The following is a 55,220-nucleotide window of genomic DNA, read 5'->3' as shown; positions in this document are numbered from 1 at the left end:
GGCATGCGCAGCCTGAAAACACGCGGCCTCCTTTGTTGATTCTTCCTACGCAGGCAATCGGTTTCAGCCCAGAGCATGCCAGCTTCGCAGGCACATTGACGTTGTCTGCCACGACCATTTTGGCGTTATGGAATGACATTGGTGCAGGCATTGCAGCCAGTGGCGTGCGCCGTGTATTGCTGTTCAATAGTCATGGGGGACAAGTCAGCGTGATGGACATGGTCGCGCGCCAATTACGCCAGCAGTATGGCTTGCTCGTGTACAGCTGCAGTTGGTTCAATTTGCCACGTACCGAAGAGATAGAGGCGCTATCGAACGCCCATGAAGACCGGTTTGGTGTTCATGCCGGCGAAGATGAGACAGCCATCATGCGGCATTTGTGCCCTGAGTGGGTAGCGATGGAGCATGCGCAGCATTTTGCATCCACTTCTGAGCAGCGTGCGGCGCAATACGACCTGATTGGCAATGGCAAAAGTGCCAAAATGGGCTGGATGATGCAGGACTACAACCGGCAAGGTGCGGCCGGCAACGCGGCTGCCGCAACCGCAGAAAAAGGGCAATTGCTGGTAGAGAATGCCGCACGCCAACTATTGACGGTAGTGGGCGAGATCAGTCAATTGCCTTTGCCCTGAATCTGGGAAGATTGACAGTTACTGTGCCAGATCGGAGAAATTCGGTTTGCGCTTTTCCATGAAGGCGCTGAAGGCTTCTTTGGCTGCAGGGCCATGCAGCAGCTCACCAAAAATTTTGGCCTCCTCATCAATACGTTGCAGTACCGCTTCTTGATTGGCGCCTTTGAGCAGGCGTTTGGTAGCCAACAAGGAAGCCAGTGGTTTCGCTGCCAGCTTGGCCGCCTGTGCCTGTACATGGTCGTTGGCCTCGGTGGGGGGAACGATGCGGTTGACCAAGCCCACTTCAAGTGCCGCATCGGCAAAGAATGGTTCTCCCAGTAACAGGGCTTCACTGGCACGTTGATGGCCAAGCAGTTGAGGCAGCAACAAGGACGAGCCCGCTTCTGGGCACAGGCCCAAATTCACAAAAGGCAGTGAGAATGCGGCGTTGTCGCCTGCATACACCAGGTCGCAATGCAGCAAAAGTGTCGTGCCAATGCCCACTGCCGGGCCGCAGACCGAGGCTAGCAAAGGTTTGGGGAAACAAGCCAGTAGGCGTAGCAGCCGGAAAACGTGGTTTTCGTCGTCACTGGGGCGCGCTTTTTGAAAATCGGCAATGTCATTGCCTGCGCTGAAAACGCTGACGTGGCCTTGAATCACCACTACCCGCACTTGTGGGTTGTCGGTCGCTTGTGTCAAGGCATCGGCCAAGGCACAGTACATCGCTTGCGTGAAGGCGTTTTTCTTGTCAACGCGGTTGAGCGTCAAGGTCATAACGCCATTTTCGGTGTGGGCTAAAACGCCATCAACAGGGGGTGTCGGGGTGCTCATGGAAGGCTCCTTGAAGTATGCGAGGCTATTCTTTGAAGTAAGCGAGTTGGTGTGTGGTGGCTAGAACCTGACCGTTGTGGCTCCAGAGCTGGCCGCTTTGATCGGCGTAATTGTCCCGGTATTCTTGTCCATTAGCCTGTGCCAGCAGGTAGCCGTCACCGGTGGCGTCCAGTTGTGACTGGTTGGCGTGGAAATACACCGTCATGGAGACGGTACCTGCGGGTACTTGCCTTGCACGTTTGAGCCATATGCGAGGGTAAAACACGTCGCAAGCGGCTACCAGGCCACAGAAATCGAGTGGGCGTGGCATAGTTTTTCGCACCCACAACTGCGAGAGGCTGCTCTCGCCGATGGCATCGTTCCAGTCGGATGGGATGGCCCCCGTTATAGGCACGATGGCGTATTGCTCAAGCCATGGCGTGAATCCCGTCACGACAAGCGGCTTGACGCCAGCGTCAGGCCCGCCCGTTGCGGGGGCAGGAATGTCGCTGCCTGACCAGGTGGCTTTGCGCGCAGCCGTCATCACGGTGGCGGTGGTGGCAATGGTGTCCTGCCCGTTTTCCAGCACCCATTGCTCCAACACCCAATGTTGACTGGAGCGATTGGTGCGCACCGGTTTGGCGACGATACGGAACGGGCCGTCTGGCACGGGGCCTGCGTAGTTCAGTGTCATTGCGGTGGGATCGCCCAAACGTTGTGGGTGTTGCATCACGGCATTGAGCAGTACTGCTGCGGTAATACCACCAAAAGGCCCCACCATGTTCCGGTAAGCGGGTGTGGTATGACCTAAATAGTCGCCCTGGGCGGTACGTTGCAAGGCGATGGCTGCATCAAAAGGGTGCACGGGTGCATTCATAAGCGAGTCGTTGTGCAAGGGAGGGGCGCTGCATGCAGACCATGCAGCGTAATAGGGAGGTCGCCGCGGTTTTGCGTGGCACCCGGCTGTTGCTAGGGTGCTGCTGTTATGGCATGACTGCATCATGCTGTCAGACACCTGCGAGACTGTTTTTCAGTGCGGCACAGGTCTTTTGTCGGAACCTGTTTGGCCGCAACCACTTGCAGTCTCATTAAGCCAAGGCATGGGTGGTTTTCATCACCACATTGGCACTGGACTGCAGGCGTTTGAAGGCTGTTTCCACTTCGGGTTGCAGGCGGCTGAAATAGAACTTGGCAGTTTCCAGTTTGGCTGGGTAGATGGGATCGGTTTTCCCATCGGCAATGGCTTTGATGGCAATGTTGGCGGCCTGCGCCCAGAGCCAGCCAAAAGTGAGGTGCCCGACAACACGCAGATAGTCGACTGCAGCTGCGCCAATTTCATCAGGGTTACGTTGCGCTTTGGCGCCCAAAGCCTGTGTGACTTCAGTGAGCCGTTCGCCAATGCTTTGCAAGGGCAGCAGAAACTCGATCAGCTTGGGCTCTTGGCTGTGCTGCGCACCCCAGGCTGCAATTTGCTTGCCAAACGCAGTCAGGGCTTTGCCTTGGTCGCCCATGACTTTGCGGCCCAGTAGGTCTAGGGCCTGGACCGCATTGGTGCCTTCATAGATGAGGTTGATACGTGCATCGCGCACCAGTTGCTCCATGCCTGTTTCGTGGATGTAACCATGCCCACCAAATACTTGCTGGCAACCGATGGTGGCCGTTAAACCGTTGTCGGTCAGGAAGGCTTTGACTACGGGCGTTAATAAGGCCAGCTGCGCATGGGCCGTTTGGCGCTGCGCATCGTCTGTACTGTGGTGGGCTTGGTCCAGCAACAGGCCGCAGTAGCTGCCCAGCATACGCCCACCTTCGGCGTAGGCCTTGGCCGTGAGGAGCTGGTGGCGCACGTCAGGGTGCACGATAATCGGGTCTGCTGGTTGATCGGGCGCTTTGGGGCCGGAGAGGCTACGCATTTGCAAGCGCTCCTTGGCATAGGCCAAGGCATTTTGGTATGCAATTTCAGTCAGGCCAAGGGATTGGTTGCCAACTCCAAGGCGTGCGGCATTCATCATCACAAACATGGCGGCCAAGCCTTTGTGTGGCTCGCCAACCAAGTGGCCGATGGCCCCGTCGAGCGTGAGTTGGGCTGTGGCATTGCCATGGATACCCATTTTGTGTTCCAGGCCCGTGCAGAAAATGGGGTTGCGCTCGCCCAGCGAGCCATCTGCCGTGAGCTGGAACTTGGAGACCACAAACAAGCTGATGCCTTTGCTTCCTGCTGGTGCATCGGGCAGGCGTGCCAAGACCAAGTGGACGATATTCTCGGCCATGTCGTGTTCGCCCGCACTGATGAAAATTTTGTTGCCAGTGATACGGTAGCAGCCATCAGCTTGGGGCTCGGCTTTCGAGCGCAGCAAGCCCAGATCAGTCCCGCAATGGGGTTCGGTCAGGCACATGGTGCCAGTCCATTGCCCACTGGTGAGTTGGGGCAAGTAGCGTTGCTTGAGCTCTGAACTGCCATGCGCCAGCAGGGCCTCATAGGCGCCGTGCGAGAGGCCGGGGTACATCGTCCAGGCTTGGTTGGCACTGTTGAGCATTTCATACAAGCACTGGTTGACCACAAAGGGCAAGCCTTGGCCGCCATATTCCGGTTCGCAGGCCAGTGCAGGCCAGCCAGCCTCCACATACTGGGCGTAGGCTTCTTTAAAACCATCAGGCGTTTTGACACTGTGGCTGCTGCGGTCCAATTGACAGCCTTGCGTATCACCAACGCTGTTGGTGGGTGCTATCACTTCTGCGGCAAATTTACCAGCCTCTTCCAACACCGCGTTGAACGTGTCTTGGTCAAAGTCAGCGTAGCGGGGCAGCTCTTTGAGTTTGGCGGTGGCACCCAGCCATTCGTGCAAAACGAACTGCATGTCTCGGATAGGCGGTGTGTAAGTCAGTGGCATGGTGGTCTCCAGTGTTGTCGTGTTATGGCGCGTAAAGTTTCAAGATAAGCCTGTCAAAAACAGATGGGCTACGTAGTCAAAGAGCCTGTATGAGGCATCACGGGTTTTGCAAACGTTACTCAATGAAGGGCGCTTTTTAGCTTGTCGGGCTGGTTTGCCCCGCATGTGCATCCAAAAGTCGTTGCAGGCCTGCTTGGGCATAAGCGTGAGCATTGGGGTTGAGTAAAAAACGCTTGTCGTAGTGCAAGGCCAGAATCAAACCGTGGATCTCAAAGACCAGTTGTTCGGGTTCACGCTGTGCGCACAAGTGGCCTTCTTCCTGACTTTGTTGCACGGCGCGTTGTACGGCACCCATCCAAGTGCGTACCGATTGCTTGAGGGCGTCACGCACTGGCCCGGGGCGGTCATCGAAGTCCACTGCGCCGCTGATGAAAATACCTGAGTCAGCAGTAGAGACGATACGTTCCATCCACAGTTGCACCATGCGGTTCAGGCGCGGCAGACCACGGGGCTCGGTCATCGAGGGCGTAAAGACCTCATCCTGGAAATTTTGGTGATAGTGCGCGACCACTGCGATTTGCAATTCTTCGCGTGAACCGAAGTGGGCAAAGACGCCAGATTTGCTCATTCCTGCTTCATCGGCCAAGCCTCCGATCGACAGCCCTTCAAGTCCCACCTGTGCTACCAGACGCATTGCGGCATTGAGAATAGCCTGCCGAGTTTGCTGCCTTTTGCTCGCGCCAGCGGTTTTTTCGGCTGGTGCCACGCAGGCATCCGTGTGTTGATCGGCCATGGGGTAATGCATTGTGGGAATTCAGTTGTAGGCGTTAAATAGAACGACCGTGCTATTTTATGGGCTATTGGCTGTTTGGCAAGCGTGCTGCGCATGGTTGAAGGCGGGGTTAGCCCTATAAGCGTCTGTTCAAGCTCTTCACGTAGACTGCGTGGATGGTTCAAAAAGAGGCTATGTGCGGCCAAAACAGCGGTGTGTGCACAGTCCGCTGGGATTTTGAACAATGCAGTACATCTTGCACCGCCTCGTTTGAAGCTGGTACGTTTGCGTTGAAGCCTTTACGCGCAGATGGCAAGACTGTTTCTTGTGGCGTCTCGAACCTGTAAAGATCGTGTGATGGGGGCTTGCCGCTTCTACACTAGCGGCTGTTCAAGCAGGAGACAGCAATCATGGTGGAATCGGTCAATACAGCGTTGGATTCGGTCGCGCATATGCAAAGCCAGCTCAATGCCCTCAAGGCTGGGCAATTGCGCGCAGGCGCGTTGGGGGAGTGGGTGCAACACAAGCGTGCGTTACTCGACGCATTGCCTCCTCCCTTTACTGTGGTGCTGCAGGATTTGCTCAATCGTCTGGAGGCGGGTGCGCTGTTCACTGAAGAAAGTTGCTCTTTCAGCCAGAAAGATCTGCACGATAGCTTGCAGCTGTGGATCGACAAAGCCGAGAGTTACTTGCGCAAATCCGGCAAGGTGTGAGCAATCTCAATCGCGCAAGCGCGCTTTGACCATTGCGGGTCGTGCTTTCCATGCGTGATGCGGTTGTCGTGTGGCGCGGTGGTTTATACATGCAGGTCATTACCATATTCCAGATGACAGCACCCAGATGGTGCTTTTTCAGATGAACCAGTTTGGTGCAACCGTATTTTCCGCAAACGCAGTCCAGTCAAGGGCTTGTAGCCCAAGGCCTACGCCATTGGGTTTAATGTTTCATTTTTCGAGATTGATTGAGGTATTTTTTGATATTTATCTTTGAATATCGAAACATTACAGTTCATCCATCGGTTGGGCATTGCCCACCACCACGAGTCGGCGCACCCAACCGGCTATGTGGTTTTTGATTTGATGAACGGTGCTTTAAAGGAAATACCATGATCTCGTTGAATAAAGTGTTGGCCGTTGTTGCTGTTTCTATTTCTGCTGTTGCTGGCGTGCAAGCCCAGGCTGCACAACCGGCTGCAGGCATTCACCCCCTGTTTGAAGACTTGAGCTATGCGGGAAGCTCCACCGTGAACCGTGCAGATGTGCAAGCACAAGCTCGCCAAGCCATTCAGAACCACGCTTTTCGCGATGATGTAAGTGCTTATTCTGAGCAAGCTGCGGCTTCTCAAGGTTCTGCTCTGAGCCGTGCCCAAGTGCATGCAGAAGCCGTGGATGCGATGAAAAATGACCGCCTCTCTGTGGGTGAATAATTCCACGACAGTCTGGAGCTTGACGCGCTTTAGTTGCTCAAAGGTTTGATGACCTTTGTTGCAACGCAAAAAAAGCCCTCTGCATATTCGTGCGGAGGGCTTTTTTTCTGTGCAGACGATTAATAGAACAGGTTTAGCTGGCGTTAGGTGTTGAGATCAGACGTTTAATGTGGCTGGCAAAACAGACGCTTTCTTTTGACCTGTACCTTGATGTCAATAATTACCCGAACAATTGCGCCAATGCTTGGCCTGGTTCGGGTGCTCGCATGAACGCTTCACCCACCAAAAAGCTGTGGATGCCAGCGCTGCGCATGGTGTGCACATCTTCTGGAGTGGCAATACCTGATTCGGTAATCAGTAACCGATCTGTTGGCACGTATTGTTGCAAAGCCAATGTGGTGTTCAATGATGTCTCGAAGGTTCGCAGGTTGCGGTTGTTGATGCCCAAGAGAGGTGACTTGAGGTGGCGCAAGGCCCGTTCAAGTTCGAGCTGGTCATGCACTTCAATCAAGACGGCCATGTCCAGCGCATGGGCAATCGCCTCCAGCTCGGCCATCAGACCATCTTCCAGCGCCGCAACGATCAGCAGCACGGCATCAGCGCCCATCGCCCTTGACTCGTAGATGTGGTAGGGCGCGACCATGAAGTCCTTGCGCAAAACAGGCAGGTCTACGCTGGCCCTGGCTTGCTTCAGGTAGTCCACACTGCCTTGGAAAAAAGTTTTGTCTGTGAGTACAGACAAGCACGCTGCAGAAGTCTTGCCATCACCCTCGGCATAGCTTTGGGCAATGTCCGAAGGGTAGAACTCAGGGCGCAGCAGTCCTTTGCTGGGACTGGCCTTCTTCACCTCAGCAATGACTGCGGCTTGGTCTTGCGCGATTTTGGCGCGCAAAGCACCGACAAAGTCACGCGTGAGAATGCGGCTTTCGGCATCCGCGCGCATGGCTGCCAGCGGGATTTTTCTTTGCGCCAAGGCAATTTCTTCGTGCTTTACAGCAATGATTTTTTCCAGAATATCGGACACAACAGCTCCCAGCAAAGACACCAAACCAGTGCACGGCGGCACTATTCAAACAAATAACAACAGCTTGCGTACGCAGTAGCGTGACCTGCAGACGGCAGGCGCTTATACCAAGCGCAGGGGGGATTATCGCCTCCTCTGCGAAGAGGCAGTCGCGAAGATGGGCAGAAACGGTGCTTGTTATGATGGGGGTAAACACGTTCTAAGGCATATGGCGTTGTGTGCATGAAGCGTGCGCCTGCAGCCATTGCCTAATGGCCTAATTGAATGAAAGGAAGACGATGCAACAAAAGATCAACCTGTTTTTGAGTGTGTTGTGTTGCGGCATGCTTACTGCCTGCGCGACTGGTTCTGGAGGCAATGCGCCCGCAGCGGGTGATACAGGAGGCAGGGATATTTTTGCTGGAACGAGCCAGCCCTCAGCACAAACTCCTTTTGATGCCGCAGAGGTATTGCCGGCTTTTCATTGGCAACTCAACGCAGTGAGTGGTCCTGACCAGGTATGGTTCGACAAAAACAAAGCTGCGCTACGTTCTCCTGTGAAGCTCACATTCCATGCTGACACGCATACGCTCTCGGTCAGTGGGTTGTGTAATGTGGTCAATGCAGGCTATACAACAACAGGCAATGCGATGACCCTGAAGTCCGGGATTCGCACCATGATGGCTTGTGCAGATACCCGGTTGATGGATTTGGAAAACCGTTTGGCAGAAGCCTTGGTAGGCGTTAAGACATGGAAGAGTGCGGGCACTCCACAGGCTCCCAGCCTGCAACTGACGTTTGCCAATGGCAGCCAGTGGAGTTTGGAGGGGCAACCGACCGATGCCACACGCTATGGCAGCGCCGCGGAACGTATTTTTTTGGAGATTGCACCGCAAACGCGCAGTTGCAATGATGGTGTGCGTGCCCGCCAGTGTCTGGAAGTTCGCCGTGTGGAATACGACGACAACGGCTTGCGCAAAGGAACAGGGCCATGGCAGCTCTTCTACGATGAGATTCAAGGCTTTAGCCACCAACGTGGCGAGAGAACCGTGCTGCGTATCAATCGCTACACACGCAGCAATCCGCCTGCTGATGCTTCCCGCTATGTGTATGTATTGGATATGCGGGTCAGCACAGAGATTGCCCGTTAAAATGGCCGGTTAGTCGGTTCTATGCGGGCTTACTATCGACCACCCATGCCAGAGGCGCCTGTCTCTGGCAAATTTTTGTATAGATACCCGCCTTCCTTGTCGTAGGCACTGGCTTGGCGCAGTCCGCAGTACCGCATCGATTTTTTCAATCCGTTTATTGTTTCATCAGCAAGGAGACAGCACATGTCGACGACCGAACAACACCAGCGTATCGCCAGCGGCCAAGGCTTTATTGCCGCACTGGACCAAAGTGGTGGCAGCACCCCTAAAGCGCTCAAACTCTATGGCATCGAAGAAAACGAGTACAGCGGCGATGCGCAAATGTTCGATTTGGTGCACCAGATGCGTACCCGTATCGTGAGCAGCCCTGCGTTTGATGGCAAGCGCGTGTTAGGCGCGATTTTGTTTGAAATGACCTTGGACCGTGAGTTCAATGGCAAAAATGCAGCCCAATACCTGTGGGATGACAAGCGCGTGGTGCCTTTCCTGAAGATCGACAAAGGTCTGCATGATGAAGCCAATGGCGTGCAACTGATGAAGCCGATTCCAGGTTTGGCAGAGTTGTTGGCCCGTGCCAAGGCCAAAGGCGTGTTCGGTACGAAAGAGCGTTCGGTGATCAAAGCCAACAATGCACAAGGCATTGCGGCTGTGCTGGATCAGCAGTTCGAGTTGGGTCAGCAAGTGCTTGATGCTGGTTTGGTCCCGATCATTGAGCCAGAAGTCGACATCAAGGCTGCTGACAAGGAAGCCATTGAAGTGGAATTGAAAAAAGGCCTGCTGGCGCGCCTGGACAGGGTCAATCCAGCCACCCCAGTGATGCTGAAATTGACCCTGCCTGTGGTCGATGGCTATTTTGACGAGTTGGTGGCTCACCCTAGCGTGTTGAAAGTCGTGGCCCTGTCTGGCGGATACAGCCGCGAGCAAGCCAACGCCAAGTTGGCACAAAACAAAGGCGTGATCGCCAGCTTCAGCCGTGCTTTGACAGAAGGCCTGTCTGCCAAGCAAAGCGATGCAGAATTCAATCAGGCTTTGGACGCGTCGATCGAATCGATCTACCAAGCTTCTATCGCTTGACGCTCCAGCGTTTGCTGAATTCACCAAGAGGGCAGAGATGCCCTCTTTTTTTTGTGCCTGGCAACGGCCAAAGGTTTTGCAAACCAGACATTGGCATGTCTTCGATAGCGGCGACTGCATGCCCGATGGCATTCTTTTGAACGACCAGTCCATCCCTCGCAAGGTGCATTCAAGTTGGCAATGCACCAATGCCCCCCGCACTGCGGGTGCTGTGCACTGAATAGGGACTTGACGCCGCTGGCCATAGGCTATTTCAGTGCAAATTGAGTGGTTGCAGCATGGCATAGAAACTGCTTATGTGGTGTACCACATGTATACATGTTTGCATGGCTTTTAAAACGAAGCCTGCAAACAGGTACAGGATGGTTTGGCTCAATGCCCGCACATGTTTCATGTGCGGAAAAAGACACATGCAGGAGTAACCGTGGATCAATCAGTGAATCTGTTGGCAACGTATGACTATGTGGTGTGCGGCGCTGGCGCTGCAGGCGGCGTGGTGGCCAGTCGGTTGGCCCAAATGACAGATGCTTCTGTGCTGCTGCTCGAGGCTGGTGGCGACGAAAGGGTGGAGCAGGTGGAGGATGCACGACGTTGGATGTCCAACATCGGTTCTGAGCGCGATTGGCAGTTCACGGCAGAGCCCTCAACACATCTTGCAGGACGGCGTTTACCGTTGCCGATGGGGCGTGTATTGGGCGGCGGCTCCAGCACTAATGGTTTGATCTGGGCACGTGGCCATCGCAATGACTTTGAGCGATGGGCCAAGGCCAGTGGCGATAGCCGATGGTCCTATGCAAATGTGCTGCAAGCATACAGATGCATTGAAGACTGGCAAGGTACGCCGGATGTGCAGCGCCGCGGCCGTGGCGGGCCTATGTACATCACCAAGCCTTCTGATCCTGTACCTGTGGCTCGGGCGCTGGCGCAAGCTTGTCAAGCGATGGGTATACCGGAGGTTGATGACCTCAACGGTGCTGCCATGGAAGGTGATGGAGCTTGCGGCATTGCCAACGTGAATGTGGCTCCTGATGCCAAGCGGGTATCGGTGGCCAGTGCGTATGTGCGGCCAACACAGCAGCAGCGCAAGAATCTGACCGTATTGCTCGGTGCCCATGTGCATCGTGTAGTACTGCAAGAAAAGCGCGCCCGTGCGGTGCAGTTTGAGTGGCGTGGTCAGGTTCAGACCGTCGTGGTTGGCGAGGAAGTGGTGCTGTCCACTGGCGCTATACAAACCCCAAAAATCCTCATGCTTTCGGGCATTGGTGATCGAGCGCAACTGCAGCAGCACGGCATTGACTGCCCTGTGCATGCGCCAGGGGTTGGTGCCAATTTTCAAGACCATATTCTGGTCGCTGGCTGTGTGTGGGAGTACGTATCACCTGAGCCTCCACGCAACAATGCGGCTGAATTTACGCTGTTTTGGAAAAGCCATCCATCGCTGGATCGACCAGATTTACAACCTGTTTTGGAAGAGTGTGCATTTGGTAGCGAGGTGACCGGGCCTGCGTATGGACTGCCCGCTGATCGCTCTGTGGCCTGGACGTTGGCGCCTGGCTTGGTACGGCCAGAAAGCCGTGGGCATGTGTATTTGGCCAGTGCCAATCCCCATCAGGCCCCAAGAGTGGACGCGAATTTTTTGTCTGCACCTGAAGACGTGCAGGCACTGATGGCTTGCATCAAGTTGTGCCGCGAATTGGGCAACGCCCCTGAAGTGGCTCCTTTCAGGCGGCGCGAATGGATGCCAGGTCCATTGGGTGAGGAAGTCATGCAGCAGTGGCTACGTCAAGCTGCAGGTACGTATTTTCATCAGTCAGGTACCGCGCGCATGGGCACAGATGACGGGGCTGTGGTGGATGGGCAGTTGCGCGTGCACGGGGTGCAAGGTTTGCGCGTGGTCGATGCGTCGATCATGCCCGAGGTCACAACAGGCAACACACATGCACCTTGCGTGCTGATTGGCGAAATAGCAGCGCAAGCCATGCTCGCCTCGCATGACCGTGTTCACGCTAGTGCGTCAGAGGGGGGGCAGCATGGTCGCGGTTGAATTGAAAAACGTGAGCAAAAGCTATGACGGAAAAACGTTTGCGATTGAAGGCTTGAATCTGCAGTGTGAATATGGCGAGATGCTGGCGTTGTTGGGCCCCAGTGGATGCGGCAAGTCAACGACACTGAAACTGATTGCGGGTATCGAGCGCATCAGTGGCGGCCAGATTATGTTTGGCGCCAGAGATGTCTCGCAACTGGATACGGCTTCGCGTAATGTGGCGATGGTGTTTGAGGACTATGCCTTGTACCCACATTTGAGTGTGTTTGAGAACATTGCGTTTCCATTGCGTGTGCGCAGTACCTTGCACAGTGATATAGACCGCGCGGTTGGGCGTGTGATTGATCTGCTGGAATTGCAAGAAGTGCGGGATGCCAATGTGCGCAAACTCAGCGGTGGCGCACAACAGCGCGTCTCCATAGGTCGAGCCTTGGTGCGCGAGCCTGACCTAATCATGTTCGACGAGCCACTCAGTCACATGGATGCAGCGCAGAAAGTGGGCTTGCGCAGCGAAATTGCGCGCTTGCAAAAAGCGGCCAAGCTGACCTCTGTGCTGGTCACGCATGACCAAACCGAAGCCATTTCTATGGCCGATCGGATCGCGGTGATGGACAAAGGGGTATTGCAGCAAGTGGCCACGCCTGCGGAGATTTATGCGCGGCCTGCCAACTTGTTTGTCGCCAGCTTCATTGGCGAGCCACCGATGAACCTGCTGGAAGCGCAATTGCTCGAAGTCCGCTCCGAAGGGGTGGCGATAGCCATTGGGCAAGGCGTTGAATTGTTGTTGCCGTTGCAGCCTTATGGCGCAGCCATCCATCGTGCCAGCAGCAATAAGCTGGTGGTGGGCGTGCGCCCAGAACATGTGCGGCTGGCTCAGAAGAACGGCCATCATGCGTTGGTGATGACCACCCCGATTGTGGTGGTCGAAACGCGCGGAGACCATGATGTGTTGCAGTTGCGCAGTCCCATGGGGCGTTTGGTTATGGAAGTCAATGGCCCCAGTGGGTTTGCACAAGGGCAGTTGGTAAACGTTGCGATTGATCCGCATGACGTGCATGTGTTTGATGCGCAAACCACCTGCAATTTGCTTGCTGGTGTGACAGGTGTGGTGACACGGGGAGCACAGACATGACACAGCAGCATCTTCCTTCTCCCATCAGCGAGAAGGGTTTGACCTTACGCAGCTTGAACAAGCATTTTGGAGAGCAACATGTTCTTCGTGATGTGGCCTTTACGGCTGCGCCCGGAGAAATAGTTGCTGTGGCGGGCCCATCCGGGGCCGGCAAGACGACCTTGGGCCGCTTGATTAGCGGGTTGGAGCAAGCCGATGCGGGCGAGGTGGTGCTGGCTGGGCGCGATGTTGTGCAATTGCCGCCTCAGAAGCGCCATGTCGCGCACATGTTTGAGTCGTTTGCGCTGTATCCAACCTTGTCTGCTTTCGACAATGTGGCCTCCCCGCTGCGGTCTCCTGCATGCCGGGAAAAACCTGATGCTGCTGCCATCCGCGCTCGTGTCATGGAGCTGCTCGAGTTGACGGAGATAGCCCATTTGGCAGATCGGCGGCCTTCCGATATGTCAGGAGGGCAAAAACAACGTGTCGCGCTGTGCCGAACGTTGGTGCAGCAGCCCGATGTGTTCATTCTGGATGAGCCGATTGGCCACTTGGATGCCAAGCTGCGACACAAGCTGCGCAGCGAGATTCGACAGCGGCAAAAAGCATTGGCACAGCCCACCCTGTGGTTAACGCCTGATGTGGTGGAAGCGATGGCTGTGGCGGATCGGGTTGTGATGTTGGTCGATGGTGGTGTTCGTCAGATCGGTCAGGCCCAAGATCTGACGCTCGCGCCCGCAGACATGGATGTAGCAAGACTCACCGGAGACCCCGCCATGAATTTGCTGCAGGTGCAACTGCATCAGCATGAGAGGCAATGGTGGGCTGGTTTTGAATGGGGCTATACGTTGGTGCCGTTCTGGTTGGGGCAGTGCTTGGCAGAAACCGGTAGTTTGTCCGCCCACATTGGTTTTTTGCCTGCGCATACCCGGGTACAGCCCCTGACGGTTGCTGAGTCCGAGGCTCCACCAGAGGCGGGCGCCTTGCGTGCAACGGTCTATGGCGTGGAGCCCTTTGGCAAATACACCTTGCTGACGCTGCGCATCGACGAGCAGCGCATCCGCGCCAAAGTGGCTGCGCACTTGCCTTGGCAATTGGAGCAACCGGTTCATGTGTTCCTGCCTGAGCAGGGCCTGTGTCTTTTCCACCCGCAAAGCGGACGTTTGATGCCTCGAGGCCATTGAGAGCCTGAAGGTGCCGTTGCATTTCCCATCACTTCATTTACAGAAGGTTCCCATGACGAAAAAACATTCTTTCCCTCTAAGAAAGCGTTTTGCCCGCCAGCTGGCCACGAGCCTGTGCAGTTGCATGCTGCTGGGCCCGGTGGTGGCACAAGACTGGTCTTACCAAACGGCTGCCAAGCCCTATGCCGGAACATCCATCCGTGTGCTCGATGAGATTACGCCATTGCAAGAAACCATGAAGCAATTGGTTCCCGTGTTCGAGAAGGAAACGGGCATCAAAGTGGAGTATGAGCTGCTCGGGCATGGTGATGTGATCAACAAAGGTCAGGCAGATCTGTACTCAGGGCGTGGCTACTACGACGCCATCATGCTGCATGGTTTGCAGCTTGGGCCTTTGCTGGCAGGCAAGGTGCTCGAGCCTATTGATGCATACGTGCAAAACGCGCAATTGCGTAACCCGCATATGGATGATGCCGATTTTATCGAGCCGGCTGCACGCAGCCTGACGCAGTGGGGCGACAAGCACTATGGCTTTCTGACCTGGAACTACAACCAGATTTATTGGGCCCGCAAAGACTTGTTGGAAAACCCAGATGAGCAGGCCGCATTCAAAGTCAAATATGGCTACGATCTCGCGCCTGCAGCCACCATGCAGCAGCTGATGGATATTGCGGAGTTTTTCACCCGCAAATCCGGCCAGACGCTGGCAGGACAAACTTTGGCGAGTGATTTCTACGGCATTGTTCTGGAAGGTATTCCTGCGGGAACCACATTCACCACTTTGTGGGAGAACTTCCTCAACAACTGGGGCGGAGGGGTGTATGACGCCAATGGCCGCCCCCATTTCAATACGCCTGAAAATATTGCCGCCATGACGTTCTGGGCCAAGTTGTGGACATTTGCGCCGCCCGGCCAGGCGGAGTATTCCTTGGTGGATGTGCCCACGGTCATGGGCAATGGTATTGCGGCCCAATCCATTGCATGGAGCGATTTTGTTTTGGGCATTGACAAGCCCGGTGCGTCGGCCCTGTCAGGCCAGTTCGTGTATGGCGGCATTCCTCGCAATGCGCAATTTTCAGGTCCACGCCACGCTGGAGGCGAGCCGTCTCTGATGGCCATTTCACGCGCCAGTAAAAAGAAAGAAGCCACTTTTTTGTTTTTGCAATGGCTCAGCGACAAATCCACGCAGGCAGAGTTGATTGCCAAGGGCGCCGGTGGTGTGCCCATCCGCCAGTCGTCGTTTGCATTGCCCGCGTTGCAAGCGCCGGAAAAGGCCAGTTTGTATGCGGCAATGAAGGACACCCTGGCGGTGTTGCCTGCCAAACCCAAGCTGCCCAAGTTCTTTGAGATCGACAACGCACTGGGGCCCATCGTGCAGCAAGTTGGGCTGGGGCGACTCACGCCAGAGGAGGCTGCCAAACAAGGGCAGGCCAAACTCGAAACCATTTGCGGTCAACGGTGTACTTTGGCTGAGTAAGCCAGCACACGATGTGCCACTGAACCTGATGTAACGCCCTCCATCTATCCATCCACAGAGAAACGGTATGCAAAAACACCATTGCAATTGGTACCCATGGACCTTGATCATGCCAGCCATGGTGGTTCTGGTGGTCGTGAGTTTGCTGCCGTTTTGCTTCGCGGTGTACATCAGTTTCAGAGAGGTCAATTTTGGCCAGATTGGCGACTTGGCAGGGTTCGACAACTACCGCCGCTTGTTTGCCGATGACCGGTTCTGGAACAGTTTGTGGGTGGCCCTGAAGTTTGTGTTGATTGCGGTGCCACTGGAGTTTTTATTGGGACTGGGGGGCGCTTTGCTGCTCAACCGTGGGGTGTGGCTGCGTAGCGTATGGTTGCCGCTGCTGTTCATCCCCAGCATGATGGCGCCGATTGTTGTGGGGCTGCTGTGGAAAGTCATGTTCGCGGGCTCCTGGGGCTTGATTTCGTACAACGTGCTGGAGCGTTTTGGCTGGCTTAGTGGCACATCGGTTTTTTCCTCAGCTGACTACGCACTCATTGCGCTGGCATTTGTGGATATATGGCAGTGGACGCCTTTTATGGTGCTGGCTTTTTTTGCTGGCCGCCAGGCCTTGCCGGTGAGCCCTTATCGCGCAGCGGCCGTGGATGGTGCAACACCTTGGCAGGTCTTTTACCGGCTCACGTTACCAATGATGGCACCGTTGCTGGCTGTGATTGGAATGTTGCGCTTTATTGATGCGTTCAAAGTATTTGATTCGATCTACATGCTCACTGCCGGTGGGCCTGGAGTCAGTACCGAATCGCCCAGCATGCTGGCTTACAAAATGAGCTTTGAACAGTGGCGCATTGGTGAGTCTGCGGCGTTTGCTGTGGTGATCTGGATCATGTTCTTCGTGCTCTGCAGTGTGTTTTATCAAATCGCCAAGAAACGCCTGAATGCATTTTGATGCGTTCAGTGCCCAAGTTTTTAGCGTGTGATTTTGTTGAAAAAAAGGATGACCATGTTGTCGTTGTTCAAGCGCAATACTGCGGTGGGTGAGCCAGTGTCATGGGGCGCTACGCTGGTGGTGGTGCTCATCACGCTGGTGATTTTGTTTCCCGTTTTGTGGTTTGCATCGATGATGTTCAGACCAGAAACGGCGATGTTTGCACGGCCAACCGAATGGGTTTTTACGCCCACGCTGGAGCATTTCCGCTACGTGCTAGACAGTGGCTTTCTGGGCTACATGCTCAACTCATTCGTTCTGGCAACTGTCAGCACCGTTCTTGTTGTGTTGATTGGCACGCCCGCAGCTTATGCGTTTGCCCGTTTCGATTTGAAGTTTCGCGACGACATGTTTTTGTTCGTGCTGGGCACCCGCATGGCACCACCCATTTGCCTGGTCATTCCGTTTTATTTGGTTTTTGCCAAGGTCGAACTACTGGATTCGTTCTTGGGCCTGACCTTGGCCTACATGACCTTCAACCTGTCTTTCTACATCTGGGTGGTGCGCAGTTTTTGCCGCGACTTGCCGGTTGAACTGGAGGAAGTGGCCATGGTGGAGGGGTATTCGCGTCCAGCCATTTTCATTCGTGTGGTGTTGCCGCTGCTGCGCTCAGGCATGGTCTCGACAGGCGTGTTGTGCTTTATTTTTGCTTGGAATGAATTTTTGTTTGCGTTCATGCTGGGAGGGGAATCTACTCGCACGCTGCCAGTAGCCATGCCGCTTTTGATTACAACCCAAGGGGTGCGCTGGGGGGCGATGGCGATTGTGGGGGTGATGTCGATGGTGCCTGTACTGCTGGCGGTGTTCTTGCTGCAAAAACACATTGTGCGCGGCTTGACGATGGGCGCAGTGAAAGGTTGATGCTGGATTGATGGCACGTTTTCTACTTGTACAGCAAAGGGCGACATGAAACACCATTACCTGCCATCTCTTGCTGAAACCGTGTGCTGGGGGTCTTGGGATGCCTCGCGCGCGCCAGTACTGCGCATACAACCTGGCGATACCGTCACGATCGACACGCTCTCTGGTGAGCCCGAGGACTTGCCTGACGATGGCCTTTTGCCTGAACACCGTTCGGTGTTGGCAGCCTCGCCCAAGCAAGGCGGGCCCCATTTGCTGACAGGCCCAGTTTGGATTGAGGGGGCTGAGCCTGGTGATGCATTGAAGGTCCACATCTTGTCGGTGCAGTTGCGCCAGGCCTGGGGCTGGAACTTGATCAAGCAAGGGCGCGGAACACTGCCGCAAGATTTTCCACTGACCAGACGCTTGCATATTCCCCTGGACAGAGAGCGTGGTTTGGCGCTGATGCCTTGGGGATCGCACGTGCCGTTAAGTCCATTTTTTGGTAATTTTGGGGTTGCTCCCGCACCAGAGTTGGGCGCCGTCAATTCCATGATCCCCATGGCCCATGGCGGAAACATGGATAACAGGGATTTGGTCGCAGGCACCAGCGTGAACTTTCCGGTGTTCAATCCAGGTGCTTTGTTTTCTGTGGGCGATGGCCATGTCGCACAAGGCCATGGAGAGGTGTGCCTGACCGCGATTCAGACCAGCTTGCGTGGCACGTTCCGCTTTGAGTTGATCAAGGCCGCGCATTTGGATATGCCGCGAGCTGAGTCGCCCACGCACTGGATCAGCATGGGGCTGCATAAGGACTTGAACGAGGCGGCACGCCAGGCGCTGCGACAAATGATCTGCTGGTTGGTGCAAGAGCGTGGGATGGAGGCGGCTGATGCCTATTCGCTTTGCAGCGTCGCTGCCGACCTGCACATCACCCAGACCGTCGACATCAATCAGGGCGTGCACTGTGCATTGCCAAAAATCACCTTGCCACCGCGCCGCCAAGGCTCTGGTGGTGTCCATCCATCCTTTGCGAATTGATGAGAAGCAAGCATGAGTACTTCCGCCTTGAAACCAATTTCCCCAGATGAGTTTGGGACGCGCGTTGCGCCCATGTATATCAATGGCCAGTGGCGCCTTGGCAGCAGCGGCCTGCATACCGATGACGTCAACCCCGCAACGGGGCTGGTGTTTGCCCAAGTGGCCCAGGCAACCGAAGACGATGTGCAAGAGGCCATTGCGGCGGCCTACGCCGCCCGTGGGGCATGGGCGGCCATGCTCGCTGGTGAGCGTGAAGCACTGTTGTTGCGGGCTGCTGACATTTTTGCGGCGAACCGAGATGCGTTGCGCGATCTGATCATTCAAGAGAATGGATCGGTTTGGATCAAGGCGCCTTGGGAAGTCGATTACGCGGTGGATTGCTTGCGCTCTGCGGCCGGGTGTATTCGCCAGCCCCATGGTGAAACCTTTCCCACCACTACGCCTGGGGTGGTGAGCATGACCATTCGCCAGCCATTGGGTGTGATTGGTGGCATCTCGCCTTTTAACTCGCCATTGCTGTTGGGCATGAAGAAAATTGCCTTTGCATTGGCAGCGGGCAATACGTTTGTGCTGAAGCCGTCTGAATTGACCCCTTTGGTTGGGCTGAAAATGGCAGAGTTGTTTGAGCAGGCGGGCTTACCGGCAGGGGTGCTCAATGTTTTGCCCGGAGATGCGGCGGTAGGCAAGCAACTCGTTGCAGACGAGCGTGTGCGCATGATTACCTTTACGGGCTCCAGCAAAGTAGGGCGCGTGTTGGCCGCAGAGTGTGGCAAGCACTTCAAACGGGTGTGTCTGGAGATGGGGGGCAAGAGTCCCATTGTGGTGCTCAATGATGCCGACGTCGACTATGCCGTGGACGCGGCTGCCTTTGGGATTTTTTTCCATCAGGGGCAGGTGTGCATGTCCAACTCTCGCATCATTGTGGAGCGTGGGCTCTACGATGTTTTTGTCGAGAAGTTTGTTGCGAAAGCCAAAACCATCGTGGTGGGAGATCCGCGCTCGCCCGATACAGTCGTGGGGCCGTTGGTGCGCGCATCACATGCGCAGTTCATCATGGGGCAGATCGCGGATGCCACAGCCAAGGGTGCTGTTGTGCATACCGGTGGTCGCCACGAAGGGCCATTTTTTCAACCTACCGTGTTGACCGGCGTCACGCCCGAAATGGCTATTTATGGCGAAGAGTCTTTTGGACCAGTCACCAGCATCTATTGCGCAGAGGATTTTGACCACGCTGTTGCGTTGGCCAACGACACTAGCTTTGGCCTGTCCGCAGGTATTGTGACCAATGACTTGCAGCGGGCCTTCGAATTCGCGCAACGGGTTGAGTCTGGCATGGTACATATCAATGACACCACCATTGCCGATGAGCCGCACATCACGTTTGGCGGGGTGAAAAACAGCGGTCTGGGACGTGAAGGGGGCGAAGCATCCATGCATGAGATGACTGAGGTCAAGTGGGTTACTTTCCAACTCGGCAAGCGTCAGTTCCCGTTCTGAAGGGGGCGTTAACGTCATCGCACGCGTGATACCTGTGCGATGAGGTTGATCACCCCGTCGCAATGAATACGTTAGAGGCAGATTCAAACGGTAAACAGGTTTGGCGGTGTGTGGTATATCCCTCGGCCAATGAGTCCCGAATCCGGCCCTTGACCTAGGATGGCCAAGTTCACCAATATGGGGTGTGTTGGCATGCCATTGATGCGGACATTGCCGGTGGCCTTGTCGAGTACCGCTTTGCGCTGCGCATGCAAGTCGGCGGGAAGGTGCGCCGCGTAGGCTTTGGCCAGGTCTGGGCAGAACACCAATGCTTGACCGCCCAGGCCAGCAAAGTCGACCACGGCACTATCGCCGATTGCACCCAGTGCGTTTTGCCATGTGTGCCCAGGTAAAAGGATTCCTTGCGGTGGAGTGGCCTGCACCACGTGCCAGCCGGAGAACCCGCGGCGTTTGAAACCAAATTCAAGCCCATTGCCAGCTGCGGCGACGATGTCGCTGCCACTGTCGTGGAGCCACACACTGCATGCGGCCATGACGATGGGCAGTACAAATGCAGGGTAGCTGCGCAGTACCGACTGGTCTGCCGTATCCAGTTGAACGGCTGCGGTCAGGGCTGTATTGGCGGCATCTGTCTGTGCATGACAGTCTTGGCCATGGGTTAATCCGGCCAGCACGATTGGGGCCATCGTCACAGGCTTTTGGGCCAGTGCAGGGGCGAGTGCATGCTGCGCAAAAAGGCCCATCATGCGAAGCCGCGCAGGTGCGTCGGGCATGGTGCTGCCAAATCGAAGGGCTGGCACACCTGCTTCAATGAACGGGGCCAAGCGTGTCGTTTGCTTTCCTTCCAATCTGGCCATAGGCATGCTGGCGGAAACCACTTGTGCCAATGGAGTCACGACGCCAAAGTCTTGTGCTGGGGCGAGTTGTACGTGCCCTGCTTCCAGCAGGGATGCGGCTTCTGCCATGGAGCAAGCCATACCCTCAAAAACCATGGCTTGGCAAGCGCTGTTGAGAATGGCATGCGGTGGTGCGTTGTGCAGAGGCGGGCCTGCATGCAATAGCGTGGTGGCAGGCAGTGTTGGGAGCAGCTCGCTGCGCAATCCAACACCTGTCCATGCGATGGAATCAAAGCGGGATGCTATGTCCGTGATTGAGAATAAATCCATACAGTGGCGTTTTTTGAAGAAAGCGCAGTGCGCGCGGTGGTCTGCTTGGGTTGTTGATTTAACTGTGAGGTGTACTGCATAAATTGTGCCTTTGTTGATCTGCGGCGCCTTTGCATTGGGCTCGCCATATGGCATAGCAACGACTTCAGCTGAACAGGCCTTGCTACAAGGCGCAGTGCGGTCACTTTTCACTATGCGATGCCCCTTCTTGGTGATGAAGGCGCCAAGCTGGTGCATTGCGTTGTAAGAGATGACAAGTTGCAGTGGCAGCAGCTATCCATGGCCCTGATGAATTTGCTCGAGACTTTATTTTTGTTTTGGTGCTTGATTGTTTTTTTAAATAAATGTGGCATACCACTTGCTTTGAAGAGCGGTACAAGCTTGTATCCAAGTTTTGATAGCAGCGAGCTTGTTTGTTGGTTCTTGGCGCTTGCGTGCAGAGCGCTTGATGAATCCTGATGTGCCAGCCCCCACCGCATTGGAGTGTTATTGCCATGAATGAAAAAAATGCCATTTTCTCGACTACCGCCAACTCCTTGGTTGACGGTATGGATCGTCGCAAAGTGTTGTTGGGCGGCATTGCCGTTGCTGGAGCATTGGCGATGCCGGCCATTGTGCGAGCGCAAAGCACGCCAAAGATTCGCATTGGATTTTGGCCGGTGGCTTCCGGCTTGCCATTTTTTGCGGCAGTAGATCAAGGGTATTTCAAGGCGGCTGGCTTAGACGTTGAGGTGCAAAAACACGCCAGTGCCCAGCAAGCCATGGAAGCGATGCTTTCTGGTCGTGCGGAGGGCAGCGCCAACGGGGTGGCAACCGCCGTGCTGGCGGTGGGCGAGATTGCCCAACCTGGGCTGATGAAGATTTTTTGCTCAAACCCTTCTAACGCCAAATATGTTTTGGATGAGTTCATTGTGGCCAAGGACAGTCCGTTGCAGTCGGTGGCTGATCTCAAAGGCACGCGCATTGCTTGCGGGCCTGGCATTCAGAACTTGACGATTGCCAGAAGCATTTTGGAGAAGGCTGGTGTTGCCGATGCCAAGGTGACGGAGCTGCCAATTGCGCAGCACGTTGCTGCGATCGCGACCGATCAAGTTGACGCCATTTACACCTTGGAGCCTACGGGCACGGTGGGGCGTTTGAATGGGGTTTCACGCGTATTGGAAGCAGGTGTAGTTGCCAAGTATTTACTGGGCGACCCAATGGCCCCGTGGTTTGGTGGTTCGGCGACGTTGACCAGTACGTTTATTCAAGAGCACCCGGATGTGGCCAAACAATTCATGGAGGCTTATCGCCGTGGGGTGACGTTGCTCAAAACCGATCCAGCCAAGGCCAGACCATCGTTGAAGGGCTATACCGCGATTGACGGTGCATTGACTGATGAGGTGCCTATGAACGATTACGTGTTCTATGACGAGTTCACGCCTGAGCAAATTGCTTACTTTCAGAAGTACTTTGATTTGTTCACCGAGAAGGGCATTTTCTCTAAGAAATTATCGGTTGAGAGCATGCTCTACAAGGCCTGATTGGATGAAACGCCATCGCAGCCTTAAGGCGGTGATGCCAGCATGAAAGGACGTCACGACATGACCAGTGAATCATCTTCAGCAGGGCCCTTGGCGGCAGGCGGTTGGAAGCCGCCCGTTTCCCATGATGCCGGCCCACCCAAGCAGCCTTTGTGTGATCGATTGCTTCCGTTAGTGGGCCCGGTGGTGCTGTTCATCATTTGGGATCTGGCCGTCCGCATGGGGCTGATCAAGCCGATCTTGTTGCCAAGCCCCATGGATACCTTGAAAGCCTTAGTGCTGGGGCTCGCTGGTGGCGATTTGATGGTCGATTTTCTGGTGACAGTCAAACGCACTTTGCAGGCGTTTGTCATTGGAGCTGTGATTGGAATGCCCCTAGGGGTGGTCCTGGGCAGTAACGAGCGGGCTTATCGCAGTGTGGAGTTTCTGATCGACTTTTTCCGCTCTACACCTTCGTCTGCCTTGATTCCGTTGTTCATCCTGATTTTTGGTATTTCGGACATTAATAAGGTGGCGATTGCTGCATTTGGGGCGTTTTTGATTGTGGTGTTCAACAGCGCTTACGGGGTCATGAACGCACGTAAGCAGAGGGTGATGGCGGCCAAGGTTATGGGCGCATCGCGTTGGCGTATTTTTAAAGACGTGTTGCTGTGGGAAAGCTTGCAGCCGAGCTTTGTGGGCTTGCGCTCAGCGGTTTCGATGGCATTGGTGATTGTGATTGTGGCCGAGATGTTCATTGGTTCGGAAAACGGGCTGGGCCACGCCATCATTGATGCACAGCAAGTGCTCAACGTCAAGACCATGTATGCCGCCATTTTGTCCGCAGGAGCGCTGGGCTATGTGCTGAACATCGTTTTTCTGATTCTGGAGCGCCGAATCGTCCACTGGAGTGGGAGGTAGTCGATATGCATGCCGTTGTGAATGCCAATGCCTACGCTGAGGTGCCTGCTCCCCGTTTTGAACCGGGGCCGCCAGGCACACACATCACTATTCGGGGTCTGACCAAGTACTTTGCGGGATGGCCCTTGTATGAGAACTTCGACTTGGATATCCCCAGGCACAAGATTGTCTCGGTCTTTGGCCCCAACGGTTGTGGCAAGAGCACCTTGATCAACATGATCGCGGGATTGGTACCGATTGACCGGGGGGAAATCCTCTTCGATGGCAAAACCCTTAAGGACACCAAAATTGGCTATGTCTTTCAGAACTACCGTGAAGCCTTGTTCCCTTGGATGCGCACGATTGACAACATCGCCTACCCGTTGTTGCTCGAAGGAAAAAGCAAGGCGGAGGTAGACCGCAGAATGCAGGAGTTGGTGGCATCCTTTGATGTGAAGTTTGATTTGAATCGCTACCCCTATGAACTCTCGGGTGGGCAACAGCAAACGGCTTCGATTATGCGGGCACTGGCTCCACGCCCAGAGGTGCTCTTCCTGGATGAACCCTTTTCGGCATTGGATTTCGAGATGACCTTGTTCATTCGCGAAAAACTCCAAGAGGTGTTTGTGCAAACAGGCACCACGATGATGCTGGTTTCACATGATTTGGAAGAAGCGGTGTACCTGGCCGACCAGGTTCTATTGCTGACCAAGCGCCCCACCAAGGTGGCTGAGATCATTGATTACACCGATGCACGTCCCCGTACCGTGGAGACTTTGTCTCAGCCGGGTTTTGTGAGCACGAAGAAACGCACGCTAGAAATATTTCAACAAGAGGTACGCCGATGAGTGCGCCACCCAGCACCACACCTGAACCTGCCGCACATCTGTCAGCGCTGGCCTTGCAAGACTATGTACGTACCAGCGCGCGCTTATTGGCGTTGCCGCTGGATGAAGCGCAAATCACCCGTGTGGCAGAGCACTTAGAGCGAACGGTTGCCATGGCGGCGCTGCTGGAGCAATTGGACATGCAGGAAGAGGATGAGCCGGCCAGCCTCTATAGCCCCGCTCCGTTTCCGGTGCCTAACCATTGAACGCATGGTGCATATAGGTTAACGAGCGCGCCAGTGTGCGTTCAGTACGTGTACTCCTTGTGAGGGCGATGGTTTCAAGGCGTTGCCGAGGCCAAGTGCAGTTGATAGAAAGAAACATATGATGGATTTGTCTGCGAACAGCATCGAGTGTCTTCGCGCTGTCGCCAACGGCGATCTCAAAGCCATTGACTGGTTGGCACAGAGTTTGAGCCGAGTGGAGGCCCTCAATCCCCGTGTGAATGCCTATACCCTACTCACGCATGAACGTGCGATGCGTGAGGCTGAAGTTGTTGATGCGCTGCAGCGTTCAGGGGCCCCTTTACCTGCACTGGCTGGACTGCCCTATGCCGTCAAAAACCTGTTTGATCTAGAGGGTGAGGTGACACTCGCTGGCTCTCGCATTCGCCAAACTGCTGCCGTTGCGACAGAGGATGCAGTCATGGTGGCGCGCTTGAAAAAGGCTGGCGCTGTGCTTACCGGGGCACTCAATATGGATGAATTCGCCTACGGCTTCACCACAGAAAACACCCATTACGGGCCCGCACGCAATCCGCATGACACCAGCCGCATTGCTGGCGGTTCATCAGGCGGCTCAGGTGCGGCGGTGGCCGCGCGCATGGTGCCACTTGCATTGGGATCAGACACCAATGGCTCAATTCGTGTGCCCGCTTCGCTTTGTGGCGTGTGGGGGCTTAAACCAACTTTTGGACGGCTATCGCGCAGAGGTTGTTTCCCCTTCGTGCACAACCTTGACCATGTAGGCCCAATTGCTGCGTCGGCAACATTGTTGGCGCAAGTCTATGACGTGTTGCAAGGCCCGGATGCGCTGGACCCTGCATGCGTGGCCACGGCGGTTCAGCCTGTCTCTGCACAGTTGGGTGATGGTTTGGCAGGTTTACGCATTGGCGTGTTGGGTGGGTATTTTGAAGACAACGCAGATGCCGCTGCCCAGCAGGCCGTTGACCTGTTGGCGCAAGCGCTGGATGCACGGCCAGGCCGTGTGCAATGGCCATATGCCGCGCAGGCCAGGGCGGCGGCATTCATCGTGACAGCGTCTGAAGGCGGGAGTTTGCATATAGATGATTTGCGGCACCGGGCTGCACAGTTGGAGCCAGTATCCGTGGATCGCTTCATGGCCGGAGCGCTGCAGCCAGCCCATTGGTTTGCGCGGGCTGTGCGTTTTCGGCGCCTGTACCGAGAAGCGGTGAACGCCTTGTTTACGCAGTGGGACTTGTTGCTCGCGCCTGCAACACCTTGTGCCGCAACCACTATTGGGCAACCTTGGCTGCAGATCAATGGTGGGCAGCAACCAACCAGAGCTTCGATGGGCATGCTCGCTCAGCCTATTTCTTTTGCTGGATGTCCGGTGGTTGTGGCCCCCACTTGGCCTGATGCAGCACAGGGCTTGCCTATAGGGGGGCAACTGATTGCTGCTCCTTGGCGCGAAGATGTGGCGCTGCGTGCAGCCGCGTGGTTGGAAGGGCTTAATGCGCAAACGGTCGGAGCACGCAGTGTGACGTGTTGAATGCATATCCATGTGGCGGCCCCGAGAACCAGAGGGAAAGGCGATGTACGAAGTGAATATTCCTGCCGTCGTTGCAGAGGTGCAAGCGCAATGCGAGCGCTATGAGCGGGCGCTAACCCACAATCTTGTGGACGAGTTGGATGCGCTTTTTTGGCCAAACCCCAATACCATTCGCTATGGCGCAGCCGAGAATTTGTATGGCTATGCGGCCATTGCAGCGTTTCGCGCTCAACGGCCATCGCAAGGCTTGATGCGCACTGTGACCAAGCATGTGGTGACAACCTACGGCTATGACATGGCTACGAGTCATTTGGAATTCGTTAAAGACGGCCAGACACGTGTTGGCAGGCAAACGCAAACATGGTTGCGCTTGGCGCAAGGCTGGCAAGTGGTGTCTGCCCACGTGAGTTGGATGGACTAGGCAATGGCGCAATCCTCTCAGGAGCATGACTCCTCCATCCTCGCGCAGTCATCGACCGCTATGCGCAAGCCCCTGTCACACGAGTACTCTGAATTGGATTCTCCTGTGGCGGATGTTCCGCGCGCCTCCCGCGCAGACGAGGTCTACCAAAGGCTTAAGGCGGACATATCCAAGTTTTTCCTTGTGCCCGGAGACCGTTTTACCGAAGGTGGCATTTGTGAGCGCTTGCAGGTTTCACGCACGCCAGTGCGCCAGGCGCTCTATCGACTGCAGCAAGAAGGGTACGTGGAAGTGCTTTTTCGTGCTGGCTGGCGCGTGCTTCCCATCGACTTTCGGCGTTTTGAAGAACTGTATGACGTGCGCAAACTACTAGAGGTTGGTGCTGTACGCAGGCTGTGTATTGAACCCGCAGGTCTGCTGCAAAGCGCCTGCTATGACGAATTGGCATCTATCTGGTTGGCTCCAGCTGCGCAGCGAGAGCTGGACCCCGTGTTGGTGGGCGGGTTGGATGAAGCGTTTCATTGCGCCTTGGTGGCCGCCGTTGGGAACAGGGAAATGGCCCGCGTACACCGTGATTTGACGGACCATATCCGCATGATTCGCCGACTCGATTTCACTTGGGCCGCGCGCATTGAATCTACTTATGACGAACACGGTCGAATTTTGCGTGCCATTGTGGCTCGGCGTGGTGATGAGGCCGCCCGTTTGCTAGGTGCGCACATCACGGCCAGCCAGGCTGAGGTGAGAAAAATCACCCTGCACCAGATCTACATGGCCAAGCGGCAGTCAGAAGCAGTAAGAGATAGTGGCGCGCAGTGACGTGTGGCAAGCAACGGCCACGCACTGACGTGCAGAGGTCGGTGCTACATTGCTGCTTTTGTCTGAGGTGCATGCGGGCCATGTGTTTAGAGCGTCAATACGTTCTAAGCTTGCACTAAGCATCTGTGTGCATCTCGTGGAGGAAGGCGAAGTGCAGTCATGCAGTTGATTGATATTGGGGCGAACCTGACCCATGAGAGTTTCGATCGCGATCGGGGTGCCGTGTTGCAGCGCGCACGCGCAGCAGGAGTAGGGCGCCAGATTGTCACAGGTGCCAGTCTGGCGCATTCAGAACAGGCTTTGGCTTTGGCTCTGCAATATCCGGGGGAATTGTTTTCCACCGCCGGCGTTCATCCGCACCACGCCAGCGATTATGACGAGGCTTGCGACGCACGTTTACGCACACTGTGCCAACACCCGGCCGTGGTGGCTGCTGGTGAATGTGGTCTCGATTACTTTCGTGATTTCAGCCCGCGTGCAGACCAGCAGCGGGCTTTTGAGCGGCAGTTGCAACTGGCTGTTGATGTGGCTAAGCCCGTGTTTCTGCACCAACGCGATGCGCATGAGGACTTCATGGCCGTGATGGCAGGCTTTCAATCGCAGCTCAGTAGAGCGGTGGTGCACTGTTTCACGGGTACGCGCCAGGAGTTGTTTGATTACCTTGATCAAGGCTGGTACATCGGCATCACGGGGTGGATTTGTGATGAGCGCCGGGGGCAGCACTTGCGAGAGCTGGTTTGCGCGATTCCTGCCGAGCGTTTGATGGTGGAAACCGATGCACCATACCTGCTGCCAAGAACGCTCAAACCCATGCCTAAAGACCGTCGCAACGAACCTGCTTTTCTGCCGCACATCGTGCAAGACATTGCAAGCGCACGCAACGAAAATTGGGAGCAGACGGCGGCAGCTAGCACCGCTGCGACTGTGGCATTTTTTGCCTTGCCTGTGGTTTGAGACACATGGTATTTACGTGCACTGAGCTGTCGCCTTTTGACGGCGGTGGTTTTGTGAGTATCTTTGGCCGCCGGTAGTCGTGCGTTAGTTGAAACACAGTGTTTCGGCTAGCACGCACTGCGTGTTGCCCGCAATAGGAAACAGCCGGCGTATGATCGTTGCTATGCCTTCATGGCTCGTATCTCAAGGAGTTTTCGGATGGGTCAGCAAAGCGTGCTCGCGCAATACGATGCAAAAAAAAGCACAGCGGAAGAAGCGGTTGCCTTGATTCCTTCTGGGGCCCGGATTGCGTTGGGGCTGGCCATTGCGGAGCCACCAGCCATATTGAAGGCATTGGCAGCACGGGCGCAGGTCGGTGAAGTAGGCGATTTGCGCATGCACTATCTGCTCGCTGGTGCTACGGCGGGGCAAACGGTGTTCCAGTTGGAACTGGCAGACCGCATCACTCCTGTGAGCTTGTTTCATGGCAGTGTGGAACGCGCTTTGGATAAGCAGCGTGCATCCCTGGGGTTACCGCCGGTTGCGTTTATTCCCACGTCTTTTGGGCGAGCGCCGTTTGTCATGAACGAAGTCGTCCAAGTCGATACGCTTTTGACAACTGTTTCGCCGATGGACGACGAAGGCTACTTCACGTGTGGAACGAATGTGGATTACGCACAACCTGTAGCTCAAAAAGCCCAGCGTGTGATCGTCGAAGTCAACCCCCATATGCCGCATGTCTATGGCAATAGCCGAGTGCATATATCTCAGGTCACTGCGTTAGTGGAAAATGCGGTGGCGTTGGCTGAACTGCCCGATGGGGACATAGGGAAAGAAGATGCGGCCATTGGCGATATCGTCGCTGGCTTTATTCATGATGGCGATTGTTTACAGATGGGCATAGGTGCCTTGCCAAGTGCCATTTGCAGTGCGTTAAAACACCACCGCTATTTAGGTGTGCATACCGAAATGATGGTGGCAGGCTTGGCTGATTTAATGCGTTCAGGAGCGGTGGACAATAGCCGCAAGCAACTGGATGTGGGTGTCTCGGTTTACGCTTTTGCAATGGGGCCAAAGTCGCTGTACGAGTTTATGCACAGGAATCCGATGGTACAAGGTCACCCTGTCGATTACGTGAACAACCCGACTGTGATTGCGCGCAATGACAATGTGGTATCGGTGAATGCGACGTTAGAGGTTGATTTATTTGGCGCTTGCAACTCCGAATACATACAGGGGCGGCAGTACAGTGCCAGTGGTGGCCAACTCGATTTCGTACGGGGGGCCAACTACTCCAAGAACGGGCGCTCCATCATCGCTTGCCATTCCACCGCGGCCAAAGGCAAAGCCTCACGCATCGTGCCGCAACTCAGCGGCCCCGTGACAACTCCTCGCAACGATGTGCACATCATCGTCACTGAGCACGGCTACGCCGATTTGCGCGGCAAAACGGTCAGCGAACGCGCTCAAGCCTTGATTGCGATTGCGCATCCTGCATTTCGAGAGGAGTTGGCGCAGCAAGCCAAGCTGTTGCGACTCTTTTAACCCGTAATGGACGACAAAAAGATATTCAAGCCTGAAGAGCCAAGTGGTCTTATAGACCGCTAGTTGTCGAAACCTGCATGAGTATTTTCCTTTGCAATAGATGGGAGGCGTTGATGGCAAGTATTCTGAGACATCACTAAAAGAGGCCAGCTTCGCATGCGAAACGGGCCTCTTTTTCATGAGTAGCAACTCGATCAGTTACGGATCAAATAATCAAACGCGCTCAGTGATGCTTTTGCGCCTTCACCAGCTGCGATGACGATTTGTTTGTAGGGCACGGTGGTGCAGTCTCCCGCCGCAAACACGCCGGGGATGTTGGTTGCGCCGTGTGCATCGACCACGATTTCCCCCATTCTGGATAGCTCGACCGTGCCTTTGAGCCAGTCGGTATTGGGCAGCAAGCCGATTTGCACGAAGATGCCCTCCAAGTCCAGGCACACTTCTTCGCTGGTTTCGCGGTTTTTATACAGCAGGCCGCAAACTTTGCCATCCTTGCCCTGTACTTCAGTGGTTTGGGCGTTCACTAGGATATCCACGTTTGGCAGGGATTTGAGCTTTTTCTGCAGCACTTCATCGGCACGCAGTTGCGGCGCAAATTCAAGCAAGGTCACGTGTTGCACAATGCCAGCCAAATCAATGGCCGCTTCCGCGCCGGAGTTGCCCCCGCCAATCACGGCAATGCGCTTGCCTTTGAACAACGGGCCGTCACAATGGGGGCAGAAGGTCACGCCTTTGGTGCGGAATTCTTCTTCACCGGGCACGCCCATTGAACGCCAGCGTGCGCCAGTGGACAGGATGATGGTTTTCGACTTGAGGCTGGCACCGCTCTCAAACTGCACTTCATGTAAACCACCAGGTGTTGTGGCTGGAATGAGTTTGCTGGCTGTTTGCAGGTTGATGATGTCCACGTCGTAATCGTTGACGTGTGCTTCTAACGCTGCGGCAAATTTAGGGCCGTCGGTTTTGGAGATGGAAATGTAGTTCTCAATGTCCATCGTATCGAGTACTTGCCCGCCAAAGCGTTGTGCGGCGATGCCGGTGCGAATGCCTTTGCGTGCGGCGTACACGCCAGCGGCTGCGCCAGCGGGGCCGCCGCCGACGATCAGCACATCAAATGGGGCTTTTTCGCTCACGGCCTTAGCGGCTTTGGCGGCTGCGCCGGTGTCGATGCGCGCCACTATCTCGGCCAGCTCCATGCGGCCTTGGCCGAAGTGCTCGCCGTTCAGATAAATCGTGGGCACGCCCATGATTTCGCGCTCTTCAATCTCGTTTTGGTACAGACCTCCATCAATCGCGGTGTGCGTGATGTTGGGGTTCAACACAGTCATCAGGTTCAGCGCCTGAATCACGTCGGGGCAGTTGTGGCAGGTGATCGAGTAATAGGTCTCGAAATGGAATTTCCCGTCCACGCCTTTGATCTGGTCCTGCAGCTCTTGTGGCTCTTTCGATGGATGACCGCCAATTTGCAGCAACGCCAGTACCAAAGAAGTGAACTCATGGCCCAGCGGCACGCCAGCAAAACGCAAGCCGCTGTCCACACCGGGGTTGGTGATTAAGAAGGATGGTTTGCGTGCATCACTGCCGTCAAGACGAACCGTAATTTTGTCGCTTTGCTGCTGGATTTCTTCCAACAGGGTTTTCATTTCACGCGCGCCCTCACTGTCGTTCAGCGAAGCGACCAGCTCAACAGGCTTGGTCAAGCGCTCCAGATAGGCTTTCAATTGGGCTTTGAGGGCGTCGTCTAACATATGTTTTCCTTCAATAATTAGGGGCAAACGAGCGGTGTATTCACGCTTGGACTGGGTAGCGGCTCGCAATGGCGATGCGGTTCCAACTGTTGATCACAATAGCCAGCCATTCAATGGCAGCCAATTCGCTGCTGTTGAGCACTTGCGCCGCATTGGCGTAGATGGTGTCGGGCACTTGTCCGTCTGCGATCAGGGTGATGGCTTCTGTTAAAGCCAGTGCAGCACGCTCTTTTTCGCTGAAATAAGCAGTTTCACGCCATGCGGGTAATACCGCAATACGGTCATAGGATTCCCCGCTGCCAATGGCATCTTGTGTGTGTAGGCGAATGCAAAACGCGCATTGGTTTATTTGCGAAGCCCGCAGGCGCAGCAAATGTGAGAACCCTTGCGCAACACCAGCTAGGTGGGCCGCCTCTGTGGCTAAACGATCCCACTCCGCCACTGCTTTATACAAAGCAGGAGAGGCTTTTCCCAGATTTACGCGTTCGTTCATCGTCGTTCTCTTCATGTCTTTGGCTATTTTGGGCAAAAAAAAGCCCGAGCGCCCGCAGGCGACTCGGGGCTTTGGATGGGCCGGTATTTTTTGTAGTCCGGCCTCTTCGTGGGGCGCTTAAATCTTGCCGACCAGATCCAGGGAAGGAGCCAGTGTTTTCTCGCCTTCTTTCCATTTGGCAGGGCACACTTCACCTGGGTGAGACGCCACGTATTGAGCAGCTTTGAGTTTGCGCACGGTTTCTTTCACATCGCGGGCGATGGCGTTGTCGTGCACTTCCAGAGTTTTGATCGTGCCTTCTGGGTTGATGATGAAAGTGCCGCGCAGTGCGAGACCTTCTTCTTCAATGTGCACGTCAAAAGCGCGTGTCAATTGGTGAGTTGGATCACCAATCAGTGGGAATTTGGCTTTGCCGACGGCGTCGGAAGTCTCGTGCCACACTTTGTGAGAGAAGTGCGTGTCAGTTGTCACGATGTAGACCTCAGCACCAGCTTTTTGGAAGTCGGCGTAGTTGTCAGCAGCGTCTTCGATTTCTGTTGGGCAGTTGAAGGTGAACGCTGCGGGCATGAAAATCAGCACAGACCATTTGCCTTGCAAGTCTTTTTCGGTCACTTCAATGAATTCGCCTTTGCCATTGCGGTTGACGAAGGCGTTGACTTTAAACGGCTGAACTTGCGTGTTGATCAAAGACATGATGCATTCCTTTTCATTGGGGTTAGAAATTAATCGATGACGTAAGTGTAGGGGTTCCTGATCAATTAAACAAATTGAATGATTTTATTGACTTGATAGTTTTTTGGTATTGCTTGACTGCTGAGAACAGCGATTTCCACCATACCTGAACTTCAGTGCCCAGGACTGGCCGCCTACAATGCCCGTGCTGTTGAACAATGATGGCACCTTCCTAAGACAGTTTTTTTGAACTTGCTGCTGCTTCCCTATGAGATGGAGGAGGCGCAAGGGTGTTGGTGTGCTTGTATGCAAGGCAATCTATGAATATGTTGGTCTTGAAAATGTCGGTGGTTCCACTGGTGATCGCAGTGGTGTCGCTGGCTGGGCGGCGTTGGGGAACCCATGTGGCGGGTCTGTTGAGCGGATTTCCCGTGGTGGGTGGGCCGATTACCGTGTTCATCGCTGCAGAGCAGGGACTGCCCTTTGGTACTCAGGCTGCTATTGCCGCCATCATGTCCGTGACGTGTTTGCTCAGCTTCAATGTCGCCTACAGCTGGATTTGCAGACGGCATGGTTGGCCACAGTCACTGGTGCTGTCGACCTTGGTTTGGGCTGCAGTGGCTGTGTGCTTGGCCCAGTTGCCCATGACTTGGCCTGTTGCCGTTTCGGTCACGGTGGCTGCTTTGCTGCTGGCGCCTTACCTGTTTGCGCCTGCTCAATCTGGGCGACCTGCAGCCCGTAGTGGCCGAGATTTGCCTATGCGTATGGGCACAGGGGCTGGTTTGACCTTGCTCATTACGGCTATTGCTGCACACTTGGGGCCCACATGGAGCGGCATGATCGCTGCATTTCCCATTATTGGTTTGGTGCTGGTGCTGTTCACGCACATCAGCCAGGGCGCAGGCCCGGTGGCTTTTCTCATGCGGGGCAATGTGCAAGGTTTGTATTCGTTTGTGGCTTTTTTCAGTATGTTGGTTTGGGTGTGGCCGCATGGCAGCTTGTGGGCTGGTGTGTTGTTGGCCATTCCTGCCGCTTTTGCTGCCCAAGGGGTGGTGCAGGCAGCAGGCTGGTGCCGTAGGCGCACCGCCGTGCGTTAGACGAAGAGACGTACCTAGAATGAACCGTATCGAACAGGCTTATTACCAATGAGCGATCACTGGCCACATCGCAATGCAGAAGAAATGGCGTTGCAGCACCCTAACGCGAGGTTGGCGTGTCAGTATGCGCCTTCACGTTCAGAGGTGCTTAAGGCGTTGGATGCCGTTCCGGCGCAGGTGGCTGGCTTCGAGCACGTGCGTTTGTTGTCGCTAGCAGCGCAATTGGTGGCAACGCCATTGCCGCATACTCCGCCTGCTGCGCAGGAATAGCGCGCCACGGGCTACGTGTGAAGACCATTCCTTGGGGCGCTGGGGCGCCTTCTGCAACTGTATTGCGTCAATGCTGCATAGACCGCGGAAACTCCATCTCAGTGGGCCTGCACCCAGGAACAGAAATAAAGTACAAAGAAAGTCCCAAAGGCTTAACCCGGTTGAGCGAGCACTGACGTATAAGTTGGTATCGCATGTTTTTATAGGAGTGCTTTGATGAATGCAATGACATCCCGTTGGTTGGCGTCCCGTTCTTGGTTGCTGAACCCTGCCACTTGGTTGGGCGCATCGGTCTTTTCTATGACCGCCATTGGCAGCGCGGTGGCGGCTACCGTAGAAGAGGCACAAAGTGCGGTGCAGGATCGTCAATCGGTGGCGGTGACGATTTACAACGACGGCTTGGCGTTGGTGCGCGATGAGAGAAAAATCAAGCTGAACCAAGGGCTTAACCGCATTGCTCTGCGTGAGGTGTCTGCGCAAATCATGCCGCAGACGGCCAGTCTGCGCGCTACTGATGGCTCTGCACTGTCCTTGCTGGAACAAAACTTTGATTACGATTTGCTCAGCAGTGAATCCTTGCTCAATAAATACGTGGGCCGGACGGTCACCGTGATTCGCACCAACCCCTCTACTGGCTTGGATGTGAGTGAAACTGCCACTGTGTTGGCCAACAATGCAGGCCCGGTACTCAAGTATGCGGATCGGATTGAAACAGGCCTACCAGCCAATGCCCGCTTGGCTTTTGATGGCGTGCCCGGCAATTTGCGTGATCAGCCAACCTTGGTGGTGTCCTTGAATGCGCAGAAAGCAGGTAGCCCTACGGTAGACCTGTCATACCTGACAGGCGGTTTGAGCTGGCAAGCCGACTACGTTGCGACATTGTCGCAAGATGAAAACAGCCTGGATTTGGCCGGTTGGGTCACCTTGAGTAACCAAAGCGGCGTAGCTTACGACGATGCCAAGCTGCAGTTGGTGGCCGGCGATGTGGGGCGTGCAGCGCCTGAGCGCGCGGTGATGATGAAATCCATGGATTCAAGGGCAGTCGCAGCCATGGCCCCTGCGCCAATGCAACAAGAAGCACTGTTCGAATACCACCTCTATACCTTGCCACGTACCACAACCCTAGGCAACAACCAGACCAAGCAGGTGTCCTTGCTGTCAGCGGCATCAGTGCCCGTGCGCAAAGAGTACCGTTTGCAAGGTGCAGAGCATTGGTATTATCAACTGCGCGACGCTAATAGTAGCCCTGAATTGGGGGACAAGCGCAAGGTTGATGTGTTTGTCGAATTCGACAACAAAGACGGCGACTTGGGCGTACCCTTGCCCAAGGGCGTTGTGCGCATGTACAAGGGCGATAGCCAGCAGCGAGCCTTGTTCATTGGCGAAGACCGAATCGACCACACGGCTAAAGAAGAAACCGTGCGCTTGAAACTTGGCAGTGCATTTGATTTGAACGGTACTTGGAAGCACACCAGCACCAAGCGGCTCTCCAGCAACCTTTATGAAATGGCATTCACGATTGAGTTGCGCAACGCCAAAGAAGTGCCTGCCACCATCAAAGTGGTTGAGCCAATCCCGGGCGACTGGACCATCTTGAACGAGAGCCATAAGCACAGCAAACCTACCGCCAACTTGGCGCAATGGAATGTAGAAGTGCCCGCCGATGGAAAAACTGAGTTGAGCTATACAGTTCGTATTCAATACTGAACGGATGTCTTTTGGGTTGAAGTCTAAAAGGTGCGCTGCAGTGTTAAAAAGCCTCGTCTGGCAGTTGGCCTGACTGCGGTTCTTGCCGTGCATCGCATCCTATTGGACTCCAACGCGGTCTGCGTGGAGATCGTAAATACGTTCTTAAGAGTAGCTAAAAATACATGTACGCTGGTGCCTGGTGCTTTTCATTGCAAGTTAGCTTTTAACCCTTGCCATTGGGTTGAAAGCCAAGATGGTGCATGGCATTTTTTTGCGTGCTATTGCCCCCTTTTAGGGGGGCTCACAATTTCGAAAAACTATCCACGCGTTCTCTCACCGCAATTTCTTCTCATCGAATCCTGTGGTGTTGTGGTTGCTATTCAAAAATAACCACCAGCATTTCCCGTCTGCTTGACCCTGTTTTGTGCACAAAGCGTGGCATTGCCATAGCGCTTTGGCTTGAAGCGCGGCTCACTGCTCGCTAAGCAACGATCAGGAATGAATAGTTGGCAAGGATTTTGCTGTTGTTAATTGTCATGTAATTGTCAATTAAGTGACGCAACCCCATCTTGAGAGGGCTGACGATCTCTTTATGATCAATAGTGGTTTCACGGTAGCGTTGGCATAGCGTCGGTGCCAATATGGCCATCAAGTGATCTGCTTGCTAGCGATATGCGGTGTACATAAAAACCTTGACTTGCATACACATTCATTTTTTAAGGAGAGAAACCGAGAATGAAGAAGACTGTCCTAACCTTTCGCTTCAATTCTTTGTGGAGTGCCGTGCCTGCTGCTGTATTGCTCAGCGCCTGTGGTGGCGGTGGCGATAGTGAGAATACTGCACCTCCAGTTAGCAAAATGCCGCAACCCACCCAAATAACAAATGGGGTTCCTGTTGTTGATCCGCTGATTGCCAGTGCAGCAGAGAAAATAGTAGCGGATGCCAAGATCCAAGCTGTAGCTGCAGATTTGAACACTCCAGCAGGAGAGAAGGCACGCTTTAATCAGCATATGGAGTTAGTGCGCATTGCCTCTCCATCGCGTTATGAATACCGAATGGCTGCTGAGATACACAAACGTATGCTCAACGAATGGGGCTTTAACCTCAGTGAAGTTAAGACCAGTGCCGATGGTTATTTGTCTGGCTCTGACGTGCAGCAGGTAGATGGCCTGCCTGTCTACAACGCGTGTGTGGAGATCAAGGGGAGCTATTCAAGCAGTCCCAACGCCCAGTCCTACCGAGGTCAATATCCGAAGGTGCTGATTGAATCGCACATTGACGTGGTGAATCCTGAGGTTTTACCCCCTGAGACTGCTCCTTATCTTCCTATTAGGCTGCAGTCCCTTACCGAGCCTGTGGTGAAAACCCCTCAACAGCTCGCAGCGATTGATGCGCAGCTTCAATTCGATAGCAATGGCCGCATCATTGAAGACGCAAATTACGCCCTAGCGCGCCAATGGTTTGCTAATGAAGCGCAGGCCAAGGCTGGTGGCGGGGTGCGTATTTATGTTCCCGGCTACTCCGATGCCATGAGCAATACCTCCAGCCTGTTCACGCTGGCGCAAATGTTTAAAAAATACAAGCTTCAGCCTGTTTATGACGTATGGATTTGCGGCACTTCTGGTGAAGAAGGCAAAGGTAACCTTGCAGGCATGAAGCAGTTGTACGGATTTGAGCAAGACCTTGGCACAGGTTCCAATCCGTTGAATTTTGTCGCGAACTTTGGCTCCGAAGGTGGAGGCTCCGTGAATTTCACGGGTAGTTATCGTTTTGAGATGAAGTTCAAGGCACCAGCCATTCCTGGTGGTGGCCCGAATGCAGTTGAGGCCATGGCGGCAACGATTGCAAAGATCGCCGATGTGAAAACACCCTCTGAGTTACGCAGTGATGCATTGAAGACTACATACACCGTTGGTCAGTCCAGCTGCGAAGCACCTCTACCCGGTAGCGATGTTGTCCCTAGCTGTACTTTGCTGGTGGATATGCGATCTGAGCGTACCGATACCCTCAACGAAGTACGGGCAACGATTGAACCGACTTTTGTGGCAGGGATGACGGCCGAAAACAACCGCTGGGGTCAGACAGATGGCACACAACAAGCTGTATCTATTGAACAAATGTGGTACGGCCTGCGTCCGGCTTTTGTCAATGGCGATACCGCTAATGTTGCGCTGCAAGCGGGCTGGCAAGCTGCTCGCTCGGCTGATGTTGATAAAGCAGAGAAAGTGCCAAGTGGCTCAACCAGCCTCAATGACAATGTCCCGGCGAATACAGGCGTGCCTACCTATAACTGGTCTCTGGGATCCAATGCCGTTGTCGCTGGTACACATGCTTTCTGGGAATGGGGTACCAAGGGCGACCCTGCCGTAGAAACCAAGCGCATTCAGCGCGCGTTGACAGCTGTACTCATTGCCTCTGGTTATCACTTGGCAGACGGCAGTGTGATTGAGCCTGCAGTCAGCCCTATTGGGGCACGCACCCGTGAAGTGAACTAAGCACATACACAGAGAAAAATCATGAAAAAAATATTTCTTACTACGCTGGCAGCACTGGTTTCCAGCACTTGTCTTCTTAGCGTCGGGTATGCCCAGACGGCCGCCGCTGCAATCCTTGTTGAGTTCCAAGGCCCAGGTGGCCATAGCAGTAGCAATTACGGGCGCACCAGCGCCTTGCACGCTGCTGCCAGATCGATTGTCAAACTGCAGGAGGCCGGCTTACCTATGGGAAGCTACTCCATCGCAGAATTGACGGGCGGAAATTCTGTGAATTCGATTGCCTCAGATGGCAAGTTCATCGTTAAACTCAACCCGCAATCAGGTATAAGTCCTGAAGACTTGCTGTCTAAAGTGAATGAGGCGGCCAAAGCGGGTACTGATGCGGAAAACGCTTTTCGTAACGTCAAACCCGGAGACCTCACTGCAGGGGCTGCGGCAGATATTCGTTATAGCGTTCAAATGCAGTAAGCCCTAGACACATGCCAGTATGTATTTAGCCCCAAGTGCACTAACGCGCTTGGGGCTAAATAGTTTTGTTGATGCAAGGGCTTGCGCTTTACGAAGGCGAGTTGTGGGTACTCAGGTTGCTGTGACGTTTAGCCTGATTGAAGCTGATGTTTCGACAGGTTCTGCAACAAAAAAACTATTTGAGAAGGCCCCGCTTACGCTCTTTCTGAAGAAGGGCTGGAAACGTCTTTTGCTCGTCACGATTGGTGGGGGTCAGATGATCTCTAGCACCTTCTCAACTGGGCGCGCCAGTCGGGTGCCTTTGGCCGTGGTCACAAACGGGCGGTTGAGTAGCACGGGGTGGGTGGCCACGGCGTTGAGCAGGCCCTCATCGTTGGCGGCATCGAGCTGCAACTCTTGGTAGATCGTTTCTTTGCTGCGAATGGCTTCGCGCACAGACAGGCCGCTGGCGCTGATTAGGGCTTGCAGTTGGGGGCGTGTCAGCGGAGTTTTGAGGTATTCCACGATGGTCGGCTCAATGCCATGGGCGCGCAGCAACTCCAGAGTTTTGCGTGAGGTGCTGCATCGGCTGTTGTGGTAAATGGTGGCAGTTGGGCTAGTCATATAAGGCGATGGTGGAATGGCCATCTGGTTTTAGCAGGTCTGCAGCATGGTGATGCGGCGGCATGTCCAGATATTGACAAATTATCGCTGGTAGTAAGTGGTTGGGTCTATGGATTGAACCTCCAAAATCCAAAAGTAAAGGATTGCGGCTGAGCATCAACATGTGCATACGAGCAAACTTGCATTTGTATGCAGAGGGCAATCAGCGGGCACATAGACTGGCCTGGGCATCCCACTGGACAACGTTCAGTGGTCATTCCATTCTTTAAGCATCAAGGGGTGCGGTTGGTGGCCAATCCCTTCAATGACCGTCAGCGTTGCAGGTGTGCCCAACGCTTGCAGTTGGGTATGCGCGGCGGTTGCCAAATGCACAGGCATGACGCTATCGGCAGTACCGTGCAAGAGGTGGATGGAAGATGCCGAGCGTTGTGTTGGCAGTTCGGCAAAACGGCCTGAGAAGCTGAATACCTCGGCAGCAGGAGGGGCAGGCAATTTGGTTGATTCCAACGCCATGATGGCGCCTTGCGAGAAGCCCGCAATAGTGGTGTGTGCAGCATCCACATTGGCTTTTTGCTGCCAATGCGCAATCGCGGCCAAAAAGCTGGGCATGGCAGCATCAACACGTGCCTGGCGGTTGTGCTCAGTAACCCCGATCACGGAAAACCACTGTAGGCCACTTGAAATGTCTGATGGCTGTGCGGATGCAATGCTGACGACAAATGCCAAAGGGTTGCGGGCGCAAAACCAATGGGCCAGCCCGAGCATGGATTGCGGCTCTGAGCCCACGCCATGGGTGAGCACCACCAATTGGTTGGGGGAGGCCGATGGCGCTTGAACAACTATAGAACGATCTGACATGGTTGACTTTGCTCCTGAGGCGATTTTTATGCGGGTTGGCGCTACGCTTGCCTTGCTGATGTAATGAAAATCAGGCGCGGCGAATCCAGGTTGGGGCTATTTGGGTGCCCTGACCTGCGCCGTAGCCAAAGTAAATGTTGAGTCCACCCACGGGTTCCAGGTAACGAGCGTTTTTCAAACCGCCTGCATCGATTGGGGTAAAACCAATGCTTTCAATCAGTACCCGCACGGTTTGCTTGGCGCGTTCGCTGTCGCTGGCGAAAAACACGGGTACTGTGGCGCCATTGGCAAACGCAGAGCCTTTAGCCAAAACTTGGGCAAACACGGTATTGAAGGCTTTGACCACTTGTGCTTGCGGCGCGGCCTTGGCAATTTCTTCCGCTGCTGAAGTGGTGTGGCCAATGGTCAAGCCCATGTAGTCAGCGGTCAGCGGGTTGGTGATGTCTACCACCACACGGCCAGAGAGGTCGCCAAGCCCTTGCAGTGCGGTGACTGCATCGCCAAAACCTACAGCCAACACCACGACATCGGAGTCACCAAGCGCTTTTGAGGGCTCCAAAGCAACGGCGCCAGGATGGGCGGCGGCCAAGGCTTGAGCCTTGCCAAGATCGCGTGCGGTGACGCGCACTTGATGACCAGCACGTGTGAGTTGTTGAACGAAACCTGCGCCCATATTGCCAGCGCCAACGACAGTGATTTTCATGGAATTGCTCCTTGGGATGGTGCGTTTTGCAACGCGATGTCGTCACTGTATTGTTTCTTTTTATTTTTATAAATATGGTGGTGGTAGACTAAATGTCTCGCATGGAGAGATTATGGATAAACTACAAGCCATGGCGACTTTTGTTGCCGTTGTGGATGCAGGCAGTTTTGTGGGAGCTATGGATACCACCGGGTTATCCAAGCCTGCGGTTTCAAGGCAAGTGGCGGAGTTGGAGCGCTTGATTGGCAGCCGATTGCTGCACCGAACTACGCGCAGCTTGTCGCTTACTGAGGATGGGCGGCGGTATTACGAACGCTGTAAAGAATTGCTGGCTGCGATCAATGATGCGGAGAATGAGGCTGGTCAACAGGTGCGCCAAGCCCATGGCCGCTTGCGGGTTGGCGCACCACAGGATTTTGGGGTGGAATTTTTAGCCCCGCTATGGGGGCAGTTTCTTGCACAAAACCCCAATGTTGAGTTGGATGTGGTGCTCTCTGATCGGGTGATGGATTTGGTGGAAGAGGGCTATGACTTGGTGGTGCGCATTGGCCACACGCCCAACTCCTCCCTAGTGGGGCGCACGCTTGCGCACACCCGCATGCTGTTGTGCGCATCTCCAGAGTATCTGGCTTCTGCCGCACCATTAGAGTCACCTGAAGATTTGGCGCACCACGCGGTGGTGGCTTACAGCTATTTTTCTACAGGCGATACATGGCGCCTGCGTGATGCACAGGGGCGCGAGCAGGCGGTACGCGTGCATCCGCGTGTCCATACCAGTAGCGGGGCATCTTGCCGGGCTTTGGCGGTTACGGGGCAGGGCATTATTTTGCAGCCGGATTTTTTACTGTATCGAGAGTTGATGGCTGGCACTTTGGTGCCGGTATTGCCGCAATGGCACTGCAACGAATTGACGATTCAGGCGCTGTACCCAACCCGCACCTTGGTGCCTGTCAAAGTGCAGCGTTTGCGTGATTTTCTGGTTCAGGCGTTGGCAGCCCCGCCATGGAGCGCGGTGGATACTGCGTCGTTGGCCAAAACAGCCAAGCCGCGCAAGAAACGCTGACGGGACAGCGCTGCTGTGCCGCTGTTTTTTTTGAAATGGCGTGATCGCTCAACGGATGTCCGTACACGCGTACACGCGCGCATAGGGCATAGGCATAGGGTTTTACAGTGGTAGCTGTGTGGCTTTGAGCGTGCGCAGCACAAAGCTTGAGCGGCTGTGGCGAATGCCTTTGATCAGGTAGAGCTTTTCACGCAGGAAACGCTCATAGTCGCGGGTGTCGCGAACTACCACGCGCAACAGGTAGTCGTAATCGCCAGAGACCAGATGCGCTTCAACGACCTCTGGAATTGCGGCCAGCGTATGGCCAAAAGCTTCCAGTGTGTTGTCAGAGTGGCTATCAAGCGTGACCTGAATCAACACCGTATCTTGTAAGCCCAAGGCCTGCGCGTTGAGCTGCACGGTGTAGCCTTCAATGATGCCTGCCTCTTCCATTTTCCGGATGCGATTCCAGCATGGTGTCGGGCTCAGGCCCACTTCCTGGCCAATTTCTTGCAAACTGGCGCGCGAGTTTTTCTGTAGTTGCGCGAGGATTTTCTTGTCTAGCTGATCCATGAGGAATAATTTTCTTTTATATTGAAATATATAGATGGAAATTCTATTTCAATAGTGTTTTGGTCTGCAAATGGGCAAAAACTTCTGCCAGCACTTGCGCACAATAAAGGCATGGAAGCAAAGGCTTTCCGGCCTTTAGTAACCAGCAAGCGCAGCCACTGGTGACCGCCAGGGCTTCTTCGGGTTGATCTGCATCCCCTTGCGCTGAGGCTCCTTAACGGGTGGAGCTGGCTCATTTGTCATGAAATTAAGCCTGCACGTGTGCAGGCTTTTTCACGTCTAGCGTGGCACGCTGAGACAGGCGCGTTTGCTTGGTTGAATTGCCCCAAGAGGCTGAAGCCGCGTACACTTTGCCCCCAATTGGCATCCAATTCTTTTGTAGCAAGGACAGACTATGCGTTGGGAAGGCAATCGACAATCCGATAACGTGGAAGACCGCCGCGCTAGTGGCGTAGGAGGGCGCAGCATTGGTATTGGCTCCATCATCGTGGCGCTGATCGCGTGGGGGGTATTTGGCATCAACCCGCTGACGGTGTTGGGCATCATGCAAGGTGGCGCGCCAACGGTACAAACACAGCAGGCGCCAGGCACCACAGGTCCTGTGGATGACCGATCAGGCCAGTTCGTGGCGACGGTGCTGGCCGATACCGAAGATGTGTGGGGCGGTATTTATTCCAATTACAAAGACCCGCGTTTGGTTTTGTTTCGTGATGCCACCTCAACGGCATGTGGTACAGGGCAGGCTGCTATGGGGCCGTTTTATTGTCCGGCAGATACCACGGTCTATATTGATTTGAGCTTTTTTGATGAGTTGAAGAGCCGTTTGGGGGCGCCTGGCGAGTTTGCGCAAGCCTATGTGATTGCCCACGAAGTGGGGCACCATTTGCAGCGCCTGCAAGGGACAACCCAAAAAATTGACAGCATGCGCGGGCGTATCAGTCAAACGGAATACAACCAGTTGAGCGTGCGCTTGGAATTGCAGGCGGACTGCTATGCCGGTGTGTGGGGCCACCATGCTGACCGCCAGCGCAAGATTCTGGAAGGTGGCGATATTGAGGCCGCGATGAACGCGGCGGCCAAAATTGGTGACGATGCCCTGCAGCGCTCTGCGGGAAGAGTGGTGCGCCCAGAGAGCTTTACCCATGGCACCAGTGATCAACGCCAGCGCTGGTTTTACACCGGACTCAAGAGCGGCGATCCACAAGCTTGTGATACGTTCAACGCCTCCCCACTGTGAGGCTTTCGCGGTCCACCGGACTGCGCCGCGTGAAAGAGGAGACGCTTGATGAAAATATCGGCACGCATTTCGGCTGCAGCCATTACCGGGGCGGCCAAAGCCATTACCGGGGCCCGCAGTATTTGGCTGGGGTGCGACCCTGTGCCTGTGCAGCGCATTTACTTTGCCAACCATTCAAGCCATAGCGATTTTGTGTTGTTGTGGGCTTCGCTGCCGCCTTTGTTGCGCAAACGTACCCGCCCAGTCGCTGGTGCGGACTACTGGTCGCAAGGCGCTGTGCGTCCTTATGTGATCCACGAGGTTTTCAATGGTGTGCTGGTCGAGCGCAACGGCGCAACCAAAACACCTGAAGCGGGCCAAATGGCAGCCCCCACTAGTGCGCCGCCGCCACAGGCTGAGCATGCGCCCGAAGCTGCCGCTTGGCATGCCGCAACGGACATGGCTGTGCATGACGTGACGGCCCATGACGCCACGGTGCATGGTGCTGCGTCAGACGCCATGCCAGAGGCTGAGTCAGTCATGGTGTCCGCAGCAATGGATGCAACCGTCCCTGCGCCGACGCCGGAACCGGAACTGGATGCGACACCGAAAACGCAGGAGATGCCTGCGGCTAAACCCGATGCGCTCGCGCCACTCAAGGCAGCATTGGATGCTGGTGACTCGCTCATCATCTTCCCTGAAGGTACCCGCAATATGCAGGAAGGTTTGCTACCGTTTAAAAGCGGTATCTACCATTTGGCCAAAGCGTATCCGCATGTGGAAATCGTGCCGGTCTGGCTGGGTAATCTCAACCGGGTGATGCCAAAAGGGGCCTTGATACCGCTGCCGCTGCTGTGCACAGTCAGCTTTGGTTCGCCCTTGCAGGTACTCGAAGGGGAAAGTAAAGACGGTTTCCTCTCGCGGGCACGCAACGCGCTGCTGCAATTGGCCGGTATCGAAGGCGAGCTGCAGCAGCCTGCAGCGGCAGAGCACGCCAGTCCACAACCCACAGAAGGGATTGCGCCATGAGTCAAGAAACGCTGCTGTTGAGTAGCCTCGTTGTGGGCCTGATGGTATTGGCCTCGGTGGTTGGCTTTGTACTGAAAATGCGCGTGGGTTTTGTGCCACATGGTGTGATTGACAACCTCAACGCACGCATCAAAGCATGGTGGGTGATGATTGTGGTGCTGGGCATTGCATTCGCACTCGGGCGCGTGGCTGTGGTGCTGCTGTTTTTTGGTATTTCGTTTTATGCCTTGCGCGAGTTTTTGACTTTGGCCCCCACTCGCCGTGCTGACTATTACGCTTTGCTGATGGCGTTTTACGTCGCTTTGCCGCTGCAATACTTTTTCATTCTCACGCAGTGGTACGGCATGATGTCCATCTTCTTGCCTGTGTATGGCTTTTTGCTGCTGCCTATTTTTGCAGCGCTTGGTGGTGATACCACCCGCTTTATGGAGCGGGCCTCCACCGTGCAATGGGGGGTGATGATTGCGGTGTACTGCATCTCTTCTATCCCCGCGCTGATGCTCATTCCTATTCCGGGTTATGAGGGGCGTAATTTGCTCTTGATTGCGTGGTTGGTGCTGGTCGTGCAAAGCTCAGACATCTTGCAATACGTGTGCGGCAAGTTGTTTGGCAAGCGCAAAATTGCGCCCTTGCTCTCGCCCTCCAAAACCGTTGAAGGTTTTGCCGGTGGTGTATTGGCGGCTTCGCTTTTGGGTGCTGCTTTGTACTGGATTACCCCGTTTCATTTCGGCCAGGCTTTTGTGATGGCTTTGCTGGTCAATCTCCTTGGTTTTGCCGGCGGATTGGTCATGTCTGCCATCAAACGTGATCGCGGCGTGAAGGATTGGGGGGCCATGATTGAAGGGCACGGTGGCATGCTCGACCGCTTGGATTCGTTGTGCTTTGCCGCCCCCATTTTTTTCCATGTGGTGCGTTATGGCTGGGGGCTACCCGTTGCCTGATTGGGGCGCCTCGGATGCGGCGGCTTTGCACACAGATGTGCAGGCCAGTCTCTGCCCTTTGTGCGGCGCCAGCAATGCATGCGCCGTGACCTTGGGGCTGGAGCCGGCGCAGTGCTGGTGTATGCACACGCCGATTGCCCCCGCTGCGCTACAGAAAGCCGCAGCGTTGCGCCCAGCCGGGGCCGCTCCAACGCAGTGCATTTGCCAAGCGTGTGGCACGGCTTTTGGCAGTGCCCAAACGTGATGTGGGTAAGTGTTCTGTCGTGCGCTGACTTCAGCAGATTGTGAGTTGATGTGATGGCTTTTGTTCTCTCTGCAGCGCAGCAACGCGCGGCTTGCCCTTGTGGTCGACAGGTCCGCGCTGGCAAACAATGCAAACCCGTGCCGTTGCACGATTGCTGCGGCCGTTTTCTGCTGTTGGATGCAGGCGAAACCGCGCCTGCGCCAGATGCTGAACACCTCATGCGCTCGCGTTATACGGCGTTCACGTTGCAGCATACTGCGTATCTGCTGGCTACTTGGCACTTGAGTACGCGGCCAACATCACTCGACTTGGATGACCAGACCCGCTGGTTAGGGCTGGAGGTGCGTGCACATACGCCGCTAGACGACACCCATAGCGAAGTGGAGTTTGTGGCGCGCTACCGCGAGCAAGGCCGCGGGCATCGCCTGCATGAGCGCAGCCGTTTTGTGAAAGAAGATGGTCGTTGGTGGTATGTGGATGGAGACTTTCAGGAGTAAGCCGCCACTTCATCGGCACGCTTGAATGTGTGGCGCTATAAAAAAACCGCTGATGCCTTGGTCAAAAGGCATCAGCGGTTTTATTTTTTGAAGTTCAGCAGGGTTTATGCACTAGCACCCAGCAGCATCGCATTGACTCGTTTGACATACGCCGCAGGGTCTGTTGGCAAGCCGCCTTCAGCCAGCACCGCTTGGTCAAACAGAATGTGGGCCAGATCATCAAACTGGGGGGATGCTTCCAGTTGCTTGACCAGCGGGTGCTCGGGGTTGACCTCGAGTACAGGCTTGGTGTCTGGCACAGCTTGGCCGGCTTGTTTCAATAGGCGTGCCAATTGGCCGCTGATTTGACCATCTTTGACCACCAGACACGCAGGCGAATCTACAAGGCGCGTGGTTGCTTGCACGTCCGAGGCTTGGTCTTTCAGCGCTTGCTTGAGGCGTTCCAGCACGGGTTTGAAGTGCTCGGCAGCTTCTTCAGCGGCTTTGCGTTCTTGCTCGTCTTGCAGGTCGCCCAAGTCCACGGCGCCTTTGGCGACGGATTGCAACGGTGTGCCATCGAATTCGTTCACGAAGCCCATGGCCCATTCATCGACCCGGTCAGTCATGAACAGCACCTCAATGCCTTTTTTCTTGAACAGCTCCAGTTGGGGGCTGCTTTGCGCGGCGCTGAGGCTGTCTGCCGTGATGTAGTAGATGGCCTTCTGGCCATCTTTCATGCGGGCTTTATAGTCGGCAAAGCCAACGCTGACGGTGTCGCTGGCGGTCGAGGCGTAACGCAGCAGCTTGGCAATGCGTTCGCGGTTGGCAAAGTCTTCGCCCAGACCTTCTTTCAGCACAGCGCCGAATTCACGGTAGAAGTGGGCGTATTTCTCCGACTCTTTCAATGCGCCAGTTTCATCGTTTTCGGTATTGTCGGCCTCATTTTTGTCGGCCACATCCGTGATGGCGTCTGCATCACTGGCCGTGGCGGCATTGGCCAATTGCTCCAACATGGCCAGCACGCGGCGTGTGTTGCCATCGCGAATGGCACGCACATCGCGGCTTTCTTGCAGGAGTTCTCGGCTGACATTCAATGGCAGGTCAGCCGAATCAATTACCCCAAACACAAAGCGCAGGTACGACGGCAGCAGCGCATCGGCCTCGTTCATGATGAATACGCGCTTGACGTAGAGCTTGATGCCCGCTTGCTTGTCACGTGTGAACAGATCCTGCGGTGCAGTGGCTGGAATGTAGAGCAGTTGTGTGTATTCGGTGGCGCCTTCCACTTTGTTGTGGCTCCAGGCCAGTGGTGCAGCAAAGTCGTGGCTCAGGCCTTTGTAGAACTCAATATATTGTTCGCTGGAAATGTCTTTCTTGGCGCGCGTCCACAAGGCATTGGCCTGGTTGATGGTTTCCCATTCACCGGTCTTGACCATGGCACCGGGCTGGCCTTCTTCTTCGGCCTCTTTCCACTCTTGCTTTTCCATTTGCACGGGCAGGCTGATGTGGTCTGAGTACTTGTTGATTACCGACTTGAGTTTCCAGCCGTTGAGGAATTCACTGGCATCATCGCGCAGGTGCAGGGTAATGCGGGTGCCCCGCGCTGCGCGTTCAATGGCCTCGACTTCAAAGTCACCCGTGCCACGACTGATCCAGCGCACACCTTCACTGGCAGCTGCACCGGCGCGGCGGGTCTCGACGGTCACCGAATCGGCCACGATGAAGGCGGAGTAAAACCCCACGCCAAACTGGCCAATCAATTGCGAGTCGGCTTTGGCATCGCCCGTGAGGCGACTGGTGAATTCACGCGTGCCACTTTTGGCAATGGTGCCCAGGTTGTCAATGGCCTCTTGCTGGCTCATGCCAATGCCATTGTCCTCAATGGTCAGGGTCTTGGCCTTTTCATCGAAACTGATGCGCACGCGCAGGTCGGCGTCATTTTCATACAGCGCAGCCTGGTTGAGTGCCTCAAAGCGCAGCTTGTCGCAGGCATCGGCCGCATTCGAGACCAGTTCGCGCAGGAAAATTTCTGGGTTGGAGTACAGAGAGTGCGTGACCAAGTGCAAAACCTGGGCGACTTCAGCTTGGAATGAGTGTTTTGTCGTGCTCATGGTTGGTGAATGAATAAACAGCAGAAGCAATAAAAAAGGGTGCGGTATGCAACCTGCCTTGCGCGGTTGCGCATCAACAGGCACCAGGCGAACGGTAGCGCCGACACCGACTAGCGCCATATGGCGCCATTGCAAGTAATTACAAGGCTGCAGATTCAATTTGTGAATTCGGTGCAGTTAAACATAGTTTGCAATAAGGCGGAGACAAGCAGGTACTTGGGCCGGACAATGCCGCCATCTTGGGCAAGCCACTACCTGGTGGGGTGGCTTGCTTGTTATTTTGAGTGATTGGATTGGAGAGAGGACTGATATGTCAACCTATAGCACCCCTAAAAAACTGGCGGCTGAGTTCATCGGCACGTTTTGGCTTGTTCTTGGTGGTTGTGGCAGCGCCGTATTGGCAGCCAAGTTCATGGCTGATGGCGTTGATACCGGTTTAGGTATCGGCTTTTTGGGCGTAGCCCTAGCCTTTGGCTTGACAGTGCTGACTGGCGCTTACGCACTGGGGCCGATTTCTGGTGGCCATTTCAACCCAGCCGTTTCTGTTGGCCTGGCCGTTGGCGGGCGTTTTTCATTTGCTGAACTGCCAGGCTATGTGATTGCACAAGTTGTGGGCGCCATTGCTGCTGCTGCTGTGTTGTATGTGATTGCCACCGGCAACGGCGCCAGCGTGGGCAATTTCGCCACCAACGGCTACGGTGATTTGTCACCCGGCAAATACAGCATGGTGGCTGCACTGGTGACCGAAGTTGTTTTGACCGCAGTGTTCTTGATCGTGATTTTAGGTGCTACAGCCAAGCGTGCGGCAGCAGGCTTTGGTGGTTTGGCTATTGGCCTGACACTGACATTGATCCATTTGATCTCTATTCCAGTGACCAACACCTCCGTCAACCCTGCCCGCAGTACAGGTGTGGCCTTGTTTGCTGAAACACCTGCTTTGGGGCAACTGTGGCTGTTCTGGGTGGCCCCTATTGTGGGCGCCATCATTGGCGCAGTGATTTATAAGGCACTGTTGGCCACCGCATCAGACGAGTAAGCCTGCAGCATCTCCACACAACAAACCCTCCGCGTGAGGGTTTTTGTTTGCCTGTCTACGCAAGCACGTATTCAAGATATTGGCTTGCTGCAATGAATAACGATAGTGCTTCACTACCAAGCGCCATGCTATGCAGGCATTGAAGGTTCGTTAGGCGCGGTATGATGGTTTCCCCTATCAAGAAGACAGACTAGCAGCACCTCAACCGCTGCGGCAAGGAGCCAGTATGCAAGTGGACATCGCTATTGTGGGCGCAGGCCCGGTGGGGCTGGGTTTTGCGCAATCGTTGCAAGGCAGTGGTTATTCGGTTGCGTTGATTGACCGACAGCCCTTGAATGACTTGGCAGCCCCTGCTTTTGATGGGCGTGAAATAGCGCTTACGCATGCCTCGCGCCACATTCTGGAGTCGTTGGGTGCATGGCAGCGGATTGATGCTCAAGCCATCTCGCCATTGCGCGATGCCCAGATTTTCAACGGCCCGTCTTTGCACGCCTTGAAAGTCGATGCCGCGTTGGTGGGGGTTGAAGAATTGGGTTATTTTGTGCCCAACCATTTGATTCGCAAAGCCCTGTTTGAGGCCGTGCAAGCCCGCAGTGATGTGCAATTGCTAGGGGGTGTGGGCGTGGTTGGTGTGCAAACGGGGCCGCAGGAGAATGTGCTGGCACTGTCTGATGGTCAGCAGGTGCACGCGCGTTTAGTGGTTGCCGCCGATAGCCGTTATTCCGAAACGCGCCGCATGATGGGCATTGCTGCCGATATGCATGATTTCGCACGCACCATGCTGGTGTGCCGCTTTGCGCATGAAGCTGAGCACGAACACATCAGCTGGCAGTGGTTTGACTACGGGCAAACCTTGGCCTTGCTGCCCCTCAACGGCAAAGCCTCCAACGTCGTATTGACCTTGCCGCCACATGAAATGCAAGCTTTGCTGGAGCTTGACGATGCAGCCTTCTCGGCCAACATCACACAGCGCTTTGCCCACCGTTTGGGTGCGATGCACAAACAAGGCAAACCGCACAGCTATCCGCTGGTAGGCGCCTATGCACGCCGTTTTGTGGCCCACCGCTATGCCTTGGTGGGCGATGCGGCAGTCGGCATGCATCCCATTACCGCCCACGGCTTTAACTTTGGCCTGCAAAGCCAGAAAAGGTTGGCTGACCAGTTGTGGCTGGCCAAACGCCGCAATGCCGATGTGGCTGATCCCGCATTCTTGGCCACCTATGAGCGCCAACATCGTGCGGCCACTTGGCCGCTGTACCAAGCCACCAACGCCATTGCCAAACTCTACACAGACGACCGCGCCCCTGTGCGCGCCATACGCGGTGGCATGCTGCGCATGGCCCAAGCCGTCCACCCATTTCGTAAGCTGCTTGCCAGCCACCTCACACAAACCCACCGTGCATCATTGGGGTAAGCCGGGGGCGGGGCAGATTTATGCATGAATAAGCGCTGTGCGTGTCGGCGTCACGGTCTTCCAGATTGCGAGGGCACAGAATGCCAAAAGACCGTAGATGGAAATGCAGTCTGAATCAGCTCGAATGCAAAAAAGGCAAGCGCTTATTGGGCCAGAGGGCGATGTAAGCAGGCAATCAGGCCGAACAGTTGGCGGCGAGCATCCAGATGCAAGCCTAGCTGTTTAGTCCGTGGCACCATTGCGCTTGAACAGAACCTGCATTTCTATAGCAGGAGCGCGATAACCGCAAGCAACGAAAAAGCGCTTGGCATCACCGAGTGGTTTGACGTAAATGGGAATACCCGTAAATTCGCTTTCAACAGCAGAAAGTAAAGCGCGACCTATACCTTTTCCTTGTGCCAATGGATGCACAACCAACTCGCCTAGCATGGTGGAAAAGGCGTGGTCGCTAAACGCACTAACGTAGCCCCATAAAGCACCACTGTCTGAGCGAACGTAGGCAACGTAAGGATATGCTGCTAATGAGCGCTGGACTAATTCCTCAGAATAGTGTGAGCCCCAGCCGACGGATTCCATGAGAGATGAATACTCTGGCGTGGAAATGTTTTTGTCTGTGAAAATGCGGCAGGTCATGTGACAGGAATGAGTTTGTGGGGACGCTAACGTTTGACATGACCTGCGTTCAACAGGCGTGGCCCATCGGTTGGCCTCTCGGTGGAAGGGTTATAACTCGGCACTTTTCAGTCACTCAGAAGCAGCGCCGTTGCCCACTTACGGTTGCAGAAAGTGCTGCTCCCAGACTGTACCGACGCGGGAGTATGCAGTGCGGGCATGAAGTCGATTCTCCTTGAACTCAAGAAACTCAATGTATTCAGCGCACAACCTGAATCCGCCCCAATTGTCGGGGCGGGGAATTGATTTTCCATCGCTCGCGGCTACAGCACGTGCGTACTGTTCTGAAAGCGTTTCAAGGCTTGCGAGAGGACGACTTTGCTGAAACGTAGCTGTGGCAATCTGGGCATCCCGTAGGCGACCGACCCAATGAGCCTTAGCCTCTTGGTCGGATATAGGCGAAGCCAAACCTTTGATGCGCACCTGCGTGGCAATGTGTTCCCACCATAGCGTGATGCCGGTTTTTGGGTTGCGGCATATGTCCAATGCTTTTCCAGAGTCCAAAGGCGAGCAAAAGACAAAGCCTGCCGCGTTTGCTTCTTTAAGGTCGACGAATCGCGAGTTCGGGTATCCATCTTCATCGATAGTGGAAACACACACAGCGTTCCGGTGTTTGGATGTTCCACGGCATTTGGCGTCTAGCCAAATGGTGTTGAAGAGATTAATTGGATCGTGCATCGACTGTCTCGAGTTCTAACGCCGCCGACTTGCCGGAGCGAGGCAGAGATGAGGCGGTCGGCTTGAGCCTCTTGTTAGGGTTGCGAATAGCACGCTTGTGCTTCCGTTGATACTCCTGGCGCTGCTTGGCGATCTCGTATAACACAATGCCAGTAGTGGTTCCGAGGTTCAGGCTTTCAACCATTCCGAACATGGGAATCGAAACGCAGAACGCACCGCGCTCTACGACTAGGTCACTCACGCCCCGAGACTCATTTCCGAACCAGACTGCGAGGCGAGGCTGCGTGTAGTCCGCTTCGTGGAGGATGAAGTTCTGATGTCCCTTCACATGTGGTGAGGTTACGATCGATGTAAAGCGTTTCTTCTCCAAGTGCTCCAGACATTGATCGGTGCTGTCAAACCGCCTGACGAAGCTCCATTGAATAGCTGAGACCGAAGTTGTCGAAAGAGATTTTCTCGACCTCATTTGCTGCCAATCATCTGGCAAGGATTTGCGGCGATCCACAATGTAGGTCTTCTCCACGCCAAGAGCATTGACGTTTCGAATGACTGTGCCGATGTTCCGAATGTCGATCGGATTTTCGAGAACTGCAATGAGGTTCTTGCAGCGATACGGCCTGATCGAATCGGCTCGCTGTCGGGCTGAGCTCTTGGAAGTTTCCATTGACTAAAAACCTAACTTACAAGGTAAGCCGCTGGCGAACCCAGTCGGCTTGACCGCCATGTTAGGTTACTAAAAAGTGACGACTTGAGAAATGGATTTCATTTTCTTCCATATATCTGTAGATTAATCTTGAGCATCGCATTTCTGTGTCGCCATTTGAGCTTTCAATGTACACGCGCTTGAGTTTATCGATGCGGCTGTTGAAGAAATGAGGGCTGCTTAAATACTGCAGATTGGTCCAGTCAGCACCTATGAAAACAAGCTCTAATATGGGCTTGTCTGCAGAGCATGCTTCCAAAAGCAAATGAATATTGAAGCTAAAGAAACCACCAACGGCTGCTCTGTCTGGTGGAAAGTAATCGTAATCCTTGTTGGATGCATAGAACTTAAGCGTGGTTGAGTCGTCCCAGCAATTGGATTGGTTAAGTAGCTCTAGGTCAGATGCGGTGTCTATTTTTATCCACGTCATGAGTCACCTAACGTTTGAGGTAAGCGGCACGCTTTAGCGCGTCCGGGTTGACTGAGAGGTTATGCGCCATAGCGACCATCTGGGTAACGGAAACGATACTGGTCCCCATTGAAATCTGTAACTGCTACCGATTCTTCGCCGAGAACCAATGAGCCCGTAAAAATATCTCTCCCAGACGATTGCCAAACGATCTCGCCGCTCTCAGTAAATCGCGATATTTCAAGCTCGCCATGAGAAATGAGTGAGCACGTGGGTTCATGAAAGTGAACACCGAAGCAAGTAGCGGTGTCTATGCGCAGAAACCATTTGAACTCAAATGATTGCAGTAGCAGACAGATGACACTATCGGAAACGGCTAAGTAGAGACACCCGTTGTGGAATACGGCTGAATGCTCATGCACTCCGCTCGCGCCACCGGTTGCACCAAACACAGCAATCGGGTCTTCGTTCAGGAAAACGCCGTGAACAGACACTGGCGGCGCCCCCGAATCTAGGTTCTTTTCAAATGGGTACGAGCGAACGTTATCCGATGAGCCAAAGGTGTAGGTGGGCTCATTGATTACCGAAAAATCGCCTAGTTCAGTGCGTAGAATCATGACGCATAACGTTTGGGGTAACCGGCTTGCGAAGCAAGTCCGGTTGACCGAGGTGTTAGGTTGCACTGCGTCGACCGAGGTATTGAGCGAAACGCATGAGGTACCCATCTGGATCTTGCGCAAGGAGCTCGCGCTGCCCTTCTTGTTGGGTCTGCGACACTGGATACCACGTGTCCTTCATGGGGCGAAAGAGTGGTACACCTAGCAGCTCAAGGGCAACCTGTACTTTATTTGCATTAGTGACTTCGATCTGAAAGTTAACTCCTCGGCCAAGCGGTCGATCGAGGGGAGCAACATTCCAACTCTGAGTGTGCTCTTGTTCAAGCATGAGCTGCGCTTGACCAAGCTCCAGGTAGGCAAACGCTGGTTGTTTGCGCCTGAACCGGATACTGAAGCCGACTGCAACGTAAAAACGCAATGAATCCTCAAGGTTGCAGACTGTGAGCTCGGGGACGAGTGGGTTCCAGTATTGGTCTTGTTCCATGGGCAGCAAAGCAAAGCTCTCTGTGAGGCCTAACGCCTGAATTAAGCCGCGCCGCGAAATGGCATCGGCTTGAATGAGTAAAAAGGAGCCTCCCCTCAAGCATCCCTCTNTACGCCGCAGCGCCTTTGCCCAGTGGCTTGCGCAACTGCCTGTAGGCACCATCGTCGCCATGGAAGCATGCTCCAGTGCCCACCACTGGGCCAGACGCAGCCTTCAATACGGCCTGCAACCCAAACTCATGGCCGCCCAATTCGTCAAACCCTTTCGCAAAGCCCAAAGCAGCAAGAACGACCGCAATGACGCAGACGCCATAGCCATTGCTCAAGGCGATACCGCACTGCGCAAAGCTCTAGGTGATAGCGACACCAGAGCCACACTGCCACCCATCTTGTTGCAAGCGCTCGACCACCTCAGCGCCCACTGGTACCAAGTACGAGAGCGTCTGCACGAATGCGACCAACACATTGCAGCCCATGCTGCACAAGACCAGCGTTGCCAAAGAGCCCAACAAATCACAGGAGTTGGTGTGCTCACCGCCGATGCACTGGTCGCCCACATTGGTGATGGCCGCGACTTCCACAACGGCAGACAACTGGCCGCATGGCTAGGTCTGGTGCCCACACAGCACTCCACAGGAGGCAAAGCCAAACTCGGGCACAT

The 55,220-nt window shown here is 54.8% G+C and carries 55 protein-coding genes and 2 pseudogenes (1 of these 57 running past the window's edge); 37 read left to right on the top strand and 20 right to left on the bottom strand.

The window, feature by feature from the left end; translation table 11 throughout:
- Window positions 1-632: the 3' portion of a creatininase family protein gene (locus tag E9531_RS10825; protein ID WP_136573776.1), read on the top strand. 214 nt of this gene lie to the left of the window's left edge; the window shows 632 of its 846 coding nt (coding positions 215-846); the start codon falls outside the window, past its left edge; the stop codon is at window positions 630-632.
- Window positions 633-650: 18 nt separating this feature from the next.
- On the opposite strand, the gene E9531_RS10820 is transcribed toward E9531_RS10825, so the two are convergent.
- From E9531_RS10820 to E9531_RS10805, 4 genes are all read right to left on the bottom strand, one after another.
- Entirely contained in the window at window positions 651-1,442 is a 792-nt protein-coding gene (locus E9531_RS10820; protein ID WP_136573775.1) for an enoyl-CoA hydratase, read from the bottom strand.
- A gap of 25 nt (window positions 1,443-1,467) precedes the next feature.
- Window positions 1,468-2,298, bottom strand: a complete 831-nt coding sequence (locus E9531_RS10815) for an acyl-CoA thioesterase (RefSeq protein WP_136573774.1) — start codon at window positions 2,296-2,298, stop codon at window positions 1,468-1,470.
- Window positions 2,299-2,509: 211 nt separating this feature from the next.
- Window positions 2,510-4,309: an acyl-CoA dehydrogenase C-terminal domain-containing protein gene (locus tag E9531_RS10810; RefSeq protein WP_136573773.1), complete on the bottom strand. Its 1,800-nt coding sequence runs from the start codon at window positions 4,307-4,309 to the stop codon at window positions 2,510-2,512.
- A 136-nt stretch (window positions 4,310-4,445) separates the two neighbouring features.
- A complete protein-coding gene (locus E9531_RS10805) occupies window positions 4,446-5,102 on the bottom strand; it encodes a TetR/AcrR family transcriptional regulator (protein WP_136573772.1) in 657 nt (218 codons plus the stop codon).
- A gap of 389 nt (window positions 5,103-5,491) precedes the next feature.
- On the opposite strand from E9531_RS10805, the gene E9531_RS10800 reads away from it, so the two are divergent.
- The 3 genes from E9531_RS10800 (at window position 5,492) to E9531_RS10795 (ending at window position 6,507) form a co-directional block, all read left to right on the top strand.
- On the top strand, window positions 5,492-5,794 hold the full coding sequence (locus E9531_RS10800) for a hypothetical protein (RefSeq protein WP_136573771.1): 303 nt from the start codon (window positions 5,492-5,494) through the stop codon (window positions 5,792-5,794).
- Window positions 5,795-6,067: 273 nt separating this feature from the next.
- Window positions 6,068-6,190, top strand: a complete 123-nt coding sequence (locus tag E9531_RS17910) for a hypothetical protein (protein ID WP_280177190.1) — start codon at window positions 6,068-6,070, stop codon at window positions 6,188-6,190.
- The gene (locus E9531_RS10795) at window positions 6,187-6,507 is read left to right on the top strand and encodes a hypothetical protein (protein ID WP_136573770.1); all 321 of its coding nucleotides are present in this window, start codon (window positions 6,187-6,189) and stop codon (window positions 6,505-6,507) included. The genes E9531_RS17910 and E9531_RS10795 overlap by 4 nt, the downstream gene beginning before the upstream one ends.
- Before the next feature lie 220 nt (window positions 6,508-6,727).
- Here the strand turns inward: E9531_RS10795 and trpC are convergent, their stop codons facing one another.
- Window positions 6,728-7,531 (bottom strand): indole-3-glycerol phosphate synthase TrpC, encoded by an 804-nt coding sequence (trpC, locus tag E9531_RS10790; protein WP_136573769.1) that lies wholly within the window; start codon window positions 7,529-7,531, stop codon window positions 6,728-6,730.
- Window positions 7,532-7,809: 278 nt separating this feature from the next.
- Here trpC and E9531_RS10785 point away from each other — a divergent pair, with 278 nt between their 5' ends.
- The 10 genes from E9531_RS10785 (at window position 7,810) to E9531_RS10740 (ending at window position 19,914) form a co-directional block, all read left to right on the top strand.
- On the top strand, window positions 7,810-8,661 hold the full coding sequence (locus tag E9531_RS10785) for an META and DUF4377 domain-containing protein (protein ID WP_136573768.1): 852 nt from the start codon (window positions 7,810-7,812) through the stop codon (window positions 8,659-8,661).
- 183 nt (window positions 8,662-8,844) lie between these two features.
- Window positions 8,845-9,735, top strand: coding sequence for a fructose bisphosphate aldolase (locus tag E9531_RS10780; RefSeq protein WP_136573767.1), 891 nt, complete (start codon window positions 8,845-8,847; stop codon window positions 9,733-9,735).
- Between the two features lie 424 nt (window positions 9,736-10,159).
- Window positions 10,160-11,779, top strand: a complete 1,620-nt coding sequence (locus tag E9531_RS10775) for a GMC family oxidoreductase (RefSeq protein ID WP_211343421.1) — start codon at window positions 10,160-10,162, stop codon at window positions 11,777-11,779.
- Window positions 11,766-12,911 carry an ABC transporter ATP-binding protein gene (locus E9531_RS10770; RefSeq protein ID WP_136573765.1) on the top strand — a complete coding sequence of 382 codons (1,146 nt, stop codon included), beginning with the start codon at window positions 11,766-11,768 and terminating at the stop codon, window positions 12,909-12,911. Before E9531_RS10775 ends, E9531_RS10770 begins: the two co-directional genes overlap by 14 nt.
- On the top strand, window positions 12,908-14,074 hold the full coding sequence (locus E9531_RS10765) for an ABC transporter ATP-binding protein (RefSeq protein ID WP_136573764.1): 1,167 nt from the start codon (window positions 12,908-12,910) through the stop codon (window positions 14,072-14,074). Before E9531_RS10770 ends, E9531_RS10765 begins: the two co-directional genes overlap by 4 nt.
- A 52-nt stretch (window positions 14,075-14,126) precedes the next feature.
- Window positions 14,127-15,551, top strand: coding sequence for an extracellular solute-binding protein (locus tag E9531_RS10760; protein ID WP_211343420.1), 1,425 nt, complete (start codon window positions 14,127-14,129; stop codon window positions 15,549-15,551).
- A 67-nt stretch (window positions 15,552-15,618) separates the two neighbouring features.
- Window positions 15,619-16,497 (top strand): carbohydrate ABC transporter permease, encoded by an 879-nt coding sequence (locus E9531_RS10755; protein WP_211343419.1) that lies wholly within the window; start codon window positions 15,619-15,621, stop codon window positions 16,495-16,497.
- 54 nt (window positions 16,498-16,551) lie between these two features.
- Window positions 16,552-17,397, top strand: a complete 846-nt coding sequence (locus tag E9531_RS10750) for a carbohydrate ABC transporter permease (RefSeq protein WP_136573763.1) — start codon at window positions 16,552-16,554, stop codon at window positions 17,395-17,397.
- A gap of 45 nt (window positions 17,398-17,442) precedes the next feature.
- Window positions 17,443-18,417, top strand: coding sequence for an acetamidase/formamidase family protein (locus E9531_RS10745; protein WP_136573762.1), 975 nt, complete (start codon window positions 17,443-17,445; stop codon window positions 18,415-18,417).
- Between the two features lie 12 nt (window positions 18,418-18,429).
- Window positions 18,430-19,914 (top strand): aldehyde dehydrogenase family protein, encoded by a 1,485-nt coding sequence (locus E9531_RS10740; protein ID WP_211343418.1) that lies wholly within the window; start codon window positions 18,430-18,432, stop codon window positions 19,912-19,914.
- Between the two features lie 83 nt (window positions 19,915-19,997).
- Here the strand turns inward: E9531_RS10740 and E9531_RS10735 are convergent, their stop codons facing one another.
- Window positions 19,998-21,080, bottom strand: a complete 1,083-nt coding sequence (locus tag E9531_RS10735; RefSeq protein ID WP_158291764.1) for an oxamate carbamoyltransferase subunit AllG family protein — start codon at window positions 21,078-21,080, stop codon at window positions 19,998-20,000.
- Window positions 21,081-21,574: 494 nt separating this feature from the next.
- On the opposite strand from E9531_RS10735, the gene E9531_RS10730 reads away from it, so the two are divergent.
- From E9531_RS10730 to E9531_RS10690, 9 genes are all read left to right on the top strand, one after another.
- Window positions 21,575-22,603: an ABC transporter substrate-binding protein gene (locus E9531_RS10730; RefSeq protein WP_136573760.1), complete on the top strand. Its 1,029-nt coding sequence runs from the start codon at window positions 21,575-21,577 to the stop codon at window positions 22,601-22,603.
- Window positions 22,604-22,663: 60 nt separating this feature from the next.
- Complete coding sequence (locus tag E9531_RS10725) at window positions 22,664-23,503, top strand: ABC transporter permease (RefSeq protein WP_136573759.1); 840 nt, start codon at window positions 22,664-22,666, stop codon at window positions 23,501-23,503.
- 5 nt (window positions 23,504-23,508) lie between these two features.
- Window positions 23,509-24,330, top strand: coding sequence for an ABC transporter ATP-binding protein (locus tag E9531_RS10720; protein ID WP_136573758.1), 822 nt, complete (start codon window positions 23,509-23,511; stop codon window positions 24,328-24,330).
- On the top strand, window positions 24,327-24,575 hold the full coding sequence (locus E9531_RS10715) for a DUF4089 domain-containing protein (RefSeq protein ID WP_136573757.1): 249 nt from the start codon (window positions 24,327-24,329) through the stop codon (window positions 24,573-24,575). The genes E9531_RS10720 and E9531_RS10715 overlap by 4 nt, the downstream gene beginning before the upstream one ends.
- Before the next feature lie 121 nt (window positions 24,576-24,696).
- Window positions 24,697-26,100, top strand: a complete 1,404-nt coding sequence (locus E9531_RS10710) for an AtzE family amidohydrolase (protein ID WP_136573834.1) — start codon at window positions 24,697-24,699, stop codon at window positions 26,098-26,100.
- A gap of 43 nt (window positions 26,101-26,143) precedes the next feature.
- On the top strand, window positions 26,144-26,521 hold the full coding sequence (gene hpxZ / locus E9531_RS10705) for an oxalurate catabolism protein HpxZ (RefSeq protein WP_136573756.1): 378 nt from the start codon (window positions 26,144-26,146) through the stop codon (window positions 26,519-26,521).
- Between the two features lie 60 nt (window positions 26,522-26,581).
- Complete coding sequence (locus tag E9531_RS10700) at window positions 26,582-27,340, top strand: GntR family transcriptional regulator (protein ID WP_136573833.1); 759 nt, start codon at window positions 26,582-26,584, stop codon at window positions 27,338-27,340.
- A 159-nt stretch (window positions 27,341-27,499) separates the two neighbouring features.
- Window positions 27,500-28,294 carry a TatD family hydrolase gene (locus tag E9531_RS10695; protein WP_136573755.1) on the top strand — a complete coding sequence of 265 codons (795 nt, stop codon included), beginning with the start codon at window positions 27,500-27,502 and terminating at the stop codon, window positions 28,292-28,294.
- A gap of 198 nt (window positions 28,295-28,492) precedes the next feature.
- Window positions 28,493-29,818 carry an acetyl-CoA hydrolase/transferase family protein gene (locus E9531_RS10690; protein WP_136573754.1) on the top strand — a complete coding sequence of 442 codons (1,326 nt, stop codon included), beginning with the start codon at window positions 28,493-28,495 and terminating at the stop codon, window positions 29,816-29,818.
- A 194-nt stretch (window positions 29,819-30,012) separates the two neighbouring features.
- Here E9531_RS10690 and ahpF read toward each other — a convergent pair whose 3' ends face one another.
- The 3 genes from ahpF to ahpC all read right to left on the bottom strand — a co-directional run bounded on the left by ahpF (window position 30,013) and on the right by ahpC (window position 32,752).
- On the bottom strand, window positions 30,013-31,566 hold the full coding sequence (gene ahpF, locus E9531_RS10685) for an alkyl hydroperoxide reductase subunit F (RefSeq protein ID WP_136573753.1): 1,554 nt from the start codon (window positions 31,564-31,566) through the stop codon (window positions 30,013-30,015).
- 40 nt (window positions 31,567-31,606) lie between these two features.
- Window positions 31,607-32,059: a carboxymuconolactone decarboxylase family protein gene (locus E9531_RS10680; RefSeq protein WP_136573752.1), complete on the bottom strand. Its 453-nt coding sequence runs from the start codon at window positions 32,057-32,059 to the stop codon at window positions 31,607-31,609.
- A gap of 117 nt (window positions 32,060-32,176) precedes the next feature.
- Window positions 32,177-32,752 carry an alkyl hydroperoxide reductase subunit C gene (gene ahpC, locus E9531_RS10675; RefSeq protein ID WP_136573751.1) on the bottom strand — a complete coding sequence of 192 codons (576 nt, stop codon included), beginning with the start codon at window positions 32,750-32,752 and terminating at the stop codon, window positions 32,177-32,179.
- Window positions 32,753-33,051: 299 nt separating this feature from the next.
- On the opposite strand from ahpC, the gene E9531_RS10670 reads away from it, so the two are divergent.
- The 5 genes from E9531_RS10670 to E9531_RS10650 all read left to right on the top strand — a co-directional run bounded on the left by E9531_RS10670 (window position 33,052) and on the right by E9531_RS10650 (window position 38,751).
- Entirely contained in the window at window positions 33,052-33,828 is a 777-nt protein-coding gene (locus E9531_RS10670) for a hypothetical protein (RefSeq protein WP_136573750.1), read from the top strand.
- A gap of 48 nt (window positions 33,829-33,876) precedes the next feature.
- Complete coding sequence (locus tag E9531_RS10665; protein WP_136573749.1) at window positions 33,877-34,098, top strand: hypothetical protein; 222 nt, start codon at window positions 33,877-33,879, stop codon at window positions 34,096-34,098.
- Window positions 34,099-34,314: 216 nt separating this feature from the next.
- Complete coding sequence (locus E9531_RS10660; protein ID WP_211343417.1) at window positions 34,315-35,805, top strand: DUF4139 domain-containing protein; 1,491 nt, start codon at window positions 34,315-34,317, stop codon at window positions 35,803-35,805.
- Between the two features lie 717 nt (window positions 35,806-36,522).
- The gene (locus E9531_RS10655; protein ID WP_136573748.1) at window positions 36,523-38,283 is read left to right on the top strand and encodes a zinc-binding metallopeptidase family protein; all 1,761 of its coding nucleotides are present in this window, start codon (window positions 36,523-36,525) and stop codon (window positions 38,281-38,283) included.
- A gap of 21 nt (window positions 38,284-38,304) precedes the next feature.
- Window positions 38,305-38,751, top strand: coding sequence for a peptidase dimerization domain-containing protein (locus E9531_RS10650; protein WP_136573747.1), 447 nt, complete (start codon window positions 38,305-38,307; stop codon window positions 38,749-38,751).
- A gap of 252 nt (window positions 38,752-39,003) precedes the next feature.
- Here the strand turns inward: E9531_RS10650 and arsC are convergent, their stop codons facing one another.
- The 3 genes and pseudogenes from arsC to E9531_RS10635 form a co-directional block, all read right to left on the bottom strand.
- Entirely contained in the window at window positions 39,004-39,354 is a 351-nt protein-coding gene (gene arsC / locus E9531_RS10645) for an arsenate reductase (glutaredoxin) (protein WP_136573746.1), read from the bottom strand.
- Window positions 39,355-39,600: 246 nt separating this feature from the next.
- Window positions 39,601-40,212 (bottom strand): esterase, encoded by a 612-nt coding sequence (gene ypfH / locus E9531_RS10640; protein WP_136573745.1) that lies wholly within the window; start codon window positions 40,210-40,212, stop codon window positions 39,601-39,603.
- A 70-nt stretch (window positions 40,213-40,282) separates the two neighbouring features.
- Window positions 40,283-40,936: pseudogene (locus E9531_RS10635) on the bottom strand (NADPH-dependent F420 reductase); the annotation flags it as partial.
- A 91-nt stretch (window positions 40,937-41,027) separates the two neighbouring features.
- Between E9531_RS10635 and E9531_RS10630 the strand changes: the two are divergent.
- A complete protein-coding gene (locus E9531_RS10630; RefSeq protein WP_136573743.1) occupies window positions 41,028-41,978 on the top strand; it encodes a LysR family transcriptional regulator in 951 nt (316 codons plus the stop codon).
- 102 nt (window positions 41,979-42,080) lie between these two features.
- Here the strand turns inward: E9531_RS10630 and E9531_RS10625 are convergent, their stop codons facing one another.
- Entirely contained in the window at window positions 42,081-42,530 is a 450-nt protein-coding gene (locus E9531_RS10625; protein ID WP_136573742.1) for an Lrp/AsnC family transcriptional regulator, read from the bottom strand.
- A gap of 394 nt (window positions 42,531-42,924) precedes the next feature.
- Between E9531_RS10625 and ypfJ the strand changes: the two genes are divergently transcribed.
- From ypfJ to E9531_RS10600, 5 genes are read left to right on the top strand one after another with little or no spacing between them, the layout of a single operon-like run.
- Window positions 42,925-43,767: a KPN_02809 family neutral zinc metallopeptidase gene (gene ypfJ, locus E9531_RS10620; RefSeq protein WP_136573741.1), complete on the top strand. Its 843-nt coding sequence runs from the start codon at window positions 42,925-42,927 to the stop codon at window positions 43,765-43,767.
- Between the two features lie 48 nt (window positions 43,768-43,815).
- Complete coding sequence (locus tag E9531_RS10615) at window positions 43,816-44,775, top strand: lysophospholipid acyltransferase family protein (protein WP_136573740.1); 960 nt, start codon at window positions 43,816-43,818, stop codon at window positions 44,773-44,775.
- Window positions 44,772-45,716 (top strand): phosphatidate cytidylyltransferase, encoded by a 945-nt coding sequence (locus tag E9531_RS10610; RefSeq protein WP_136573739.1) that lies wholly within the window; start codon window positions 44,772-44,774, stop codon window positions 45,714-45,716. The genes E9531_RS10615 and E9531_RS10610 overlap by 4 nt, the downstream gene beginning before the upstream one ends.
- Window positions 45,691-45,960 (top strand): cysteine-rich CWC family protein, encoded by a 270-nt coding sequence (locus tag E9531_RS10605; protein ID WP_136573738.1) that lies wholly within the window; start codon window positions 45,691-45,693, stop codon window positions 45,958-45,960. The genes E9531_RS10610 and E9531_RS10605 overlap by 26 nt, the downstream gene beginning before the upstream one ends.
- Window positions 45,961-46,013: 53 nt before the next feature.
- Window positions 46,014-46,457, top strand: coding sequence for a YchJ family protein (locus tag E9531_RS10600; protein WP_158291763.1), 444 nt, complete (start codon window positions 46,014-46,016; stop codon window positions 46,455-46,457).
- Window positions 46,458-46,561: 104 nt separating this feature from the next.
- Here the strand turns inward: E9531_RS10600 and htpG are convergent, their stop codons facing one another.
- Window positions 46,562-48,547: a molecular chaperone HtpG gene (gene htpG / locus E9531_RS10595; RefSeq protein WP_136573737.1), complete on the bottom strand. Its 1,986-nt coding sequence runs from the start codon at window positions 48,545-48,547 to the stop codon at window positions 46,562-46,564.
- 310 nt (window positions 48,548-48,857) lie between these two features.
- Here htpG and aqpZ point away from each other — a divergent pair, with 310 nt between their 5' ends.
- A complete protein-coding gene (gene aqpZ, locus E9531_RS10590) occupies window positions 48,858-49,583 on the top strand; it encodes an aquaporin Z (protein WP_136573736.1) in 726 nt (241 codons plus the stop codon).
- Window positions 49,584-49,809: 226 nt separating this feature from the next.
- The gene (ubiM, locus tag E9531_RS10585) at window positions 49,810-50,997 is read left to right on the top strand and encodes a 5-demethoxyubiquinol-8 5-hydroxylase UbiM (RefSeq protein WP_136573735.1); all 1,188 of its coding nucleotides are present in this window, start codon (window positions 49,810-49,812) and stop codon (window positions 50,995-50,997) included.
- A 222-nt stretch (window positions 50,998-51,219) separates the two neighbouring features.
- On the opposite strand, the gene E9531_RS10580 is transcribed toward ubiM, so the two are convergent.
- The 6 genes from E9531_RS10580 to E9531_RS10555 form a co-directional block, all read right to left on the bottom strand.
- Window positions 51,220-51,573, bottom strand: a complete 354-nt coding sequence (locus E9531_RS10580; RefSeq protein WP_158291762.1) for a GNAT family N-acetyltransferase — start codon at window positions 51,571-51,573, stop codon at window positions 51,220-51,222.
- A 195-nt stretch (window positions 51,574-51,768) separates the two neighbouring features.
- The gene (locus tag E9531_RS10575) at window positions 51,769-52,347 is read right to left on the bottom strand and encodes a pyridoxine/pyridoxamine 5'-phosphate oxidase (protein WP_136573733.1); all 579 of its coding nucleotides are present in this window, start codon (window positions 52,345-52,347) and stop codon (window positions 51,769-51,771) included.
- Window positions 52,331-53,011, bottom strand: a complete 681-nt coding sequence (locus E9531_RS10570) for a TrmH family RNA methyltransferase (RefSeq protein WP_136573732.1) — start codon at window positions 53,009-53,011, stop codon at window positions 52,331-52,333. Before E9531_RS10570 ends, E9531_RS10575 begins: the two co-directional genes overlap by 17 nt.
- A 61-nt stretch (window positions 53,012-53,072) precedes the next feature.
- Window positions 53,073-53,480, bottom strand: a complete 408-nt coding sequence (locus tag E9531_RS10565; RefSeq protein ID WP_136573731.1) for a hypothetical protein — start codon at window positions 53,478-53,480, stop codon at window positions 53,073-53,075.
- Window positions 53,481-53,539: 59 nt separating this feature from the next.
- Window positions 53,540-54,076 (bottom strand): hypothetical protein, encoded by a 537-nt coding sequence (locus E9531_RS10560; RefSeq protein WP_136573730.1) that lies wholly within the window; start codon window positions 54,074-54,076, stop codon window positions 53,540-53,542.
- Between the two features lie 55 nt (window positions 54,077-54,131).
- Complete coding sequence (locus tag E9531_RS10555) at window positions 54,132-54,560, bottom strand: bleomycin resistance protein (protein ID WP_136573729.1); 429 nt, start codon at window positions 54,558-54,560, stop codon at window positions 54,132-54,134.
- Window positions 54,561-54,672: 112 nt separating this feature from the next.
- Between E9531_RS10555 and E9531_RS10550 the strand changes: the two are divergent.
- Window positions 54,673-55,220, top strand: a pseudogene (locus tag E9531_RS10550) (transposase); the annotation flags it as partial.

Source organism: Lampropedia puyangensis, from assembly GCF_004833285.1.
Taxonomy (GTDB): domain Bacteria; phylum Pseudomonadota; class Gammaproteobacteria; order Burkholderiales; family Burkholderiaceae_C; genus Lampropedia; species Lampropedia puyangensis.
This window is presented reverse-complemented; position numbering and strand designations above follow the sequence as displayed.

Excerpts from the sequence above, each read along its gene's own strand:
- ahpC (WP_136573751.1), bottom strand. The coding sequence starts at position 32,752 with ATGTCTTTGATCAACACGCAAGTTCAGCCGTTTAAAGTCAACGCCTTC.
- ahpF (WP_136573753.1), bottom strand. The coding sequence starts at position 31,566 with ATGTTAGACGACGCCCTCAAAGCCCAATTGAAAGCCTATCTGGAGCGC.
- E9531_RS10745 (WP_136573762.1), top strand. The coding sequence starts at position 17,443 with ATGAAACACCATTACCTGCCATCTCTTGCTGAAACCGTGTGCTGGGGG.
- E9531_RS10575 (WP_136573733.1), bottom strand. The coding sequence starts at position 52,347 with ATGCACGATCCAATTAATCTCTTCAACACCATTTGGCTAGACGCCAAA.
- E9531_RS10750 (WP_136573763.1), top strand. The coding sequence starts at position 16,552 with ATGTTGTCGTTGTTCAAGCGCAATACTGCGGTGGGTGAGCCAGTGTCA.
- E9531_RS10740 (WP_211343418.1), top strand. The coding sequence starts at position 18,430 with ATGAGTACTTCCGCCTTGAAACCAATTTCCCCAGATGAGTTTGGGACG.
- E9531_RS10655 (WP_136573748.1), top strand. The coding sequence starts at position 36,523 with ATGAAGAAGACTGTCCTAACCTTTCGCTTCAATTCTTTGTGGAGTGCC.
- E9531_RS10600 (WP_158291763.1), top strand. The coding sequence starts at position 46,014 with ATGGCTTTTGTTCTCTCTGCAGCGCAGCAACGCGCGGCTTGCCCTTGT.
- E9531_RS10700 (WP_136573833.1), top strand. The coding sequence starts at position 26,582 with ATGCGCAAGCCCCTGTCACACGAGTACTCTGAATTGGATTCTCCTGTG.
- E9531_RS10770 (WP_136573765.1), top strand. The coding sequence starts at position 11,766 with ATGGTCGCGGTTGAATTGAAAAACGTGAGCAAAAGCTATGACGGAAAA.
- ypfJ (WP_136573741.1), top strand. The coding sequence starts at position 42,925 with ATGCGTTGGGAAGGCAATCGACAATCCGATAACGTGGAAGACCGCCGC.
- E9531_RS10815 (WP_136573774.1), bottom strand. The coding sequence starts at position 2,298 with ATGAATGCACCCGTGCACCCTTTTGATGCAGCCATCGCCTTGCAACGT.
- E9531_RS10730 (WP_136573760.1), top strand. The coding sequence starts at position 21,575 with ATGAATGAAAAAAATGCCATTTTCTCGACTACCGCCAACTCCTTGGTT.
- E9531_RS10560 (WP_136573730.1), bottom strand. The coding sequence starts at position 54,076 with ATGATTCTACGCACTGAACTAGGCGATTTTTCGGTAATCAATGAGCCC.
- E9531_RS10755 (WP_211343419.1), top strand. The coding sequence starts at position 15,619 with ATGCAAAAACACCATTGCAATTGGTACCCATGGACCTTGATCATGCCA.
- E9531_RS10760 (WP_211343420.1), top strand. The coding sequence starts at position 14,127 with ATGACGAAAAAACATTCTTTCCCTCTAAGAAAGCGTTTTGCCCGCCAG.
- E9531_RS10580 (WP_158291762.1), bottom strand. The coding sequence starts at position 51,573 with ATGGAATCCGTCGGCTGGGGCTCACACTATTCTGAGGAATTAGTCCAG.
- arsC (WP_136573746.1), bottom strand. The coding sequence starts at position 39,354 with ATGACTAGCCCAACTGCCACCATTTACCACAACAGCCGATGCAGCACC.
- E9531_RS10630 (WP_136573743.1), top strand. The coding sequence starts at position 41,028 with ATGGATAAACTACAAGCCATGGCGACTTTTGTTGCCGTTGTGGATGCA.
- ypfH (WP_136573745.1), bottom strand. The coding sequence starts at position 40,212 with ATGTCAGATCGTTCTATAGTTGTTCAAGCGCCATCGGCCTCCCCCAAC.
- E9531_RS10820 (WP_136573775.1), bottom strand. The coding sequence starts at position 1,442 with ATGAGCACCCCGACACCCCCTGTTGATGGCGTTTTAGCCCACACCGAA.
- E9531_RS10800 (WP_136573771.1), top strand. The coding sequence starts at position 5,492 with ATGGTGGAATCGGTCAATACAGCGTTGGATTCGGTCGCGCATATGCAA.
- E9531_RS10735 (WP_158291764.1), bottom strand. The coding sequence starts at position 21,080 with ATGGATTTATTCTCAATCACGGACATAGCATCCCGCTTTGATTCCATC.
- E9531_RS10715 (WP_136573757.1), top strand. The coding sequence starts at position 24,327 with ATGAGTGCGCCACCCAGCACCACACCTGAACCTGCCGCACATCTGTCA.
- E9531_RS10660 (WP_211343417.1), top strand. The coding sequence starts at position 34,315 with ATGAATGCAATGACATCCCGTTGGTTGGCGTCCCGTTCTTGGTTGCTG.
- E9531_RS10570 (WP_136573732.1), bottom strand. The coding sequence starts at position 53,011 with ATGGAAACTTCCAAGAGCTCAGCCCGACAGCGAGCCGATTCGATCAGG.
- E9531_RS10810 (WP_136573773.1), bottom strand. The coding sequence starts at position 4,309 with ATGCCACTGACTTACACACCGCCTATCCGAGACATGCAGTTCGTTTTG.
- E9531_RS10665 (WP_136573749.1), top strand. The coding sequence starts at position 33,877 with ATGAGCGATCACTGGCCACATCGCAATGCAGAAGAAATGGCGTTGCAG.
- E9531_RS10765 (WP_136573764.1), top strand. The coding sequence starts at position 12,908 with ATGACACAGCAGCATCTTCCTTCTCCCATCAGCGAGAAGGGTTTGACC.
- hpxZ (WP_136573756.1), top strand. The coding sequence starts at position 26,144 with ATGTACGAAGTGAATATTCCTGCCGTCGTTGCAGAGGTGCAAGCGCAA.
- E9531_RS10555 (WP_136573729.1), bottom strand. The coding sequence starts at position 54,560 with ATGGAACAAGACCAATACTGGAACCCACTCGTCCCCGAGCTCACAGTC.
- E9531_RS10610 (WP_136573739.1), top strand. The coding sequence starts at position 44,772 with ATGAGTCAAGAAACGCTGCTGTTGAGTAGCCTCGTTGTGGGCCTGATG.
- aqpZ (WP_136573736.1), top strand. The coding sequence starts at position 48,858 with ATGTCAACCTATAGCACCCCTAAAAAACTGGCGGCTGAGTTCATCGGC.
- E9531_RS10565 (WP_136573731.1), bottom strand. The coding sequence starts at position 53,480 with ATGACGTGGATAAAAATAGACACCGCATCTGACCTAGAGCTACTTAAC.
- E9531_RS10780 (WP_136573767.1), top strand. The coding sequence starts at position 8,845 with ATGTCGACGACCGAACAACACCAGCGTATCGCCAGCGGCCAAGGCTTT.
- E9531_RS10605 (WP_136573738.1), top strand. The coding sequence starts at position 45,691 with ATGGCTGGGGGCTACCCGTTGCCTGATTGGGGCGCCTCGGATGCGGCG.
- E9531_RS10680 (WP_136573752.1), bottom strand. The coding sequence starts at position 32,059 with ATGAACGAACGCGTAAATCTGGGAAAAGCCTCTCCTGCTTTGTATAAA.
- E9531_RS10785 (WP_136573768.1), top strand. The coding sequence starts at position 7,810 with ATGCAACAAAAGATCAACCTGTTTTTGAGTGTGTTGTGTTGCGGCATG.
- E9531_RS10725 (WP_136573759.1), top strand. The coding sequence starts at position 22,664 with ATGACCAGTGAATCATCTTCAGCAGGGCCCTTGGCGGCAGGCGGTTGG.
- E9531_RS10650 (WP_136573747.1), top strand. The coding sequence starts at position 38,305 with ATGAAAAAAATATTTCTTACTACGCTGGCAGCACTGGTTTCCAGCACT.
- E9531_RS10795 (WP_136573770.1), top strand. The coding sequence starts at position 6,187 with ATGATCTCGTTGAATAAAGTGTTGGCCGTTGTTGCTGTTTCTATTTCT.
- E9531_RS10720 (WP_136573758.1), top strand. The coding sequence starts at position 23,509 with ATGCATGCCGTTGTGAATGCCAATGCCTACGCTGAGGTGCCTGCTCCC.
- E9531_RS10805 (WP_136573772.1), bottom strand. The coding sequence starts at position 5,102 with ATGGCCGATCAACACACGGATGCCTGCGTGGCACCAGCCGAAAAAACC.
- htpG (WP_136573737.1), bottom strand. The coding sequence starts at position 48,547 with ATGAGCACGACAAAACACTCATTCCAAGCTGAAGTCGCCCAGGTTTTG.
- E9531_RS10710 (WP_136573834.1), top strand. The coding sequence starts at position 24,697 with ATGGATTTGTCTGCGAACAGCATCGAGTGTCTTCGCGCTGTCGCCAAC.
- E9531_RS10615 (WP_136573740.1), top strand. The coding sequence starts at position 43,816 with ATGAAAATATCGGCACGCATTTCGGCTGCAGCCATTACCGGGGCGGCC.
- E9531_RS10690 (WP_136573754.1), top strand. The coding sequence starts at position 28,493 with ATGGGTCAGCAAAGCGTGCTCGCGCAATACGATGCAAAAAAAAGCACA.
- ubiM (WP_136573735.1), top strand. The coding sequence starts at position 49,810 with ATGCAAGTGGACATCGCTATTGTGGGCGCAGGCCCGGTGGGGCTGGGT.
- E9531_RS10625 (WP_136573742.1), bottom strand. The coding sequence starts at position 42,530 with ATGGATCAGCTAGACAAGAAAATCCTCGCGCAACTACAGAAAAACTCG.
- E9531_RS10670 (WP_136573750.1), top strand. The coding sequence starts at position 33,052 with ATGAATATGTTGGTCTTGAAAATGTCGGTGGTTCCACTGGTGATCGCA.
- E9531_RS10695 (WP_136573755.1), top strand. The coding sequence starts at position 27,500 with ATGCAGTTGATTGATATTGGGGCGAACCTGACCCATGAGAGTTTCGAT.